At 56.6% G+C, this 57,671-nt stretch carries 52 protein-coding genes (1 of these 52 cut by a window edge); 27 read left to right on the forward strand and 25 right to left on the reverse strand.

The features are described 5' to 3' along the window. Nucleotides 1-351 precede the first annotated feature (351 nt). The 3 genes from ABLQ08_RS10940 to ABLQ08_RS10950 all read right to left on the reverse strand — a co-directional run bounded on the left by ABLQ08_RS10940 (nt 352) and on the right by ABLQ08_RS10950 (nt 3,259). On the reverse strand, nt 352-1,248 hold the full coding sequence (locus ABLQ08_RS10940) for a dienelactone hydrolase family protein (RefSeq protein ID WP_352941754.1): 897 nt from the start codon (nt 1,246-1,248) through the stop codon (nt 352-354). A gap of 144 nt (nt 1,249-1,392) precedes the next feature. Beyond that, nucleotides 1,393-2,454 carry an ABC transporter ATP-binding protein gene (locus ABLQ08_RS10945; protein WP_352941756.1) on the reverse strand — a complete coding sequence of 354 codons (1,062 nt, stop codon included), beginning with the start codon at nt 2,452-2,454 and terminating at the stop codon, nt 1,393-1,395. Between the two features lie 25 nt (nt 2,455-2,479). Then, nucleotides 2,480-3,259 (reverse strand): IclR family transcriptional regulator, encoded by a 780-nt coding sequence (locus ABLQ08_RS10950; protein ID WP_352941758.1) that lies wholly within the window; start codon nt 3,257-3,259, stop codon nt 2,480-2,482. Nucleotides 3,260-3,378: 119 nt separating this feature from the next. Here ABLQ08_RS10950 and ABLQ08_RS10955 point away from each other — a divergent pair, with 119 nt between their 5' ends. From ABLQ08_RS10955 to ABLQ08_RS11000, 10 genes are all read left to right on the forward strand, one after another. Further along, nucleotides 3,379-4,638: an ABC transporter substrate-binding protein gene (locus ABLQ08_RS10955; RefSeq protein ID WP_352941761.1), complete on the forward strand. Its 1,260-nt coding sequence runs from the start codon at nt 3,379-3,381 to the stop codon at nt 4,636-4,638. 86 nt (nt 4,639-4,724) lie between these two features. After that, on the forward strand, nt 4,725-5,642 hold the full coding sequence (locus ABLQ08_RS10960; protein ID WP_352941763.1) for a carbohydrate ABC transporter permease: 918 nt from the start codon (nt 4,725-4,727) through the stop codon (nt 5,640-5,642). Between the two features lies 1 nt (nt 5,643). Continuing rightward, the gene (locus tag ABLQ08_RS10965; RefSeq protein WP_352941765.1) at nt 5,644-6,492 is read left to right on the forward strand and encodes a carbohydrate ABC transporter permease; all 849 of its coding nucleotides are present in this window, start codon (nt 5,644-5,646) and stop codon (nt 6,490-6,492) included. Beyond that, nucleotides 6,489-8,564, forward strand: a complete 2,076-nt coding sequence (locus ABLQ08_RS10970) for an alpha-galactosidase (protein ID WP_352941767.1) — start codon at nt 6,489-6,491, stop codon at nt 8,562-8,564. Before ABLQ08_RS10965 ends, ABLQ08_RS10970 begins: the two co-directional genes overlap by 4 nt. A gap of 64 nt (nt 8,565-8,628) precedes the next feature. Then, on the forward strand, nt 8,629-9,393 hold the full coding sequence (locus ABLQ08_RS10975; protein WP_352941768.1) for an SDR family NAD(P)-dependent oxidoreductase: 765 nt from the start codon (nt 8,629-8,631) through the stop codon (nt 9,391-9,393). Continuing rightward, nucleotides 9,390-10,310 carry a 2-dehydro-3-deoxygalactonokinase gene (locus ABLQ08_RS10980; RefSeq protein WP_352941770.1) on the forward strand — a complete coding sequence of 307 codons (921 nt, stop codon included), beginning with the start codon at nt 9,390-9,392 and terminating at the stop codon, nt 10,308-10,310. The genes ABLQ08_RS10975 and ABLQ08_RS10980 overlap by 4 nt, the downstream gene beginning before the upstream one ends. Next, nucleotides 10,307-10,921, forward strand: a complete 615-nt coding sequence (locus ABLQ08_RS10985; RefSeq protein WP_352941772.1) for a 2-dehydro-3-deoxy-6-phosphogalactonate aldolase — start codon at nt 10,307-10,309, stop codon at nt 10,919-10,921. The genes ABLQ08_RS10980 and ABLQ08_RS10985 overlap by 4 nt, the downstream gene beginning before the upstream one ends. Before the next feature lie 5 nt (nt 10,922-10,926). Further along, nucleotides 10,927-11,766 (forward strand): SMP-30/gluconolactonase/LRE family protein, encoded by an 840-nt coding sequence (locus ABLQ08_RS10990; RefSeq protein ID WP_352941774.1) that lies wholly within the window; start codon nt 10,927-10,929, stop codon nt 11,764-11,766. 7 nt (nt 11,767-11,773) lie between these two features. Next, nucleotides 11,774-13,675, forward strand: coding sequence for a beta-galactosidase (locus tag ABLQ08_RS10995; protein ID WP_352941776.1), 1,902 nt, complete (start codon nt 11,774-11,776; stop codon nt 13,673-13,675). 189 nt (nt 13,676-13,864) lie between these two features. Next, nucleotides 13,865-14,296: a GFA family protein gene (locus tag ABLQ08_RS11000; RefSeq protein WP_352941778.1), complete on the forward strand. Its 432-nt coding sequence runs from the start codon at nt 13,865-13,867 to the stop codon at nt 14,294-14,296. Nucleotides 14,297-14,366: 70 nt separating this feature from the next. On the opposite strand, the gene ABLQ08_RS11005 is transcribed toward ABLQ08_RS11000, so the two are convergent. The 5 genes from ABLQ08_RS11005 to iolG all read right to left on the reverse strand — a co-directional run bounded on the left by ABLQ08_RS11005 (nt 14,367) and on the right by iolG (nt 20,069). Further along, nucleotides 14,367-15,038 carry a DsbA family oxidoreductase gene (locus ABLQ08_RS11005; protein WP_352941780.1) on the reverse strand — a complete coding sequence of 224 codons (672 nt, stop codon included), beginning with the start codon at nt 15,036-15,038 and terminating at the stop codon, nt 14,367-14,369. A 26-nt stretch (nt 15,039-15,064) separates the two neighbouring features. Beyond that, nucleotides 15,065-16,960 (reverse strand): monovalent cation:proton antiporter-2 (CPA2) family protein, encoded by a 1,896-nt coding sequence (locus tag ABLQ08_RS11010; protein WP_352941781.1) that lies wholly within the window; start codon nt 16,958-16,960, stop codon nt 15,065-15,067. Then, complete coding sequence (locus tag ABLQ08_RS11015) at nt 16,960-17,577, reverse strand: NAD(P)H-dependent oxidoreductase (protein WP_352941784.1); 618 nt, start codon at nt 17,575-17,577, stop codon at nt 16,960-16,962. The genes ABLQ08_RS11010 and ABLQ08_RS11015 overlap by 1 nt, the downstream gene beginning before the upstream one ends. A 200-nt stretch (nt 17,578-17,777) precedes the next feature. Then, the gene (locus tag ABLQ08_RS11020) at nt 17,778-18,899 is read right to left on the reverse strand and encodes a Gfo/Idh/MocA family protein (RefSeq protein WP_352941786.1); all 1,122 of its coding nucleotides are present in this window, start codon (nt 18,897-18,899) and stop codon (nt 17,778-17,780) included. A 171-nt stretch (nt 18,900-19,070) separates the two neighbouring features. Next, nucleotides 19,071-20,069 (reverse strand): inositol 2-dehydrogenase, encoded by a 999-nt coding sequence (iolG, locus tag ABLQ08_RS11025; RefSeq protein WP_352941789.1) that lies wholly within the window; start codon nt 20,067-20,069, stop codon nt 19,071-19,073. 119 nt (nt 20,070-20,188) lie between these two features. Here iolG and ABLQ08_RS11030 point away from each other — a divergent pair, with 119 nt between their 5' ends. The 8 genes from ABLQ08_RS11030 to iolB all read left to right on the forward strand — a co-directional run bounded on the left by ABLQ08_RS11030 (nt 20,189) and on the right by iolB (nt 30,183). Continuing rightward, nucleotides 20,189-21,046: a MurR/RpiR family transcriptional regulator gene (locus tag ABLQ08_RS11030; RefSeq protein WP_352941792.1), complete on the forward strand. Its 858-nt coding sequence runs from the start codon at nt 20,189-20,191 to the stop codon at nt 21,044-21,046. Between the two features lie 539 nt (nt 21,047-21,585). Continuing rightward, nucleotides 21,586-22,512 (forward strand): sugar ABC transporter substrate-binding protein, encoded by a 927-nt coding sequence (locus ABLQ08_RS11035; RefSeq protein WP_352941795.1) that lies wholly within the window; start codon nt 21,586-21,588, stop codon nt 22,510-22,512. A gap of 61 nt (nt 22,513-22,573) precedes the next feature. Beyond that, entirely contained in the window at nt 22,574-23,680 is a 1,107-nt protein-coding gene (locus ABLQ08_RS11040; protein WP_352941798.1) for an ABC transporter permease, read from the forward strand. Between the two features lie 2 nt (nt 23,681-23,682). Beyond that, nucleotides 23,683-24,462 (forward strand): ATP-binding cassette domain-containing protein, encoded by a 780-nt coding sequence (locus ABLQ08_RS11045; RefSeq protein ID WP_352941800.1) that lies wholly within the window; start codon nt 23,683-23,685, stop codon nt 24,460-24,462. 29 nt (nt 24,463-24,491) lie between these two features. Then, nucleotides 24,492-26,438: a bifunctional 5-dehydro-2-deoxygluconokinase/5-dehydro-2-deoxyphosphogluconate aldolase gene (locus tag ABLQ08_RS11050; RefSeq protein WP_352941803.1), complete on the forward strand. Its 1,947-nt coding sequence runs from the start codon at nt 24,492-24,494 to the stop codon at nt 26,436-26,438. Next, entirely contained in the window at nt 26,435-28,276 is a 1,842-nt protein-coding gene (gene iolD, locus ABLQ08_RS11055; RefSeq protein WP_352941805.1) for a 3D-(3,5/4)-trihydroxycyclohexane-1,2-dione acylhydrolase (decyclizing), read from the forward strand. The genes ABLQ08_RS11050 and iolD overlap by 4 nt, the downstream gene beginning before the upstream one ends. A 192-nt stretch (nt 28,277-28,468) precedes the next feature. Further along, nucleotides 28,469-29,380, forward strand: a complete 912-nt coding sequence (gene iolE / locus ABLQ08_RS11060) for a myo-inosose-2 dehydratase (RefSeq protein WP_352941808.1) — start codon at nt 28,469-28,471, stop codon at nt 29,378-29,380. After that, nucleotides 29,380-30,183 carry a 5-deoxy-glucuronate isomerase gene (gene iolB / locus ABLQ08_RS11065; RefSeq protein WP_352941811.1) on the forward strand — a complete coding sequence of 268 codons (804 nt, stop codon included), beginning with the start codon at nt 29,380-29,382 and terminating at the stop codon, nt 30,181-30,183. Before iolE ends, iolB begins: the two co-directional genes overlap by 1 nt. Nucleotides 30,184-30,262: 79 nt before the next feature. Here the strand turns inward: iolB and ABLQ08_RS11070 are convergent, their stop codons facing one another. The 6 genes from ABLQ08_RS11070 to ABLQ08_RS11095 form a co-directional block, all read right to left on the reverse strand. Next, nucleotides 30,263-31,159: a sugar kinase gene (locus ABLQ08_RS11070; RefSeq protein ID WP_352941814.1), complete on the reverse strand. Its 897-nt coding sequence runs from the start codon at nt 31,157-31,159 to the stop codon at nt 30,263-30,265. 167 nt (nt 31,160-31,326) lie between these two features. Continuing rightward, nucleotides 31,327-32,148: a carbohydrate ABC transporter permease gene (locus ABLQ08_RS11075; RefSeq protein ID WP_352941816.1), complete on the reverse strand. Its 822-nt coding sequence runs from the start codon at nt 32,146-32,148 to the stop codon at nt 31,327-31,329. Continuing rightward, nucleotides 32,145-33,032, reverse strand: coding sequence for a carbohydrate ABC transporter permease (locus ABLQ08_RS11080; RefSeq protein WP_352941818.1), 888 nt, complete (start codon nt 33,030-33,032; stop codon nt 32,145-32,147). Before ABLQ08_RS11080 ends, ABLQ08_RS11075 begins: the two co-directional genes overlap by 4 nt. Before the next feature lie 77 nt (nt 33,033-33,109). Continuing rightward, complete coding sequence (locus tag ABLQ08_RS11085) at nt 33,110-34,393, reverse strand: ABC transporter substrate-binding protein (RefSeq protein WP_352941820.1); 1,284 nt, start codon at nt 34,391-34,393, stop codon at nt 33,110-33,112. A 67-nt stretch (nt 34,394-34,460) separates the two neighbouring features. Continuing rightward, nucleotides 34,461-35,531 carry an ABC transporter ATP-binding protein gene (locus ABLQ08_RS11090; protein WP_352941823.1) on the reverse strand — a complete coding sequence of 357 codons (1,071 nt, stop codon included), beginning with the start codon at nt 35,529-35,531 and terminating at the stop codon, nt 34,461-34,463. Next, nucleotides 35,528-36,319 (reverse strand): DeoR/GlpR family DNA-binding transcription regulator, encoded by a 792-nt coding sequence (locus ABLQ08_RS11095; RefSeq protein ID WP_352941825.1) that lies wholly within the window; start codon nt 36,317-36,319, stop codon nt 35,528-35,530. Before ABLQ08_RS11095 ends, ABLQ08_RS11090 begins: the two co-directional genes overlap by 4 nt. Before the next feature lie 482 nt (nt 36,320-36,801). Between ABLQ08_RS11095 and ABLQ08_RS11100 the strand changes: the two genes are divergently transcribed. Next, nucleotides 36,802-37,338 carry an alkaline phosphatase gene (locus ABLQ08_RS11100; protein WP_352941827.1) on the forward strand — a complete coding sequence of 179 codons (537 nt, stop codon included), beginning with the start codon at nt 36,802-36,804 and terminating at the stop codon, nt 37,336-37,338. Between the two features lie 584 nt (nt 37,339-37,922). Here the strand turns inward: ABLQ08_RS11100 and ABLQ08_RS11105 are convergent. The 7 genes from ABLQ08_RS11105 to ABLQ08_RS11135 all read right to left on the reverse strand — a co-directional run bounded on the left by ABLQ08_RS11105 (nt 37,923) and on the right by ABLQ08_RS11135 (nt 45,524). After that, nucleotides 37,923-38,897: a hypothetical protein gene (locus ABLQ08_RS11105; RefSeq protein WP_352941830.1), complete on the reverse strand. Its 975-nt coding sequence runs from the start codon at nt 38,895-38,897 to the stop codon at nt 37,923-37,925. Between the two features lie 11 nt (nt 38,898-38,908). After that, nucleotides 38,909-39,337: an SH3 domain-containing protein gene (locus ABLQ08_RS11110; RefSeq protein ID WP_352941832.1), complete on the reverse strand. Its 429-nt coding sequence runs from the start codon at nt 39,335-39,337 to the stop codon at nt 38,909-38,911. A gap of 691 nt (nt 39,338-40,028) precedes the next feature. After that, nucleotides 40,029-40,334, reverse strand: coding sequence for a transposase (locus ABLQ08_RS11115; RefSeq protein ID WP_352942595.1), 306 nt, complete (start codon nt 40,332-40,334; stop codon nt 40,029-40,031). A 168-nt stretch (nt 40,335-40,502) separates the two neighbouring features. After that, the gene (locus tag ABLQ08_RS11120; protein ID WP_352941834.1) at nt 40,503-41,594 is read right to left on the reverse strand and encodes an ABC transporter ATP-binding protein; all 1,092 of its coding nucleotides are present in this window, start codon (nt 41,592-41,594) and stop codon (nt 40,503-40,505) included. Nucleotides 41,595-41,627: 33 nt separating this feature from the next. Further along, complete coding sequence (locus ABLQ08_RS11125; RefSeq protein WP_352941837.1) at nt 41,628-42,776, reverse strand: carbohydrate ABC transporter permease; 1,149 nt, start codon at nt 42,774-42,776, stop codon at nt 41,628-41,630. After that, entirely contained in the window at nt 42,776-44,017 is a 1,242-nt protein-coding gene (locus ABLQ08_RS11130) for a carbohydrate ABC transporter permease (protein WP_417714907.1), read from the reverse strand. The genes ABLQ08_RS11125 and ABLQ08_RS11130 overlap by 1 nt, the downstream gene beginning before the upstream one ends. 139 nt (nt 44,018-44,156) lie before the next feature. Continuing rightward, nucleotides 44,157-45,524 carry an ABC transporter substrate-binding protein gene (locus ABLQ08_RS11135; RefSeq protein ID WP_352941839.1) on the reverse strand — a complete coding sequence of 456 codons (1,368 nt, stop codon included), beginning with the start codon at nt 45,522-45,524 and terminating at the stop codon, nt 44,157-44,159. A 250-nt stretch (nt 45,525-45,774) separates the two neighbouring features. On the opposite strand from ABLQ08_RS11135, the gene ABLQ08_RS11140 reads away from it, so the two are divergent. Then, nucleotides 45,775-46,812, forward strand: coding sequence for a LacI family DNA-binding transcriptional regulator (locus tag ABLQ08_RS11140; RefSeq protein WP_352941841.1), 1,038 nt, complete (start codon nt 45,775-45,777; stop codon nt 46,810-46,812). Between the two features lie 21 nt (nt 46,813-46,833). Here the strand turns inward: ABLQ08_RS11140 and ABLQ08_RS11145 are convergent, their stop codons facing one another. After that, a complete protein-coding gene (locus ABLQ08_RS11145) occupies nt 46,834-47,505 on the reverse strand; it encodes a GntR family transcriptional regulator (RefSeq protein WP_352941844.1) in 672 nt (223 codons plus the stop codon). A gap of 596 nt (nt 47,506-48,101) precedes the next feature. Here ABLQ08_RS11145 and ABLQ08_RS11150 point away from each other — a divergent pair. Next, nucleotides 48,102-49,655, forward strand: a complete 1,554-nt coding sequence (locus ABLQ08_RS11150) for a TolC family outer membrane protein (RefSeq protein ID WP_352941847.1) — start codon at nt 48,102-48,104, stop codon at nt 49,653-49,655. Nucleotides 49,656-49,706: 51 nt separating this feature from the next. Here the strand turns inward: ABLQ08_RS11150 and ABLQ08_RS11155 are convergent, their stop codons facing one another. From ABLQ08_RS11155 to ABLQ08_RS11165, 3 genes are all read right to left on the reverse strand, one after another. Further along, nucleotides 49,707-50,738, reverse strand: a complete 1,032-nt coding sequence (locus tag ABLQ08_RS11155) for a quaternary amine ABC transporter ATP-binding protein (protein WP_352941849.1) — start codon at nt 50,736-50,738, stop codon at nt 49,707-49,709. Beyond that, the gene (locus ABLQ08_RS11160) at nt 50,731-51,618 is read right to left on the reverse strand and encodes an ABC transporter permease (RefSeq protein WP_352942600.1); all 888 of its coding nucleotides are present in this window, start codon (nt 51,616-51,618) and stop codon (nt 50,731-50,733) included. The genes ABLQ08_RS11155 and ABLQ08_RS11160 overlap by 8 nt, the downstream gene beginning before the upstream one ends. A gap of 75 nt (nt 51,619-51,693) precedes the next feature. After that, nucleotides 51,694-52,686, reverse strand: a complete 993-nt coding sequence (locus ABLQ08_RS11165) for an ABC transporter substrate-binding protein (protein WP_352941851.1) — start codon at nt 52,684-52,686, stop codon at nt 51,694-51,696. A gap of 603 nt (nt 52,687-53,289) precedes the next feature. Here ABLQ08_RS11165 and ABLQ08_RS11170 point away from each other — a divergent pair. The 6 genes from ABLQ08_RS11170 to ABLQ08_RS11195 form a co-directional block, all read left to right on the forward strand. Further along, entirely contained in the window at nt 53,290-53,703 is a 414-nt protein-coding gene (locus ABLQ08_RS11170; protein WP_352941854.1) for a VOC family protein, read from the forward strand. Next, entirely contained in the window at nt 53,700-54,647 is a 948-nt protein-coding gene (locus ABLQ08_RS11175; RefSeq protein WP_352941857.1) for a 2-hydroxyacid dehydrogenase, read from the forward strand. Before ABLQ08_RS11170 ends, ABLQ08_RS11175 begins: the two co-directional genes overlap by 4 nt. Before the next feature lie 84 nt (nt 54,648-54,731). Next, entirely contained in the window at nt 54,732-55,550 is an 819-nt protein-coding gene (locus tag ABLQ08_RS11180) for a sugar phosphate isomerase/epimerase family protein (RefSeq protein WP_352941859.1), read from the forward strand. Nucleotides 55,551-55,656: 106 nt separating this feature from the next. After that, a complete protein-coding gene (locus ABLQ08_RS11185; RefSeq protein ID WP_352941862.1) occupies nt 55,657-56,550 on the forward strand; it encodes a LysR family transcriptional regulator in 894 nt (297 codons plus the stop codon). A gap of 96 nt (nt 56,551-56,646) precedes the next feature. Beyond that, on the forward strand, nt 56,647-57,288 hold the full coding sequence (locus ABLQ08_RS11190) for a DsbA family oxidoreductase (RefSeq protein ID WP_352941865.1): 642 nt from the start codon (nt 56,647-56,649) through the stop codon (nt 57,286-57,288). Nucleotides 57,289-57,334: 46 nt separating this feature from the next. Next, nucleotides 57,335-57,671 carry the 5' portion of a nuclear transport factor 2 family protein gene (locus ABLQ08_RS11195; protein ID WP_352941868.1) on the forward strand. The gene runs 41 nt beyond the window's last position, so only the first 337 of its 378 coding nucleotides appear in the window; its start codon is at nt 57,335-57,337; its stop codon lies off the right edge, out of view.

The raw sequence follows: 57,671 nt of genomic DNA on the forward strand, positions 1-57,671 counted from the left end.
ACCTGAATCAGTATTCATGTCAAGAGCAACGCCTTCGTTTGCGCAGCGCAGCAATGTCAGCCAGAGGCCCGGATAATCAATCAACGTCAGTTCAGCAATGTCAGGACCTGATGATCAGCAAGGCCAAGCCGGCCTTCACCGTTTCAGCTTTCGGCCAGCAAGCATGTCCGATGTTTCAAGCCACAAGGCTCCAAATGGACTGTTTCAGATACAAGACGAAATCTGCAGCAGGCCTGCCGCGGTCCGAGGTTCTTCAAAGATCTTGCCGGGAAGATTGCTCGGATCACAGGAACTCCCAGCAACGACTTCGTTCCGCTCTGTCAAAGCGATCAGCTCGGCGACAGGGTCTCGTCACATCTTGTCATTCAGGAACTTTAGCACCGCAGTCTCAGCCTGTTGCCTTGCGGACTCGTCAAACCCGAATGTCACGCCGAATGTAGGGCTTTTGAGCGTGTTCTGGTATTCGGACATGACGGTTTTGGCACCCCATTTCGGGTCATCAAACCCTTGAAAGGCTGTCGGCAATTCAAGAATCTCGACATTCGGATCAGCTTCACCAAGGGAAGAGCAAAGCTCAGACTGGGTCCAATCGTTGTTGCCGGCATTCAGGATCAGAATAGGGTCGGCGAACGTGGCCGATGCGACGGACTTGCAATTCGGATAGAACGACACGACCGCCTTGAAACCCTGTTGAAAGAACTGGCGCGAACCATCTCTGAGCGCACTGCCGGTCGTTGAGCTTCTCGACCACCCGACCGCACTGATCCTCTCAGGATCAATCTTTGGGTGTTGTTTGAGGTAGAGCAGAGCGCCAAAGGCATCCATTACACGCTCTCCGCCCAGACCGCTGACGCCTTCTCCCAAGACATCTTCGCACGTTCCTGACACTGAGCGGGGAGTAAAGCTGTCCACCTGCAGCGTTGCAAATCCGGCCAGAACAAAGGTCTCCGCCCAATTGTCCTGGAATTCCTGTATCCCCTGGCAGTCGTGAAGCAGCACCAGAGCCGGAAACGGCCCGGACCCATCTGGGGTACGCAGCCTGCCCTGGATCGGAAAACCCGGCTCTGGCTTCAGCTCGATGCCCTTCGCCTTTGCCTGCCGGATCTTGAACTTGCTTGGCGGTGTCGTGGCGCTTGGGAATGCGACCTGGGTCACCTCCTGTGCGTCGCCCGGGATTGCGTGTCCTGCAATCACTCCCAACATCACCAATGGCAGCAGAAAATAGCGCCGCCCTTCAATCATCGACATCTGCATATCCCCCAAACATCACAATGCCGGACATTCAATCACGGATTGCAGGCAGATGTCTTGACGATTTCCCTCTCGCATTGGCGTTGCCTGCCCCAGGCGAGAAAGGGAGCGACGTCATTCAGGAAAGCGATTTCCGGCAGATTACCGCAGCCGCTGCTCACTCTGCGGATCGAAGAAAAAGGCCGACGCAGGGTCGAATGAGACGGCAACAGATCCTTCCGAAATCGGCGCCTCCTCACCCTTGGTCTCAACGATGATCCTCTCTCCTGTCGGGCAAATGAGATAGGAATAGGCAACGCCACCAAGCTGTTCGCAAAGGTCGACCTTGGCCCCGTCGACACTCTCGGAAATGTTCAGATGCTGTGGCCGCAGACCAACCAGCACTTTTTCACCCTTCGCCGGCAACGCAACGGAGGTCGGCACTTTGACATCGCCAAACGCAGGAACAATCACTGCGCCATCATCGGCAATCCCATCGACGAAGTTCATGCTCGGCGAGCCGATGAACCCGGCAACGAATTTGTTGTCCGGATCGGAATAGAGCTTCATCGGCGAGCCGACCTGCTCGATGTTGCCACCGCGCAGAACCACAATCTTATCGGCCAGGGTCATGGCCTCGACCTGATCGTGCGTCACGTAGATCATGGTCGCGCCGATATCCTTGTGCAGGCGGGCGATTTCCACGCGCATATCCACACGCAGCTCGGCATCAAGGTTGGAAAGCGGTTCGTCGAACAGGAACACTTCCGGCCCGCGCACGATGGCCCTGCCGATTGCAACGCGCTGGCGCTGGCCGCCGGAAAGCGCTTTTGGTTTGCGTTTCAGATACGGATCGAGCTTCAGGATCCGGCTGGCTTCGGCAACCTTCTCGGAGATCTCGGACTTCGGATGACCGTTCATCTTCAACCCGAAGCCCATATTCTCTTCAACCGTCATATGCGGATAAAGCGCGTAGGTCTGAAACACCATGGCCACACCGCGCTCGGCCGGATCGACATTTGTCACCTCCCGGCCACCGATCTGTATCCTGCCGGAAGTGGTTTCCTCCAGCCCGGCGATCATCCTGAGCAAGGTGGATTTTCCGCAACCGGACGGACCGACGAAAACACAGAACTCGCCATGTTCTATCTGAAGGTCCACTCCATGGATCACTTCCACGTCGCCATATCTCTTGATGGCATTGGTCAGCGTGACGCCAGACATGAATTTCAAACTCCCTGGGAAAGGTTCAAGAGGGGAACTGCCAATCTTCGACCGCCGCAGCAATCTTGGAGGCAGTCTCCAGAAGTGCCGGACGTGCTTCCTGCAATTCCTCCATGGTTTTCCGTGTTGTTGATGTTGTTACCGAAAGTGCGCCGATCGGCCGCCCCTTGGATGAAAGAATTGGCGCTGCGATGCAGATAATGCCGGGCTCATGCTCTTCCCGGTCGAACGCAACACCGTCTTTTCTGATCTGATCGAGATCCGCTCGAAGCTCTGCCTCGGTCGTCAAGGTACCCGGGGTATAGCGGTAAAAGGACTGCTTCTTGATGATCTCGTCCAGCTCGGCCGGCTCTTGAAAAGCCATCAGTGCCTTGCCGACGCCGGTGCAGTATCCCGGCCCGATCTTTCCGGCCTGGGAATACATGTCGATCGGATTGACCGCGTTCCTCTTGTCGACATAAAGCACCTGCCCGCCATCGAGCTGGGCCAGATGAACAGTCTCTCCGACGACCTCCGACAGGGCCCTGACAAAGGGGCGGGCAATCGGCGCGATTGAACTCTGCCGCCATGCCGCATGGGCTAGACGGACCAGGCGAATTCCAAGCGAGTAGGTCTGCTGATGCTCGTCATAAGCCAGCATTCCCTGGCTCACCAGGGTTTGCAGCAATCTGTAAAGTGTTGCCTTGGGATGAACGCTGTCGGACAGAAGTTCCGAAAACCGGACCGGCCGTCCCACTGCCGCCACCTTATCAAGAACATCCAGCGCCTTGCCGACCGTGCCGTCGCCCGTGGCCTGCTTATTCATCACTTCCTCCATCCGCCCGTTTCTTTGCGCCGGGCCTGTTGACAACTTAACCCTATCGCCTCAAAGTATCAATATACAAAACTAAGTTTCACATAATGGAACCACAAGGGAGGACAACCATGCGTTCCATACTGAAAACGTCCGCTGCGGCGTTTACGATCCTGGCTGCGACAACAGCCGGGGTTTCTGCTGAGGGGTTAAAGGGCGATCTGAAGATTTTCCTCGACACCTCGAACCCGGCGCCACGTGCGACCATGGAACAGGCGATCGAAGGCTTTCAGAAGCAGCATCCTGATCTGAACATCGAAACCACGGTGATCGACCGGGAAGCCTACAAAACCCAGATCCGCAACTTTCTGACCGCGAATGCCCCGGACGTCGCCACCTGGTATGCCGCCAACCGCATGCGTCCTTACGTGGAAGCAGGCCTGTTTGAAGATGTTTCCGATCTTTGGGCGGAACCGGCAATTGCCAACAATCTGGCCTCCACCAAAGGTGCGATGACCATCGACGGCAAACAGTGGGGCGTGCCCTACACCTACTATCAATGGGGTGTCTATTACCGCAAAGACATCTTTGATGAGCTGGGCCTGACCGAACCGACAACCTGGGAAGAAGAAAAGGCCAACTGCCAGAAGATCGTTGATGCCGGCAAGAAGTGCTACACGATCGGCACCAAGTTCCTTTGGACGGCAGGCGGCTGGTTCGACTATGTCAACATGCGCACCAACGGCTTCGATTTCCATATGGACCTGCTCACCGGCAAGGCTTCATGGCAATCGGACGAGGTCAAGAAAACCTTCGCCAACTGGCGCGAACTCATCGACATGGGCGCCTTTATCGACAACCATCAGACCTATAGCTGGCAGGAAGCCCTGCCGTTCATGGTCAAGGGCGATGCCGCAGCTTACCTGATGGGCAACTTCGCCGTTGCACCGCTTCGTGACGCCGGCCTGACCGACGACCAGCTCGACTTCTACCAGTTCGTGGAAATCACGCCGGGCATCGAAAAGGCTGAAGATGCTCCGACCGACACCTTCCACATTCCGGCGAACGCCCAGAACAAGGAAGCGGCACGCGAATTCCTGCGTTACGTGGTGTCCCCGGATGTCCAGACCTGGATCAACGACGGCAGCCATCTTGGCCAGCTGCCGGTGAACTCCGAGTCCACCGTGGATGACGACAAGTTCCTGAAGCAGGGCTTTGTCATGCTCTCCAGCAACTCTCCGGGCGGCGTTGCCCAGTTCTTTGACCGCGATGCACCGGCTGAAATGGCGAAGGTCGCCATGGAAGGCCTGCAGGAATTCATGGTCAAGCCGGACAACCTGGACAAGATCCTGGCTCGCCTGGATCGCGCTCGCGAGCGTATCTACAAGTAAGTTCCGCATGCCGGAATTCGGACAGGGTGCCACGGCACCCTGTCTCGTTTAACAAATCTGCCTTCGACTCAAGAAGAGTTCCGAAAATGGCCCAAGCGACCGTCGCCGAAACACGCCAGTCTTCCTGGTGGCACAAGAACCAGCAGCAGCTCACACCCTGGCTGTTCCTGGCCCCGGGTATCCTGTTTTTCCTGTTTTACGTGATCTTTCCGATCTTCCAGTCCTTCAACCTGTCTCTTTACGAGTGGGACGGCCTCGGCAAGGCGGAATTTGTCGGCCTGTACAACTATGAAGAACTCTACTGGGACGACGCATTCTACACGTCGTTGAAAAACAACGTCCTCTGGCTGCTTCTCTATCTTGCCGCCATTCCCGCCGGCTTGTTCATAGCGCTTTTCCTCAACCAGACAGTCACCGGCATCCGGCTCTACAAGTCGCTGTTCTTCTTCCCGTTCGTGATTTCTCAGGTCGTCGTCGGTCTGGTGTTTACCTGGTTCTACGATCCGACATTCGGCATCCTTAATGTTCTGCTGGGTGCAGTCGGCCTGCCACCCATGAACGTTCTAGGAGACGAAGACTGGGTCACGGTCGGCATCATCGTCGCGGGCCTCTGGCCACAGACCGCCTATTGCATGATCCTTTATCTCACAGGCCTCAATGCCGTTGACCCCGAGCAGATCGAAGCCGGCCGTCTCGATGGCGCCAAGGGCTGGCGCATGCTCTGGTACATCATCGTTCCGCAGTTGCGCCCGGCAACCTTCATCGCCTTCGTCGTCACGATCATCGGGGCGCTCCGCTCTTTCGATCTGATTTCTGTCATGACCAATGGCGGCCCATTCGGCGCCAGCCGCGTCCTCAGTTTCTACATGTTCGAAGTCGCGCTGTCCGAATATGGGTTCCGCATGGGCTACGGCGCGGCAATTGCCGTTGTGCTGTTCCTGATCATGCTGGCTTTCATCGCCTATTTCCTCTGGTCGATGTACAAAGAAGAAAGGGCACGTTGAGATGTTTCCGACTCCGATCGAACGCACATCCCGTCCCTGGCAGCTGACCTATCAGACGCTCCTGCCGCTCGCACTCATCCTTTGGCTCCTACCGTTGATTGCTGTTGCGATCTTCTCGGTCAAGCCCGACTCGGATTTCGCCAACGCCAACTACTGGGGCTGGCCGTCGTCCTTCGAAGGCTTCACCAACTATGCGCTGGTGTTTACCGGCTCGGACATGCCGCAGTATCTGCTGAATTCGTTCAAGATCACCATCCCCACCGTGATCGGTGCGGTGGCGCTGTCCTGCATGACCGGCTTTGCGCTTGGAGTTTACAAGTTCAAGGCGAATATCTGGATCTTCTTCATGTTCGTGGCCGGTAACTTCGTGCCGTTCCAGATCCTGATGGTTCCGGTGCGCGACCTGACACTGCAGATGGGCCTCTACAACACCATCACCGGACTGGTTCTGTTTCACATCGCCTTCCAGACCGGCTTCTGCACGCTTTTCATGCGCAACTTCATTCGCGCCCTTCCTTTCGAACTGATCGAGGCCGCACGCGTGGAGGGCGTTTCAGAGTGGCGGATTTTCTGGTTCGTGGTCCTGCCGCTCATGAAACCGGCCATCGCGGCTTTGGCCGTACTGATCTTCACCTTCATCTGGAATGACTACTTTTGGGCTGTGGTCCTTACCCAAGGTGTTGAAAGTCAGCCGGTCACGGCGGGCATCACCTCCTTCAACGCGCAATACCGCGCCGCCTATCACCTGATGAGTGCCGGTTCCATCGTTGCCGCGTTGCCGCCGGTCGCCATGTTCTTTCTGATGCAGCGGCATTTCATTGCCGGTCTCACGCTCGGGGCTGTGAAATGATCAAGACCTGGCATCTTGGCGATAGCCGTCAAAGCATGGTTCTTGCCAGCTTTGACGGTCGCCTGCCGGAAGTTGTGTATTGGGGACCAGCGTTGCCTGACGGTGAATCGCATCAGGCAATAGCAACCGCCTCCGCCGCGGATGTCAGCGGTGGCATGGTCGACAGGAATGCAGCTGTCAGCCTGAACCCCGAAGCCTCACAAACGTTTCCCGGACATTGCGGATTGTCTGTCCGGGACAAGAACGGAACGCCATTGGCGCCCGCTTTTCGCTTCCAGACCGAGACCGCATCCGAGCACTGCCTGACACTCGTTTTTGCAGACAATGCTCTTGATCTGACCCTGACCTTCAACCTTGCTCTTGAGGCGAAAAGTTCACTGTTCAAGCTGCAGTCGAGCCTCGAGAGTGCGGACGAGATCATTGTTGAATGGCTCGCTGCACCGGTTTTGCCCGTGCCGGCACATGCCGATGAAATGATCGAATTCTCTGGACGCTGGTGCGCCGAGTTCCTGACCCGCCGTGTCCCCTTCGCACCCGGAGCCAGGGTTCGGGACAATCGGACGGGGCGCACGGATCATGCACATTTTCCGGGACTGATTGTCTGCTCGCAAGGCACAGGAAACACCAGCGGAGAAGCGTATGCCTTTCACTACAGCTGGTCTGGTGGTCACAAGATGGTGGCGGAGGAGTTGCAGGACGGCCGGAGACATGTCCAGTTCGGTCACGCCTCGGGCAGCCTGCCGGTTGGCCGCACATTTCGAACCGCCCCCCTTTATGCCACCTATTCCGAAAACGGACTGAACGGCGCAGCAACCCGGTTCCAGAAACATGCACGGAACCTGGTGGCAGACGGTGCCCGTTCTCCACGACCGGTTCACTACAATTGCTGGGAAGCAGTTTATTTCGACCATAAGCTCGACGAACTCAGATCCATCGCCTCCCAAGCGGCGGACCTCGGTGCCGAGCGGTTTGTGCTGGACGACGGATGGTTCGGCCGACGGGACGACGACACCACGTCTCTAGGAGACTGGGTGATCGATCTTCGAAAGTATCCCGACGGCCTCACGCCATTGATCGAACATGTCAAATCGCTCGGCATGGAGTTCGGTATCTGGTTCGAGCCCGAAATGATCAACGAGGACAGTGATCTTTACCGGTCACACCCCGAATGGGTACTGGGTCCGGCGGACCAGATCAGAGGCCGCCATCAACTGGTCCTCGACATGTCCAGGCAAGACGTCCGGTCCTATCTCTACGAACACATCGCCAGCGTTTTGAAACACCATGACGTCGGCTACATCAAATGGGATCATAACCGCGTTTTGCCTGTCGTCGACGCCTCACAGACAGAGGGCACTTACGCCCTGATCGATCGACTCCGGTCCGATTTTCCCCAGGTTGAGATCGAAAGCTGCGCCTCCGGTGGCGGACGGATCGATTTCGGCATTCTGGAGCGAACACAACGTGTCTGGCTGTCAGACAGCAACGACGCCCTGGAACGCCAACGCATTCAGCATGACGCAGCTCTGTTCTTGCCGGCTTGCGTGACCGGCTCGCATGTCGGCCCGCGCAAGTGTCACACGTCAGGCCGCGTTCTCGACATCAAACTCCGCTCGTGGACAGCAGCCCAGCGTCATATGGGCTTTGAAATGGACCCGCGCGAGCTGACGGAACAGGAAGCCGCCACCCTGCGCATGGTGACCGGTTGGTGGAAGGCCAACAGGGATTGGATGATGCAGGCGGATATTCTGCGCCTCGACAGTTCCGACCCCGCGATCATTGCCGAGCAGCAGCTTGCGGCAGACGGCAGCCGTTTTGTCGCGTTTGCCGCCCAGATGCGGCCGTCAGACCAGGTCCTTCCCCATCCGTTGCGGCTGACGGATCTGGACCCAAATGCGATTTACAAGATAACCTTGATCAATCAAGACGAAGCTCCGGCCCTATCCCGCGGAGCTCCTCTCCTGAAAGAACACGACCTGGAAGTCAGCGGACAATATCTCATGTCCCATGGCCTCACTCTGCCCTGGCGCTTCCCGGAAACAATCTGGGTTCTGGAAGGCCGGCGGCTTTGAGCGTAAACCGCTCGTCTTAAGCACAATACGGCTCAGACCGTGAAAACAACAATGGGAGCGTTTCATGCACGCGAATTATCCGGATCTCAAAGGCGCCTCGGTGTTCATTACCGGCGGTGGCTCTGGAATCGGCGCAGCCTTGACCAGTGGGTTTCTGGCACAAGGTGCACGGGTTGCCTTTGTTCAACGTTCCGATGCAACCGAATTCTGCGACGAACAGGAAAGCCTGCACGGCAACCGTCCACTGTTTCTGCCATGCGATATCACCGACATGTCCGCCCTGAAGGGGGCAATGAACAAGGCTGCGGAAACACACGGTCCGATCACGGTTCTGGTGAACAACGCGGCCAATGACAAGCGGCATTCCACCGAAGAGGTCGATGAGGATTTCTGGGACTGGTCACAGTCCATCAACCTCAAGGCCTATTTCTTTGCCTGCCAGCACGTGATCCCCGGCATGCGGGCCGCAGGTGGCGGCTCTATCGTCAATTTCACGTCAATTTCCTACATGATGGGCAACGCGGGATACGTGTCCTACACGACCGCGAATTCCGGCATCAATGGCATGACCCGCAGCCTTGCCCGCGAGTTCGGGCCGGAGAACATCCGCGTCAACGCAATTGCACCAGGCTGGGTCCTGACACAGAAGCAGAAGGACATGTGGGTAACGCCGGACGCGCTCCAGGCACATCTGGATCGCCAGTGCCTGAAATTCGAACTTGTTCCTGAAGACATGGTCGATCCGGTCCTGTTCCTTTCGTCGAAGACCAGCAGGGCAATGACCGGTCAGTCCCTCGTCGTGGATGGTGGCGTAGTGGTGACGGGATGACATCGCAGTCAAACATCAGCTGGATCGCGGCGGACTGGGGCACCACCAACCTGCGCATCTGGGCACTGGATTCAGCAGGAAACACGATCGCGCACCGCAGTTCGGACAAGGGCATGGGCAAACTTGCCAGATCGGAGTTCGAACCCGCCCTTATCGAGTTGACGAACGATCTCCTTCGCGCCGGTCACAAGACACCGGTGATCGTGTGCGGGATGGCGGGATCGCGGCAAGGCTGGGCCGAGGCACCTTACAAGTCAGTCCCCTGCCCGCCGCCGTCGCTGGCCGATGCAACGATCGTCACATCGAACGATCCGAGGCTGGATGTGCGCATCCTGCCCGGCATCAAGCAACTGAACCCGGCTGATGTCATGCGCGGTGAGGAAACCCAGATTGCCGGATTTCTGGCGGACAACGAAGGCTTCAGCGGAACCTTGTGTCTGCCAGGCACACACACCAAGTGGGTTGCTTTCGACAATGGCATCGTCACCCGATTCAGAACCTTCATGACGGGTGAAACGTTCGCTCTGCTATCGTCTCAATCCGTCTTGCGGCATGGATTGTCGGAAAAGGAACTTGACGTTGCGGCATTTGCAAGTGCCGTTGCAGAGATCTTCGAAAACCCGCAATCTCTGGCAGCAGATCTGTTTGGAATTCGTGCCGCCGGGCTGGTCGCCGACCTGTCTCCGGAAGCCGCCAGAGGACGGTTGTCAGGTCTCCTGATCGGCGCGGAGCTTGCCGCAGCCCGAGGTGATTTTGATCTGTCGACGGTCAGACTTCTGGGCAGCGACAGCATTGCGGGCGCCTATGGGTCTGCACTCGGGACACTCGGGCACCAGGCCCTCACTCTCGACGCTGAGACCATAACACTGAAGGGTCTCAAGCTCGCTTACACATCATTTTCCAAGGTATCTTCATGAACCGAAATCTGATCGCAATCTTGCGGGGCCTCACGCCCGATGAAGCACTTCCGGTTACTGACTGCCTGATCGCAGCAGGCATCACCCGGATCGAGGTTCCGCTGAATTCTCCTGAGCCTTACAAAAGCATCGAGGCCATGGCGAAGACCTTTGCCGGACGGGCGCAAATCGGTGCAGGCACGGTTCTGGAGCCGGACCAGGTGTCCAAGGTGAAGGCCGTTGGCGGCACGCTCATCGTTTCCCCTGATTGCAATCCGGATGTCATCAGAACAACCAAGGCAGAAGGCATGTCGTCCTTCCCGGGTGTCATGACCCCTACGGAGAGTTTCACGGCCCTGCGCAACGGTGCGGATGGCCTGAAGTTTTTCCCTGCCTCCCTCATCGGCCCGGACGGACTGAAAGCCATGCTCGCAGTGCTGCCGAAGGGAACTGCGACTTATGCCGTGGGTGGAGCAGGACCCGAGAATTTTGGAGACTGGATCAAGGTAGGTGCTGCCGGTTTCGGTATCGGCACGGCCCTCTACAAGCCGGGGTTCTCGGTTGCTGACATCAAGGATCGGGCTGAGAAGATCGTCGCGGCCTATGATGCCGCGATTGCAGCCAACGGATAACAACTATGAGCAATGTCTTTGATGATCGCCAATGCACTTTGGGCGAAGGCCCCATGTGGCACCCTGAGCGCCAACAGCTGTTCTGGTTCGACATTTTGAACAAGCAGTTGATGACCCGCGAAAACGGCACTCCGAAATTCTGGCAATTCGACGAATGCGTCTCTGCTGCCGGTTGGGTCAATCGCAACGAGCTCATGATCGCAAGCGCCAGCAAACTGTTTCTGTTCGATCTCACGAACAACACCTCGACAAAGCTTTGCGATTTCGAGGCGGACAACAACGTAACACGATCCAACGACGGCCGCGCCGATCCGAAGGGTGGCTTCTGGATCGGGACAATGGGCTACAATGCCGAACCCGGCGCCGGCTCGATCTACCGGTTCCACAAGGGTGAATTGCACAGACTGTTCGGCGACATCACCATTTCCAACGCGATCTGCTTTGCTCCCGATGGCCGAACCGCCTACTTTGCCGACACCGCAACGCAGAAGATCCAGAAAATCGCCCTGGATGACGACGGTTGGCCGGTTGGCACGCCGGAGGTTTTTGCTGACCTAACGCAGGATGATCACAATCCCGACGGTGCCGTTGTCGATAGCGAAGGCTATCTCTGGAACGCTCAGTGGGGCGCCAATCGTGTTGCCCGTTACGCGCCGGATGGAAGTTTCGTGGAAGAAATATCGCTGCCCGCCAGCCAGATCTCCTGCCCTGCCTTTGGCGGCGCAGATTTGCGGACCCTGTTTGCAACCTCCGCAGCGGAAGGTTTGAATGGCGAAGATGAGGGCAAGACGTATTTTGCCCAGACAAATGTGCTTGGTCAGGCGGAACACCGCGTAATTCTGTAGGTAAGAAATGAAACGTACTCTGGGCACATGTTACTATCCTGAACATTGGCCGGAAGAGATCTGGGAAGCCGATGCCCGCCGCATGGCGGACGCTGGACTGACCTGGGTCCGTATTGGCGAGTTTGCCTGGTCACGGCTTGAACCGTCACCGGATGACCTTCGGTTCGAATGGCTGGACCGTGCGTTTGAAACTCTCGGCAAGGCAGGCCTGAAGGTCGTTCTGGGCACGCCGACAGCGACTCCGCCTCGCTGGATGACCGAAAAGCATCCTGACATGGTCGCTGTCGATGCAGACGGGAAACCGCGCAAATTCGGCTCCCGGAGGCATTACTGCTTTTCCCATGAAGGTTATCGCAGGGAGAGTGACCGGATCGTTGATCTCCTGGCAAAGCGCTATGGAAAGAACCCCTATCTGGGCGCCTGGCAGACAGACAATGAATACGGTTGCCACGAAACGGCAATTTCCTATTCGGATGCCGCCAGAACTGCATTCCGCGTATGGCTTAAAGAACGCTACGGCTCGATTGAGGAACTCAACCGGTCCTGGGGCAACGTCTTCTGGTCAATGGAATATGCATCCTTTGACGAGATCGACCTGCCAAACCTGACCGTGACCGAACCGAACCCGTCCCATTCTCTCGCCTTCCGCCGGTTTTCCTCAGATCAGGTAGCAAGCTACAACAAGCGTCAGGTCGAGATCATTCGCGCTGATTCGGACGCACCGATCAGTCACAATTACATGGGCCGGATCACCGAATTCGACCATTTCAAGGTCGGGGACGATCTTGATATCGCGACCTGGGACAGTTATCCGCTCGGCTTCCTGGAAGACCGTGTCGGCGCTGATAAAGACCACCAGCGGGCCTTCGCCCACCAGGGCGATCCGGACTTTCAGGCATTTCATCACGACCTTTACCGCGCCGTCGGCAAAGGGCGCTGGTGGGTCATGGAGCAGCAACCTGGTCCGGTGAACTGGGCACCGCACAATCCCGCCCCGCTGCCCGGCATGATACGGCTTTGGGCATGGGAAGCTTATGCCCATGGCGCGGAAGCCGTGTGTTACTTCCGCTGGCGGCAAGCCCCGTTTGCACAGGAGCAGATGCATGCCGGCATGCTGCGTCCTGACAATGCCGATGCGCCTGCTCTCATCGAAGCCCGGCAGGTCGCCGATGAACTGAGCCAGGCACCGGAAGTTTCGGCACCACAGGCACCAGTTGCCCTGATTTTCGACTACGACGCCGACTTTGCCTGGGCCACCCAACCGCATGGCAAGGGGCTCAACTATTTCCAGCTGGTCTTCAACACTTACAAGGCGCTTCGCAAGCTGGGTCTTTCGGTCGACATTCTTCGTGCGCAAACGCGAGACTTTTCGGGTTACAGGATCGTTGCCGCACCCGGCCTGATCTACATGCCGCAAGACCTGAAGCGCGCGTTGGCTGAGGCCAACGCTGAGGTGGTTCTGGGCCCGCGCACCGCGGCGCGCAATGCCGACATGGTCATTCCCGTGCCGCTGCCGCCGGACATGCCCGGTCTCGACGTGACCGTTTCAAGGGTCGAAAGCATGCGCTCCGACATGCCCATGGCATTGAAAGGCGGCGGCCACTTTGTTGGATATCGTGAGGAACTTGAAGGCGCAGCCGAAGTTGTCTTGGAATTGGCCGACGGCCAGCCTGCGGTCATGCGATCGCAAAATCTCACCTATGTCGGTGGCTGGGGCGATGAGATCGTTCTCTCAAAGATATTCTCGGAGCTCTGCAGCAAGGCGGGCATTGAGACGCTCGACCTCTCAGGGGGGGTTCGGTGCAGGGATACAGCTGACCATCGGATTTGGATCAACTATGGCACTGAGCCGACAGAAACGCCTGCGGGCCGCATAGAAGCTGCAGGCGTTTTGCTGGAACAACGCTGAACAAAAAAAAGACCTCGCAAATCTGTCCAACCAGTTTCGAACCTCCAGATCATGTCGCAAATAGAACGGCAATCATTCTGCGGTCTGCCAACTTGAGCTCAGAGGCACTGAATGACACCGCTCGAAAGAGAATGACGGGCCCCATTGGCCATTGCGTCAATGGCTCTTTGATCAATTATGGAGAACAAAATGACGAAGCGAGGGCGTTGTTTCTGCGGGCAAACGAGCTGGGAATATGAAGGCGAAGTAAACTGGGCCTGCTACTGTCACTGTGACGACTGCCGGCGCAACTGTTCCGCGCCAGTAGTCGCATGGCTCGGCGTCCCGCTCAGGAACTTCCGATGGACGGGAAAAGCACTAAAGACACTTGAAAGTTCCAAAGGCGTAAGACGGCACTTTTGCGAGCACTGCGGTTCACCCATGGGATTTGAAGCCGACCACTATTCCGGAGGAATGCACCTATATGCTGCTTCCCTGGAAAATCCCGAAGACTTTGAACCGACATTTCACGTCAATTACGAAAGCAAGCTGCCCTGGCTTCGAATGAACGATGACTTGCCGAAGTATGAGGGAACCTTACTCCACGCGCCGGAAAACCTCCGGGACTATGAAGCGAATTAGGTTTGAGCAGATTCTGAACTCGACCGGTCACAGCTACAATGCCGTGCCCGGTCCGAGGAAGGCAGCTATCCTACGCCGCTTTGCCTTCAACAAGCTGCGTAATGATTGAGACGTAGTTGTCAACACCCTGCGCACCTGTGATCAGGTGACGGTGCTCAAAGACGACGGCGGGCACACCCTGAATGCCGTTTTGCGTCCAGAACACTTCCTCCTGGCGAACAGCGTCAGCATAGCAGCCATCTTCCAGGACGCTCAGGGCAGAGGCGCGATCGAGGCCAAGGTTTTCGGCAATATCTGCCAGAATGGCATTGTCGTTCAGGTCCTTGCGGTCCCTGAAATAGGCTTCGAACAAAGCCATCTTCGTCTGATGCTCCAGCCCTTCCTGCGCGGCCCAGTGGATCAATTGGTGCGCCTTGAAGGTGTTCACCATGCGCATGTCATCGGTAAATCTGAAATCAATTCCAAGTCCCGAACCGACTTCAGTCAACCGGTCGCGCGCTTCCTGAGATTGCTCCGCGGTCGAACCATACTTGCGCATGATATGTTCACGAAGATTTTCGCCTTCAGCTGGCATATCCGGATTGAGCTCAAACGGGTGCCATTTGATAGCGGCGGAAACGCCAGCCTTCTCGATGGCCTTTTCGAGCTGCTTGAATCCGACGATGCACCAGGGACAGACCACATCGGAAACAATATCGATTTGCAGCACCTCTTCCATGTTGAGGTCAGACATTTCAGTCATTTATCTTCTCTCTTTCCAACGCACCCTTAAAGGGTCGCGTCCCCCTTGGGTGGCGGGTTCCAGCCACGTTCCGTGCGTTCGTGACGTTCATCGCCCCGGTCCACCCGCATGATTTCATAAAGCGTTTCCGAATGAGCGCGCATCGCGTCAATATAGGAAGTGTCGACGCCGCCGTCGTTGTAGTTCTCTCTCAAATCATTCAGCATCGCGAGATCGTGATTTCGGAATTCCCCAGCCTTCGTTCTGGCCCGGAAAGGATGAGCTCCAAGCTCGACAAGAGCCTGACGCCCGAGTGACAAGGCCCCCTCGAACACTTCTCTCTCCGCGAAATGTGCTCCGGCATTCTCAAGCTCGTAGACATGGTGCCGGTCCCTTGCCCGCGCAAGGATTTTCACCTTCGGATAGGTCTTTGCGACATGTTCGACGACCATGGTCTGCTTGTCCCTGTCGTCGATCGCCGCCACAAAGAGATCGGCGTCCTTCAGTCCTGCACCATGAAGCAAGTCGGGACGGGTCGCATCACCGTAGAAGGTTCGAATGCCGACGCGCGCCAGATTGTCGATCGTCTGCGGATCGTGGTCCAGAATGACGACATCATAGCCACTGGTCATCAAAAGGCGCGAGACAATCTGGCCGTATCGCCCCATCCCGGCAACCACCACCCGGCCGCGGCTGTCGATCACATCCGGAGGACGGTCGGATTTTGCAGCAACACGAGGCGCAACCACTTTTTCGTAGAAAATGAACAGTGCCGGCGTCAGCAGCATGGAGATAGCAACGGCCAACGTCATGATCTGCAACAAGCCCTGCCCCAGAACACCTGAGCTGGCTGCGAAACCGAACAGCACAAAGGCAAATTCGCCTGCTTGGGCAAGTCCGAGGGCAAACAGCCAACGATCAGGTCCCCGTAATTTGAACGAAGTGCCAAGCACGAAGAGCAGGGCGAACTTGACCAGCATCACTCCGATTGCCAGACCGATGATTGTGAACGGCGCGCCAAACAGCAGGTTGAAATCGATGCCGGCGCCCACAGTCAGGAAAAACAGCCCAAGCAGCAGCCCCTTGAAGGGTTCGATGTCGGCTTCCAGCTCATGCCGGTAGTCGCTGTCAGACAGAACCACGCCTGCGAGAAAGGTTCCAAGCGCAGGCGACAGGCCGACGAAATCCATCAGCAGGGCAATCCCGATCACCAGCAGCAACGCGGTTGCGGTGAAGATTTCACGTAAATGAGCCTCTGCAATGAAACGGAAGACAGGACGAAGCAGATGCCGTCCGGCGACTATGATCGCGGCAATAACGCCGAGAATGATCAGGGCCTGCGCCCATCCGGGTAGTACGGCCAGCGCTTCGCCGCCGTGCGCGGCGGCATCGCCATGACCGTTCAACTCCTCGCCGTAATACCCGGCACCGTTGCCGCCCGAAAGCAACGGCAGCACGGCAAGCATGGGGATCACCGCAATGTCCTGTGTCAGCAGAACCGAAAAGGAACTTTGTCCGCCCTGCGTCTTGAGCCAGCCCTTTTCGTTCAGCGTCTGCAGGACGATCGCCGTCGAGGACAGTGCCAGGATCATGCCGAGCGCAATTGCGCTTTGCCAGGAAAGCCCGAATGCGAACCCGGCTCCGGTGAAGACGGCGGTCGTGCCGACAACCTGCAAGCCGCCAAGTCCTATCAGCTGCTGGCGCATTTTCCAGAGCATGGCGGGTTGCAGTTCCAGCCCGACCAGAAACAGCATCATGACAACACCGAATTCGGCAAAATGCTGAACTTCAGTGGCCTCCGATCCGACGATTCCGAGGATGGGACCGATAAAGACCCCGGCAATCAGGTAACCGAGAACAGAGCCCAGACCGAGCCGGTTGGCGATCGGCACTGCAATGACCGCGGCACACAGATAGACGAAGCTGTCGCTCAAAAACTCCATCAGACTGCCTCCCTTTTCAGGATGAAATCGTCAAGCACATGCGTCAGGTAATCTGCTCTCGCCGCTTTTTTCAGGTCAAACCGGTCGGCAACTAGCGCCTTCAGCAGATCGTCATAAGCATTGCGGTGCACATCCAGGCGGTTCTCTTCCAACGCCCGTCCGGCGCCGAACATCACAAAAGGCGCAAGATAGCGCATTCCGCAGAGACTTGCGGTGTGTTCGAACGGCGCCAGCAGAGAACGCACATCGGATTTATGCATGCCTTCCCGGGAATAGGCATTCGACTTGGCGCCAGTTGAAATCGCATTCAGAAACGTTTTGCCTTCCAGCGCCTGGCCCTGCAGGCCATAGGCAAACCCGTACTCCAGAACCAAGTCCTGCCATTCCTTCATGATTGCCGGAGCCGAGTACCAGAAAAGCGGATGCTGAAAGATGATGACGTCATGATCCCGAAGCCTTTGCTGCTCGGTATCCACGTCGATGTTGAAATCCGGATATTCCGCGTAAAGATCGACGGCGGTCACGCCCTGAACCGCCTGTGCCGTCTTGAACAGCGGATAATTCACTTCCGACCGATCCGGCCTGGGGTGAGCAAAAAGAACCAGAACCTTAGCCAATTGGGCCCCCGGAAACGCAGTTTCGCGAAACGGGCACCGGACGGCGTGTCAGGCCAATCAACCTGACCGGCAACCGGCACCACTTGCTTCATTGCTTTATAGGGTCGGGTTCCGGCCTACAAAAGGGGTTCGGCGGCAGTCCGGTCTGTTTCAGTTCATTGAACAATCAGCTCTTTGCCGCCAGTTTCGCGACGGACGGATTACAGTTGAACCCGGCTCCCCTGCTCGCCCGCTTCGGCAATCGCGTGGATGACCTGTTCGAAATGCAGCGCGTCCTTGAAGGAAGGCGAGGCTTGACGGTCCTCGACAATCGCGCGCAGGAATTCATGTGCCTCGATGACTTTCAGGTCATTGAATCCGAGCTGGTGGCCGGCCGCCGGGACGAACTGGCCATAGGGGGGATGGGCCGGACCGCTGAGCAGCGTCTTGAAGCCTTGCTCGGCCAGCGGCCCGCGATTCTGATACAGGCGCAACTCGTTCATCCGCTCCTGATCGAAGGTGATCATGCCTTCGGTGCCGTGAACCTCGAAAGCGATGTAGCTCTTGCGGCCCCAGGCACTGCGGGAGGTGGAGATGACGCCGTGCACACCGTTTTCGAAAGTGAGCAATGCAGAGGCAATGTCTTCATTCTCGACAGGGCGACGCTCATCAGTTCCATCGCCCATCGGTCTGGTGACATGCACCGTCTTGGTTTCCGCGATCAGGCTGTCGATGGGCCCGACCAGAGCAGTCGCCAGTGACACCAGGTGGCAGCCGAGATCTCCAAGTGTACCCAGGCCTGCATCCGCCTTTGTCGCGCGCCACGTCCAGGCAAGTTCCGGGTCGGCCTGGTAATCTTCATCAACCGCCCCCCGAAAATGAACAACGCGGCCAATCGCGCCATCCGCAATCAGCTTTTGCGCGTGTTTGAACGCCGGATTATGCAGGTAATTGTAACCGACAATCGTCTTGGCACCGGTCTTTTCGGACAGTTCCAGCATTGCCTTGGCGTCATCCATGGTCAGCGCCATCGGTTTTTCCAGATGCACGTGCTTGCCGGCTTCAAGCGCCACCATGGCCATTTCCTTGTGCACCTTGTTCGGCGTCGTGATGCAGACAATGTCGACATTGGGATCGCCAACAAGGTCTTTCCAGTCACTTGTTCCGCGCGCAAATCCGAACTGGTCAGCGAACTTGTCCGCGTTGTCGGCCGGAACATCACACAAAACCTCCAGACGGATATCGGGCACATTGCCGAAGACGGCTTTCACAGAGCCATAGGCCAATGCATGGCATTTGCCCATGTAACCAGTACCGATAAGTCCAATGCCGAGACTGCTCATTGCCCGGTCCTCCAAAGTCGATCTCGATGTCGAGTATCTGTTGCATTCACGCACCTGTGCCCGAGGAAGGTCCTCAAACCCGCCTCGATGGCAAACGGTGAATTTTCATGTTTCAGGCGGCCTGGCAGGGAGCGGTCAAATCCGCTCCCTGAACATCCACCATTTTGCCGTTCAGATTTCGTCCATGCCCACGGCGCGACGTTCGGCGACGGATTTCAGTGCAGCTTCCGCAAGCGCAAGCGCCTTCAGGCCATCCTCGCCATTTGGATGAGGCGCCATCTTGTTTTCAATCGCCTTCACGAAACTCGCAATCTCGGCGGCATAAGCTTCCGTGTACCGGGTCATGAAGAAGTCATGGAGCGGCGGCTTGATGTAGCCTTCCGCGGTCGCAACTTCGATAGCGACCGGGCGTTGGTTTTCCGCAGCCACGGCGCCCTTGGACCCATGCACTTCGATCCGCTGGTCGTAGCCGTAAGTCGCGCGCCGGGAATTGGAAATGGAGCACTGCTTGCCCGAAGCCGTCGTCAGCACAACCATTGCGCTGTCGTAGTCGCCGAGCTTGCCGATTTCCGGATCGACCAGAACCGACGCCGTTGCATAAACCGTGGTGACCTCCTCGCCGAGCAGGAACCGGGCCATGTCGAAGTCATGAATGGTCATGTCCCGGAATATTCCGCCGGACGACTGGATATAGGACGGAGGCGGTGCTCCGGGATCGCGCGAGGTGATCTGCACCATCTCGACATCGCCGATCCTGCCTTCATCGATCGCCTCGCGGACCGCCTGGAAATGTGGATCGAACCGGCGATTGAAGCCAAGCATCAGGGTTCCACCGGTTTCTTCGACCGTCGCCAGGCAGGATTTTACCCGGTCCAGCGAAAGGTCGATCGGTTTTTCGCAGAAGACCGCCTTTCCCGTACGTACGAACTGCTCGATCAGATCCGCGTGGGTGTCCGTCGGGGTGCAGATGATCACCGCATCGATATCCTGTGCAGCTGCAATCTCATCGATTGTGCTGACGCGCGCACCACAGGCATCGGCGAGCGAGTTAGCGGCTTCGGGAAAGGCGTCGGCAACCGCGACAAGTGTTGCGCCTTCCGTCGCCCCAACTGCCTTGGCATGTACTTTACCGATACGACCGGCGCCCAACAAAGCGACATTGACTGCCATTGTTTTTCCTTTCGGATGACCGAGAATCCGCACAGCCACGACCGGCGGGTTGCTAATTTAGAATAAAAATTCCAAAATCACTTTCCACGGAATGTGTCAAGTCGGAAAAGAAGATCATAATGATTGAAGCCAAGCCAGGTGCATCTGCTACAAAAGCGACAGAAAGATCCGCCCCTGCAACGACAGAGGTCTTTTTCGAACGTCTTGGCGCCACGGCTGACCAACTCCCGAAGAGACTGAAGCAATTTGCCGACTTCATCGCAGCAAACCCCGACCGGGTCGCTGTTTCGACGGTTGCCGAGCTGGCGGAGGGCGCCAACGTGCAACCTTCCGCAGTCATGCGCTTCTGCCAGGAGATGGGGTTTTCCGGCTTCTCCCAAATGCAAAAACTCTTCCGCTCCGATTATTCGCAGAAATGGCCGGACTACGCCACCCGTTTGGCAAAACTAAGGGAACAGGGAGCCGAATCGCCTTCCGCATTGTTGGCGGAATTCGTCGAAGCCGGCCGCTCTTCGCTTGAAAATCTGATGACAACAGTCGATCCGAAAGCGCTTCAGGAAGCTGTCGATGTGCTGTCACGGGCCGAAACCATCCACATGGTCGGTTTCCGCCGGGCTTTCCCTGTAACCTCTTACCTGGCCTATGCTTTTGAAAAGATGGACGTTCCGGCTGTTCTTCATTCCGGTATCGCCAATATCAACATGGAGCATGTGATCCGGCCAAACGATGCAGTCATTGCCGTCACTTTCGCGCCCTATACCGAGCTGACGCTGGATATGACCACCAAGGCGCGGGCAATGGGGGCGGATATCGTTGCAATTACCGATGTGGTCACCAGCCCGCTGGCACGCATCAAGGCCATACAGCTTCTTGTGTCCGAATTTGATGTCGGCGATTTCCGTGCACTGTCCGCAAGTCTTTCTCTGGCAATAGCTTTAGCAGTTTCAGTCGGCACGCGGCGCAACCCTAATCTCTGATTTTGGAAAAAATCTGTTGCAAAAATTTCAAAATAGAATTTAAATTCCAAAATCAAGAAGCGCGGCTCAAGGCGCGCCAGTAATGAGTACTCCGAACCGGCTGACGTCGGCTCCGGAGCCTGGGAGGTACAATGGCTATCGAAATTGTACGTCGCGACAGAACTGTCGTGCTGCGAAGGGACGGCACATGACCGGTCCGTTCACAAGCTGCTTCCTGATACTTGGGATTTCACCCTATTCACGAGACCGCAGGGCGCGTCGGGCCCTGCCGGGTGAATGGGGTCGGACTGTCCTGCGATGTGGACATGTCCGATCCCATCACGAAACGAGAAGCCCGGCTTTGCCGGTCTGATCACACCTGAAACCAGCCCCTTCCGCTCCTCCCACTCCATTTCGCATGAAGGGAGAGGGAAAAAGCGCCGCCGGAAACAACAGCCCTTTCGGCAAACCCGGATCGGAGAGGGTGAACCAAATTCGGTCATGTACCGAAGTCAAAGCCGCAATCACGCGGTTCATTTTTTCTACCTGGGAGGTATGAAATGAAGCATTTCATGAAAGGCGCACTTGTAGCTGGCGCTCTTGCAGTTTCCGCACCGGCTCTCGCCGCAGACATCATCGTGGTGTCTCACGGCCAGGCCAACGACCCGTTCTGGTCCGTGGTCAAGAACGGTGTTGACAAGGCTGCCAAGGACACTGGCGCAAACGTCAGCTACCGCGCACCGGAAACTTTCGACATGGTCGCGATGAGCCAGCTCATCGACGCTGCCGTGAACCAGGAGCCGGACGGACTGGTTGTGTCCATTCCGGACGCTGACGCTCTCGGCCCGTCCATCGAACGCGCTGTTGCAGCCGGTATTCCGGTGATTTCCATGAACTCCGGTTCCGATGTTGCCGGCAAGCTTGGTGCAGAACTGCACGTCGGTCAGGACGAATTCACCGCTGGCAAGGCTGCCGGTGCGAAACTGGCTGAAATGGGCGGCAAGACCGGGATCTGCGTCAACCAGGAAGTCGGCAACGTTGCTCTCGACCTGCGCTGCGCAGGCTTCGCTGAAGGTTTCGGTGGCAAGGTTGACGTTCTGCCGACCTCCAACGACCCGGCGGAAGTGGAAGCAAAGGTTCGCGCTGCTCTGGAATCCAATCCGGACATCGACACCATCATGGGTCTTGGTGCCTCCACGGTTGGTGAGCCTGCTGTCGCTGCAGTTGAAGCAACCGGTCGTTCCGGTGAAGTCAACGTCGCGACCTTTGACCTGTCTGCAAACTTCCTGCAGGCCGTCGTTGACGGAAAGGCCGCTTTTGCAATCGACCAGCAGCAGTTCCTGCAGGGTTACCTGCCGGTTGCCTTCCTGGCTCTGAACGCTGAATACGGCCTGATCCCGGGTGGCGACGTACCGTCCGGCCCGAACCTGATCACCCAGGACAAAGCCGGTCAGGTGATCGATCTGTCCGCTCAGGGCATCCGTTAATCCAGCTGAAAAACTCGGGCGGCGGTGCTTCCGCCGCCCGCCACAATCAAGGGAGGCACCTTTGAGCGAGACAATCAGCCCTAGTGAGGACGAACGGTTAAAGTCGGAGTCCTTTGGCGCAAAAATCATGAAACGCCCGGAACTTGGGGCGATCGCAGGGGTCATTCTCGTCGTCATCTTCTTTCTGGCGACCGCTGACAGCTCAATGTTCACGCTTTCAGGCATCATGAATTTCATGACACCTGCCGCCCAGCTCGGCATCTTGGCCATCGGGGCTGCAATGCTCATGATCGGCGGGGAGTTCGACCTTTCCATCGGCTCCATGGTTGCGTTTTCAGGTCTGTTTTTTGCTGCCTGCACGGTTACCTGGGGTTTGCCGCTCGTACTGGCGATCCCGCTGACCTTCGTGTTTGCCGGTATGGTAGGCGCAGTGAACGGCACCATCGTGATCCGTTCAGGCTTGCCTTCATTCATCGTGACGCTTGCCTTTTTGTTCATTCTTCGCGGCCTGTCCCTCGTTGGCCTGAAGCTGGCAACCGGCGGCTCGACGCAGTTGCGCGGCGTTCGCGAAGCCGTGGAAGGCGACTGGCTTGCCCCGTTCTTTTCGGGCGATGCGTTTACCGGCGTGTTTTCCTGGCTCGCTTCCCAGGGCCTGATCGACACTTTCAAGAGCGGCGCTCCGAAAGTGCCGGGCATTCCGGTGGAGATCATCTGGTTCATCATCATTGCCCTGCTGGCGACCTACGTCCTGCTGCGCACGCCTGTCGGCAACTGGATCTTTGCCGCCGGCGGTGACAAGAACGCTGCCTCCAACTCCGGTGTTCCGGTCAACAGGGTCAAGATTTCCCTCTTCATGCTGACGGCTTGCTGTGCCGCTCTGGTCGCCATCATCACCGTGATGGATGCCGGTTCGACCGATGCCCGCCGCGGCTTCCAGAAGGAATTCGAGGCCATCATCGCGGCCGTTATCGGCGGCTGCCTGCTGACCGGCGGATACGGTTCGGCAATCGGCGCCTTCTTCGGCTCGATCATTTTCGGCATGGTGGTTATCGGACTGACCTACACAAACTTTGACCAGGACTGGTTCCAGGTGTTCCTGGGCGCAATGCTGCTCATCGCCGTGTTGTTCAACAACGCTATCCGCAAGCGTGTGACCGGGGAGCGCTGATCATGTCTGAACCAATCATCCATATGGACAAGATCGAAAAACACTTCGGCAACATCATCGCGCTTGCTGGCGTCAGCTTCGATGTTTTCCCCGGTGAGTGCCACTGCCTGCTGGGCGACAACGGCGCGGGCAAATCCACCTTCATCAAGACAATGTCCGGCGTCCATCAGCCGACCTCGGGACAGATGTTTATCGAAGGCAAGCCCGTCACCTTCCACAGTCCCCGTGACGCGATGGAAGCCGGAGTTGCCACGGTTTACCAGGATCTGGCGATGATCCCGCTGATGTCGGTGACCCGAAACTTTTTCATGGGCCGCGAGCCGACCAAGGGCAAAGGCATCCTGAAGCGTTTCGACACCAGCACGGCCAACGAAGTCACCATGACCGAAATGGCCAAGATGGGTATTCGCCTGCGCTCACCCGACCAGGCTGTGGGCACCCTGTCCGGCGGTGAACGCCAGACGGTTGCCATTTCCCGGGCGGTCTATTTCGGTGCCAAGGTACTCATCCTCGACGAGCCGACATCTGCTCTCGGTGTCCGTCAGACGTCCAACGTTCTGGCGACCATCGACAAGGTGCGCAAGAAGGGCGTCGGGGTTGTCTTCATCACTCACAACGTACGCCACGCCATGGCGGTGGGTGACCGGTTCACGGTTCTGAATCGTGGCAAGACTCTCGGCACCGCTGCTCGAGGCGATATCCAGGCCGAGGAGCTTCAGGACCTTATGGCAGGTGGTCAGGAACTCGCTGAACTGGAAGGCTCCCTGGGCGGCACAATTTAAGACGCCCTATCAGAAGACGGAATAAAGTCGTGAAAAATCTCGATGTCATCACCATCGGCCGATCGTCGGTCGATCTTTACGGCGCACAGGTGGGTGGCCGCCTGGAGGACATGGCGTCCTTCAACAAATATATCGGCGGCTCACCGACCAACATGGCAACCGGAACAGCCCGGCTGGGTCTGAAATCCGGATTGATCACCCGCGTCGGTGATGAACATATGGGACGCTTTATCCGTGAAGAACTGGCACGACACGGCGTGGACACACGCGGTGTTGTGACCGACAATGAGCGGCTGACGGCCCTGGTTCTGCTCGGCATCCGGGACCAGGAGCAGTTTCCGCTCATTTTCTACCGCGAAAACTGCGCAGACATGGCTCTGTGCGAAGACGATATCGATCCCGACTTCATCGCTTCGGCAAAAGCCGTCGTGGCAACAGGCACCCACCTGAGCCACCCGCAGACGGAAGCCGCTGTTCTCAAAGCGCTGAAACTGGCACGCGAAAGCGGTGGTCAGACCGCTCTCGACATCGATTACCGCCCCAACCTGTGGGGCTTGTCCGGCCATGGCGACGGCGAAAACCGTTTCATTGCCTCCGACAAGGTCACGGCAAAGCTGCAATCCACCTTGCACCTGTTCGATTTGATTGTCGGAACCGAAGAAGAATTCCATATCGCCGGTGGCACCACAGATACTGTTCAGGCACTGAAGAATGTCCGCAAGGTTTCCGGTGCGACGCTCGTCTGCAAGCGCGGCCCTATGGGCGCAACAGCCTTTGAAGGCGAGATCCCGGACGCTCTGGACGACGGCGTTTCCGGTCCCGGCTTCCCGATTGAAGTCTTCAACGTACTGGGAGCTGGCGACGGCTTCATGTCCGGTCTCCTGACAGGCTGGATCCGCGGTGAAGACTGGGTCACCAGTCTGACATATGCCAATGCTTGCGGCGCTTTTGCCGTTTCCCGTCACGGCTGCACACCCGCTTATCCGAGCTGGGCCGAGCTTCAGTTCTTCCTGAAGCGCGGCGTGAAGACCAAGGCGCTACGCAAGGACCCCGAACTGGAGCAGATCCACTGGGCCACCAACAGGCACACTTCGCATGGCGGTGACTGGTCGACCATGCGCGTTTTTGCATTCGATCATCGTATCCAGCTGGAACAGATGGCGGACGAAGCCGGCGTTGCGCATGACAAGATCGGCGATTTCAAGAATCTTTGCCTCGACGCTGCCAACAATGTTGCGAACGGCCAGTCAGGCTACGGTATCCTGTGCGACAGCCGGCTCGGGCGTGATGCCCTTTACCGGGCCGCCGGATCCGGACTTTGGATCGGTCATCCCGTGGAGTGGCCAGCCTCCCGGCCACTAACCCTTGAGCCCGAGATCGGTCCGGATTTCGGCGGCCTGTCCGAGTGGCCGGTCGAACATGTCGTCAAGGTTCTGTGCTTCTATCACCCGGATGACACCGAAGAGATGAAGGCCGAACAGGAAGGCGTCCTCAAGCGCCTCTTCACCGCAAGCCGCCGCAACAACCTGGAAATGTTGCTGGAAGTGATCCCGTCAAAAGTCGGCCCTGTCGACGACGACACGACCGCAGTCATCATCCGCCGTATGTACGAAATCGGCGTTTACCCTGACTGGTGGAAGCTGGAACCCCTGACCACACAGGAAGCCTGGTCGAAAGCCTGCGCCGCGATAACCGAAAACGACCCGAACACGCGCGGCATCGTCATTCTGGGGCTTGATGCACCGGAGGATCAACTCGCCGCTAGCTTCGCCGAAGCGGCTGCTTTCGATCTCGTCAAGGGCTTCGCGGTCGGCAGAACGATTTTTGCGGATTCCGCACGCAAATGGCTTGCAGGCAATCTGTCAAATGACGAAGCTGTCGCCGACATGACAAACCGCTTTGAGCGCCTGTGCCGGATCTGGGACGACGCCCGCGCCAAGGCGCAATCTACAGAACGTCAAGGAATTTCTGCATGAGCACGATCCGCTTAACCGCCGCTCAGGCGATGGTCCGCTATCTTTCTGCGCAATTGACGGAAGACGGCGAACGGTTCATCGACGGCGTCTGGGCGATTTTCGGCCACGGCAACGTGGCAGGTCTCGGTGAGGCCCTGGAGCACGCGGGCAACGCGCTTCCGACCTGGCGAGGCCAGAACGAACAGACCATGGCCCACACGGCAATCGCTTATGCCAAGGCCAACAAGCGGACCCGTGCCATGGCCGTGACATCGTCCATCGGCCCAGGCGCAACCAACCTGGTCACTGCCGCGGCTCTGGCCCATGTCAATCGCCTGCCTGTGCTGCTCATCCCCGGCGATGTCTTTGCAAACCGCGCTCCGGACCCCGTCTTGCAGCAGGTTGAGGATTTCGACGACGGCACCGTGTCCGCCAATGACTGTTTCAGACCGGTTTCACGCTACTTCGACCGGATCAGCCGTCCGGAACACCTGCTGACGGCCCTTCCCCGCGCCTTCCGCGTCATGACCGATCCGGCCAATTGCGGCCCGGTCACACTGTCCTTCTGCCAGGATACCCAGGCCGAGGCATTCGATTATCCGGAGAGCTTCTTCGAGCCGACAGTCTGGCGGATCCGCCGACCGGAGCCGGACAGCCGCGATGTCGCCGACGTTGCTGCCTTGATCAAGGAAGCAAAGAACCCGGTGATCGTTTGCGGTGGTGGTGTGATTTACTCCCAGGCGGAAGAAACGCTCGGCGACTTCGCGACCCGCCACAGCATACCCATCATCGAAACGCAGGCCGGCAAGTCAGCTCTGGCCCAGTCTCATCCGATGAACTTCGGCGCGGCCGGCGTCGATGGCGCTGAATCCGCCAACGTGGTTGCCGAAAGCGCTGATCTCGTGATCGGTGTCGGAACCCGCTTCCAGGATTTCACCACCGGATCCTGGGCACTGTTCAAGCAGCCGCAGCGCAAGCTCGTCTCCATCAACGTGCAGGGATACGACGCCGGCAAGCACGGTGCTGTTGGCGTCGTTGGCGACGCCAAGGTCTCGCTGGAAAAGATCTCCTCGGCTCTTGGCGGTCACAAGGCCAACGCCTTCGACCCGCAATCCCGTCTTGACTGGCTTGCAAAGGTTGACGCGCACTGCAGCGCCCGCACCGATACGCCTGAAGGTTACCTGCCGCTCGACGCGGAGGTCATTGGGGCCGTGCAGCGGACTTCGACCGACAAAACCATCGCAATGTGCGCCGCAGGCACCATGCCAGGTGCGCTGAAGCTGCTTTGGCAGGCGCCGCAAGGCGGTTATCACATGGAATATGGCTATTCCTGCATGGGCTACGAGATTGCCGGCGCGATGGGCATCAAGCTGGCCCAGCCGGAACGTGACGTCGTCTGTTTCGTCGGCGACGGCTCCTACATGATGGCCAACTCCGAGCTTGCCACCGCCGTCATGCGCCGTGTGCCCTTCACGGTCGTTCTGACCGACAATCGTGGCTATGGCTGCATCAACCGTCTGCAAATGGGTTGCGGCGGTGAACAGTTCAACAACCTCTACAAAGACTGCAACGTCGTTGAGCAACCCGACCTGGATTTTGTCGCACACGCGGCCTCCATGGGGGCTCATGCCGTCAAGGCCAAGGACATTGCTGACCTGGAAGCCCAGATCCTGGAAGCACGGGACAGGTCGATCCCGACGGTTATCGTCATCGATACCGACCCGATGCACGGCCCGGGCGAGAACGGTGGCGGACATTGGTGGGACGTTGCCGTTCCTGAAGTCTCTGAACGAAAAGAAGTCAATCAGGCGCGTGATAGCTACATGGAAGCCCTGAAGCATCAACGCCTGGCGAACTGAGTTGGAATAATCCAACCAAGAAAAACAAGCCTCTCCCGCCGGGAGAGGCCGGAGCTCTGCTCCCATCGTGGGATTGAACCGTTTTCGTCTACATCCGACCGGACATCCCACAATCTATCTCTCCCGATGGAGAGGGAGCTCAGAAGAAGACAACGAAATGAACGTTTATTGGAAACGTTACAGGACAGAACCATGATTCTTTACGGAACCAACCCGATCGCCTGGTCCAACGACGACGACCAAACACTGGGTGCCGAAATCCCGCTCGAAACCTGCCTCAGGGAAACCGCCGAGATCGGCTTCGACGGTATCGAAAAGGGCCACAAGTTCCCGACCGAACCGAGCGCTCTCAAGGGTGTTCTCGACCCTTACGGCCTCAAGTTCGTTTCCGGCTGGCATTCCCTGAACCTTCTGGCGCACTCGGTTGAAGAAGAGAAGAAGTCGATCCAGCCGCATCTGGATCTTCTGAAGGCCATGGGCTGCAAGGTCTGCATCACCTGCGAAACCTCCAATGCCATCCACGGCAACGATGGTGAAGCGGTCAACGACCGCCCGAAACTGGCAGACGGCGAATGGAGCAACTTCGGCGCCAAAGTCGAGGAAATCGCCAAGTACTGCGAAGAACAGGGCATTACGCTGGTCTACCATCACCACATGGGTACTGTTGTCGAGAGCGAAGCCGAAATCGACCGGTTCATGGAAGTGACCGGCCCGGCAACCAAGTTGCTGCTCGACACCGGCCATACCTATTTCGGTGGCGGCGATCCGGTTGCCGTTGCTCAAAGGCATATTGGCCGTGTGGCTCACATTCACGCCAAGAACGTCCGCCCGGACATCATGAAGCAGGTCCGTGAGGACAACCTCTCCTTCCTGGAAGGCGTGCGCCGTGGCGTTTTCACCGTTCCGGGCGATGCAGATGGCGCAGTTGAGTTCGAACCGGTTCTGAAGATTGCCGCCGATCATGGCTATGAAGGCTGGCTCGTGATTGAAGCGGAGCAGGATCCTGCTGTACGTAACCCGTTCAAGTACCAGTCCATGGGCCTGAAAGCTCTGAAGGAATTTGCCAGGGCAACAGGTCTCGACAAAGCTCAGGGAGCCGCATGATGGCAGAACTTCTCGTCAAGCCGTCCGGTACATCCGGCAAGGTTCATGATATCACCCCGGAAAGCGCCAACTGGGGCTATGTCGGCTTTGGTCTTTACCACCTGAAGGCCGGTGAAACCGCCTCGGAAGAAACAGGCGACACGGAAGTCATTCTGGTGCTCGTCGAAGGCAAGGCGGAAATCTCCGGAGCCGGTGAAGATTTTGGTGAACTCGGCGATCGCATGAGCGTGTTTGAACGCAAGAAACCGCATTGCGTCTACCTGCCGAACGGCGCCAGCTGGTCCGCCAAGGCAACAACCGACTGCGTCCTGGCTGTCTGCACGGCTCCGGGCAAGGGCAACTACAAGGCCCGCGTGATCACCGATATCGATGTTGTGGAGCGCGGCAAGGGTGCCAACACCCGCTACATCCACCCGATTGCGATGGAAGAGAGCGATATTGCCGACAGCCTTCTGGTGACCGAGGTCTTCACTCCGCAGGGCAACTGGTCGTCCTACCCGCCGCATCGGCACGATGAGGACAACTTCCCGGATATGACTTATCTGGAGGAAACCTACTATCACCGCCTGAATCCGAAACAGGGCTTCGGTTTCCAGCGCGTCTTCACCGAAGACGGAGAACTGGACGAGACCATGGCAGTTTCCGATGGCGACGTTGTTCTGGTTCCAAAGGGGCACCACCCCTGCGGTGCTCCTTACGGCTACGAGATGTACTATCTCAACGTCATGGCAGGTCCGATGCGCAAGTGGCGCTTCCAGAACCATCCGGATCATGACTGGATCGCTCAGCGCGACGCCGGATAAGGCAAACCCCAATACTCAAGGGCGCTTCAGAGCGCCCTTTTTTGTTCCACTGCTTCAGCCTTTTCGTTCAGTCCGGCTCTCAGTTGTCGACCAGAGCACCGCGATGCTGAATGACATTTCCGGCCAGCCTGGCACCGGCGTCGACACTCGCGGGCAGATCTCCGCTTGTCAGGTATTCGGCAAGGAAAGCGGCATTGTAACTGTCGCCTGCCGCAGTGGTGTCGATAATGTTACGGACCGGATCGGGTTGAAAGGCATGCCGCTCGCCCTTCATGGCAAACACGACCTCTTCAGGACCATTCTTCACGACCACCGTAGCTGCGCCTGCCGCCAGATACCTGTCGGCACTGATCTCTGCATTTGCATCGCCAAATTGGGCCAACTCGTCTTCGAAGGACGGCATGACGAAGTCACACAGTCCGGCCGCTTCGGTCACGCAAGCCCGCATGGTGTCGGCGTCCTCCCATAAGCGAGGACGTAAGTTCGGATCAAAGGCGGTTTTCGCACCGGCTGAACGCGCCGTGCGAAGAGCCTGCAAGAAAGTCCAGCGATCATCTGCGGGCAAGATGGCCAGGGTGATGCCGCTGAAATAGATCAGCCCTGCACCAGACAATACCTTTTCCAGGTGAACCGGATCGGAGGCCAGTTGGCGTGCTGCCGATTGCGAACGCCAGTAGGCGAAGCTGCGTTCACCGCCTTTCAGCTGGATCATGTAAAGGCCGACGGTCCGATCCTCCAGCCTGCGGACAGAGCCGGTATCGATGTGCGACCGGTTCAGGAACTCCAGCATCTGGTCGGAGACCTGATCCCGGCCGACAGCGGTAAAGTAACTGACCTTCCAGTCGGCGGGCAGGTGCCTGCGCGCGTACCAGGCTGTGTTCAGCGTGTCCCCGGCAAACCCCATAGAGAAGGTACCCTCGCCGGTCGGGGCCATCTCGACCATGCACTCACCGATTGCCAGAAATGTCTTTGACACGAAAAAATCCTCCGCGGCATCGGCGCTTCGATTGTCGCCGCCTGTTGCCAATTTAATCGATTTAAATCGACTTAACATGAACGCCGGTCAATTCAAATGGCAATCTCCGCACCTGTCCGGTGGAAGCCCGCATGATGGGCATGATCACCCGACAGAAACCGGCAGGTTTACTTGATCCCGGCGCGCATGAAACTTTGAACGAACTGACGCTGAAAGAGAAGGAAGGCAATCAGAAGTGGCCCGGACGTCATCAGCGTGGCTGCGTTGATCACCGACCATTCGATGCCGCTGTCGATGGCAGAGAAGATACTGAGACCGACGGTGACCGGCCTTGTATCAACCGAATTGGTCACGATCAGCGGCCAAAGGAAGTTGTTCCAGTGATGGCTGACCGAAACCAGGCCATAGGCCAGATAGGTTGGCTTGGCCAGCGGGATGTAAACCTTCCAGAGCACGCCGAGGAACGATGAACCTTCGATCCGTGCCGCTTCATCCAGTTCCTTCGGGATGGTCATGAAAGTCTGGCGCAGGAGGAAAATGCCGAAGCCGGATGCGATGTAGGGCAAGGCGATAGCCGGGATGGTGTCCACCAGATGCAGGAGGCGCATGGTCTGATAGTTCTCGACCATCAGAATGTCCGGCATCACCAGGAGCTGCAGGAGAACCAGCGCGAAAAGCACGTTCCGGCCCGGAAACGTAAAACGCGCAAAGGCATAGGCAGCCAGCGTGCACAGGAAGAACTGTCCCGCAAGGATCATCGTGACCAGCACAAATGTGTTCAGGAAGTACCGGGCAAACGGTGCTGCCTCCCACGCCTTGGCGAAATTCTCCAGCGTCAGCGGTGCGAGCAGCTCGAACCTTGCTTCATAGGCAGCGGGATGAAACGCGGTCCAGATCGCATAGGCAAGCGGCAACACCCAGAGAAGTGCGAGCGCCCAGGCAGCGAGCGTGTTCAACACCCGATCGAGAATGTCAGCGGCGCCGGTCATTTGTAATGCACCTTGCGGTCGAAGAAGAAGAACTGGCCGATGGCAAGCAGAGACAGCAGGACCAGCAACGCCACGGTGAGCGTCGCGCCATAGGCCGTTTCCCAAAAACGGAAGGCAACTTCATAGATATAGAACAGCAGCAAAGCCGAGGCATTGTCGGGCCCGCCATCCGTCAGGATGAAGATATGGTCCACCAGACGGAAGGAATTGATCACGGCATTCACACAGACAAACAGCGTCGTCGGCATGAGCAAGGGAAAGGTGATCCGCCAGAATATGGTCCAGCGCCCCGCCCCTTCTATCTGGGCAGCTTCCTTCAGCGACACCGGAATGGCCTGTAGCGCCGCCAGATAGAAGATCATGAAGAACCCGGCCTCTTTCCAGACAGTAACGACAATGATCGCATTGAGCGCGGTGTCCGGATTGCCGAGATAATTGCTGGCAGGCCAGCCAAACAAAAAGCCCGTGATCTGGTCGAACAGGCCGAAGCCCGGCGTATAGAAGAACATCCAGATATTGGCGACGGCGATCAGCGGCAGCACGGTAGGCGTGAAATAAGCCATGCGGACAAAACTGCGCCCGGTGAGTTTTTCATTGACCCAAAGCGCCATGACGATCGCCAGGGCAATTGAAACCGGGATAGTGCCGAGGGCGAACCACAGATTGTTCCAGAACACTTTCCAGAACACCGGGTCATCCAGCATGCGTTCGTAGTTGCCAAGGCCAAGAAACTTTGCGGGTCTGCGGCCGCGCGGAGTTGAGAAGAAACTGTTCAGAACAGTCGTGATGGCTGGAATGTGGGTGAAGGCGAACAGGAACACCATTGCCGGCAGCAGGAGCAACCAGCCGTAGATCCATTCGCGTTTGATATTGGGGCCCCGCATTGGCGTCACGATCCGAACTGTCAGAAGAGGAAAAACGGAGCGCCGGACGGTCGTCCGCCGCTCCATGTCAGGTGGGTTTAGCGATACTCGGCCAGGATCGCGTCGGCCTGCGCCTGGGCTTCTTTCAACGCCGTTGCCGGGTCTTTCTTGCCGGTAATGGCTGCTGCCAGAGCATCGTTGAAGATGCCGGTGACCCGCTGGTTCTGGTAAGTGGAAAGTTCTGCCTTGGCGAACTCGAGCTGATCGCGGGCAACCAGGGCCGGGGCGAAGTCGGCCGTGTAAGCCTTCATCGTTTCGGTTTCCCAGGTCTCGGCACGCGGCGCGACATAACCGGTGGCAATGGTCCACTTTGCGGACTGTTCCGGCGCAGTGATCCACTGGACGAATTTCACCGCTGCCTTGGTTTGCTCTTCCGAAGCGCCCTTGAACAGGTAGAAATTGCCACCGCCTGTTGGGGCACCGCGCTGAACGTTGGCCGGCAGCATGGCGACACCGAAATCGAACGGAGCATTGTTGCGAACGTTCGTCAGGTTGCCGGTGGAGGTCCACATCATCGCCGTCTGACCTTCGAAGAAGGCTTTCGGTGTTGCGCCCCACTCGATGATGCCCGGTGCCATGACTTCGTATTTGGTGCTCAGGTCAACGAGATACTGCAGCGCTTCGACGACTTTCGGATCGTCGAAATGGGTCTTGTTACCTTCGGCATTTGCTAAGATCGCACCATTTTCAATGGCGAGACCCTGGAACAGCCAGTAAGGAAACCCGGAAGACGGAATGCGCACGCCCCACTGGGTGACGTTGCCGCTTGCGTCCTTCTTGGTGAGCTTCCTGCCGAATTCGACCATCTCGTCCCAGGTCTGCGGAGCAACGTCCGGATTCAGGCCTGCTTCCTTGAAAGCTTCCTTGTTCCAGTAGAGAACCGGCGTGGAACGCTGGAAGGGAATGCCGTAGGTCTTGCCGCCGGTTTGGCTGTTTTCCATGAATGCCGGATAGAAACCGTCGACCCAGGCCTTGTCTTCCTGAGTGGAAAGATAGTCGTCGAAAGGAACGATCAGGTCTTCATCGATGAGCGTGAACATATCTACGGACAGGATCACGGAAAGCTGCGGCGGGTTTCCGCCACGTGAAGCGGTGATCGCCTTGGCGACAGTGTCCTGGTAGGACCCGGCGTAAACGGCGTCGATTTTCACATCCGGGTTCTGTGCAGCATATGCGTCTGTCAGTTCCTGGATGGTCTCGGCTGCCTTACCGCCAACTGCGACCGGGAAATAAAATTGCAGATCAACAGCCTGAGCGGATGCCCAGGTGCTGAAGGAAAGGGCCGTTGCAGCAACGGCCTTCAGGAAAGTGGACTTCAACATCAGTTTACTTCCTAAGGTTTGAACATCCGCAATACTGCGGTCGGTCTACGCGGGCCCACGCAGCTGGTCAGGAGTGCAATTGCGCTCCAATTTCTGAAACAAGATCGTCCCGCCGCATGCCGGTGTCGGCATCGAAGACATGCAACGCTTGAGGTTCGAACCCCAGGTCGATGGACTGGCCGGGAGCGACAGGCTTTCCTGTCGGCAGCCGGACCTGAAATTGAGTGTCGGCCAGAACACAGTCGGCCAGAATGTCCGCTCCCAGGTACTCCAGCGCACGGATGGAAGCGGTCACCGGTCCGCCATCCTGCAGATGCATCGCTTCGGGCCGGATGCCGAGCTGATGGCCAGGAGCGGAAGACAGCCCCGCAAATGCACTGGCGGGAAAGAGGTTCATCGGCGGCGTGCCGATAAAACGGGCAGCAAAGGGACTGGCGGGCTTCTCGTAAAGATCTCGCGGCGCCGCCGCCTGCACCAGCTGCCCCTTGTTCAGGAGCACAACCTGATCCGCCATGGTGATGGCTTCCACCTGATCATGAGTCACATAGACCATGGTAAAACCAAGCTGCTGCTGCAGCGAGCGGATCTCGATCCTCATCTCGTGGCGCAGCTTGGCATCGAGATTCGACAACGGTTCATCCATCAGGCAGATCGGTTTTTCGCCGATAATCGCCCGCCCCAGGGCGACACGTTGCTGTTGTCCGCCGGAAAGCTGACCCGGCTTTCGCTCCAGCAATTCCGACAGACCGAGAAGATCGGCGACTTTCCTGAGCCTTTTGTTGCGATCCGCCCGGCCGACACGACGCACCTTCAATCCGAAAATGATGTTCTCCGCGACGCTCAGATGCGGAAACAACGCATAGGACTGAAACACCATCGACAGGTCGCGCTTGGAGCACGGCTTGCCGGTGACCTCCTCGTTGCCGATCACGATATCGCCGCTGCTGACATCCTCAAGTCCGGCAATCATTCTCAGCGTTGTCGATTTGCCGCATCCCGACGGCCCCAGCAAAGCAGTGAACGAACCTGCGGGAATATCGACTGACAGATTGTCTACAGCTCGAGTGTCACCCCAGACGCGCGAGACACCGTCCAGACGGATGGACTTGCCTGAGCTGGACAGCATTCCACCGGTCATTTCGACCGCCCTTCGTCTCCGGCGATGTGAACCTGGGTGTTGGTGCCCTCCAGGCTGGACAAGAATGTCGGTGGCACGGGACGGTCGGTGAAGATGGCATCGACATCACTCAACTTGCCGCCGCGCACATGTGCACTTCGGCCGAACTTGCTGTGATCAAGAACAAGATAGGACTTCCGGCAATTCGCCAGTATCGATTGCCTCGCCGCGACCTCGTCTTCATGAAAGTCCAGCAGCGTTCCGTCTTCATCGACACCGGCCACACCGAAAATGCCGATATCCACCTTGTAGTTGGAGAAAAACGCCTGTGCCGCAGAACCCAGGATGTCGCGGTCGCCGTGGCGCAAGCGGCCACCGGCGATGGTTACCTGATAGGAGGGATTGATTGACGCTGTAAAGGCGACATTGAGGTTGTTGGTGAAAATCGCCAGCTTCTCATGCGCCGTCAGCGCCTGCATGACGATTTCCGGCGTCGTTCCGATCGAAAAGGCAAGAGACTGATTGTTGTCGATCTTGTCCGCGACCAGGGTTGCAATCAGCTGCTTCTCGGGAAGGTTCAGAATCTGCCGGGTGGAGTAATGAATGTTGGAGGCAGGCGCCGGTGGCTCGACCCCGCCATGCGTGCGCCGAAGGATCCCCAGTTCACACAGACCATTGACATCCCGGCGGATGGTCTGGGTCGTCACTTCAAAACGGTCCGCCAGTTCCTCGACCGACGCGAAACCCGACTTCTGGACCAGGTCGGCGATTTCAGCCTGACGTTTCGAAATATCTATTTGACCAAGCATGTGTTTATGACCCGACACCAGTTCTCTTGCTCCAGACGAGGCCGAACGCAGATTGCTACCGACGGCTTCGTGTTGACTCGAAAACAATCAACTTCGAAGCCTGATAAAACATTTTCATATGAACGTTATTCGACGTTCATATGAAAATGATATGACAGTTTTCGAATTTGGAAACGACAAATTCGGCTCAAACGGCAATAAAACCGGAACTTTTTGTGCTGCATCGCAGCAACCTTTAGGCGCATGCTCTTCATTTCCGTAGGCCGGGAGAGAACTTAACCGGATAGAGCATTTGCGAAGAGTTCCGGTCTTGCCGAGAGCAAAAAATATTCGATTTCGGCACTGCCTTCATATCCAGCAGCCGGCAAATAGAAGTAATGTAATAAAATTACGCACCTGATTTCTTCATTAAACCGTCAGCCAGCTGTCACACGGCATTTCTGAATAGGACCCGGGTTTCCCCGCTCATCATTGGAGACGTCATGAAAACGATTGTTAGCTCGGCACTGGCGCTGACCCTGACCGGTACCGTTGCCTTTGCCCAGGACGCCTTGCCGCAACAGGACAATGACTGGTTCACCGCCGCGCAGGCCGAACACCAACAAGGCGAAAAACGTGATCATCCTGATCTCGGACGGGAACGGCGTCGGCACCAATTATGCAACACGCCTGTTTCAAGGCCGGCAAAACAGCGGGTACGGCGACGAGAAGTTCTGCCGCACGAGGCTTTCCCGCACCTGGCCCTGTCGAAGATCTACAACGTCAATGCACAGGCCCCCGTTTCGGCCGGTACCGGGACAGCCATGCATTCCGGCATCAAGACCAACCAAGGCGGGGAAAAACCTGCTGCTGGCGCCGAACGGTCTGGCACTGCGCCTCAACGGCTGAAACGCGCCTTCGAGAAAGGCGATGCGTTTGAAATCGAGATGGAATTCGACTTCGGCCACATCGAAATGCATACCCGGGTGGAAGGCGCCAATGCCACTCGCCACAGTCATGCGGGTCATGCACTTCTATAATCGAATTCCGGCTGTCAAGCTGTGGCCTCGGACTTATCAAGCCTTCTTCTCAATGGGGACTTCGGTTGGATGTGCCGTATAGGTCCGAAAGGAACCCGAATTGTCAGATCTTTCGCAAAGCCAGGTCTATTGCTTGGATGGCCGAAAATATCCCGAAACATAGGCGCTTCAAAACGGGTTTACGCAGTAAGGAAGACAGTCAATTCCGCTGCCTTCCGCTACCATATATGCTTTGCCGTCAATCTCGACACCCAGGAATGAAGCTGCGTTCCACCAATTTCCCGTTCCACCGCCCTTTCGAGCCGCGTCGCAGTTTTTTCCTAAATAAAGAATGGTCCCATCTTCCAGAGTAACGACGGCTCCATGTTCATTGCATTTCACCGTTTCGCCGGCCTGAGCGCTCGTTGCAGCGAACAGAGCGCATATCAGTATGAGTTTTCGCATTCTTTGTTCCTAAACTAGAAGCAAGCGGAGTTGCCTTTGAAACAGCAAATTGATTTTCCGAATTGATCTCCGGAAGTTTCTCGTCCGATTTGCTGTTGTGGGGCGATGCGGCACGGGATCAAAAAACGTTTTGAATTCGCTTAGAACAAGCATGTTTCAAATCGGACTTGCGCACGGAACTGATGGGTGTGCCCTTCGGTATCGACGAAACTGCCATCGGCAATTCCAAAGCCATAAATTTGATCACCTTCTGCGCCCAGCAAGTGCCCACGCATATAGGGAATTTCCGCAGTCATGGTGATCCATTCGCCTGGTTCGTGACCAGCTAATCTCTGGTTCTTCGCAGTGAGCTGACCTGACATCATAACCTCACCATTTTCGCGAAACTTCAGTTTGATTGTGCCACCTGCATCGCCCACTGTGACACCAGCGCCTTCGGTAATTGTAAAAACACCGGAGTTTCCAGAAACAGAAAGTTGGCCGCGAAATTGACCTCCGACACCCAGAAGTTTCTCAGTAGTTTTCTGCGGAAGGTGAGTTTGAGAGGCATATATTAGCGTCATTGGTACCGCTTCTTCCGCAGATTTCTTCGGTTTGTTTGAGAACGACGGAATAGTGTAACCCAACATATTGGCGCCATAGTCACTAGGAATTCGAAATTTGTCTTTAGATGCAAAAAAATGATTTGTGGTGAAAACATCATCTGGATCATCTACTACGCATTCCGATTCGATTAGTTGCACTTTTGTGCGTAGCCCTTGAACTTCGTCTGAATCGATGACCTCAAAGGTCTTTCCGTGTCTACTTTTCTCCACCAAAGTGAAGCCTTCACGAGTTTCTACTGATGTTATCGTGCCTTTTTCTTCATCAATACAAAGGTCACTCAACGCAACGATGGGCCCCTTATCTGTGGCGTACCGAATACTTGCAAATCCTCTTGTTGCATCACAGTTGTCAATTCGAAAGTCGATTAAGGGATCGCCCGGAAGAGGGTGTGTTACCTTGCCTTCCGCTAGTGCGGAGTTGGTTGCTGTTGTGAGTAGGAAGATGCTTAATACGTACGGCTTCACGTTGAACGCCCTAAGTCTAGATTTTTGAATTCGTTTTTCAAACACTGGTGCTTCTCCTAACCCGCAACAGACTGCAGCCAATTGCTGTGAATCCAGCCCTTTTTCCCTGGATAGGGTAGCGGACGTTTGCCTTCACCAACGAACCCGCAGCCCGTGTTGCTATTCAGCACTTCTTGCCCATGTCCATACAGGACGCCCACCCAAGGGAAGTGCGAACCATCGTAAACGAGTACATAGTCACCGTTGTGGAGTTGGTCGATTTTCCGGTAATTCGAACCTGGTCCAGTGCGAACGGCGAGAAATCCGTCTCCGTTCGCTTTGAGACCTGCTACCTGCTCAAGTGTACATTCCGCCATCTGTCCGTCGCCACCATTTTCGTAAATGGTGACATCGAGGGGTTCTGCTGCTGCTGGAGTCGCTCCAATCAAGATCGCAAGAAGCACACAGCGGAAAAGAGACCTTGTGTTGATATTTGTGATGAACATTCTTGTTCCTGTCTAGAATTATGTACTTGAAAATCTATCTACCAACTGTGCAACTACAGGGCGACTTACGATGTGATTGAAATCACGATTGTTATGCGTTGTCGAATCTAGGCGGCGTGCAGAATGGTCAATCGGGCAGGAAGTAGAGGAATAGTGTTTGCTCAAATCTAACTTTCGATTTTGAAAGATAGTTGGTGAGGTAAAGAACCTCGCGTTTTGGGTTCTGTGGCAGCCACGTGTTTACGCGACCGCGCTCTATCTTCAGACAGTAAACTGTCTTCCGACCAAGCCCCGCCGATGCCGCAAGCAGCACTTGCGGGTCTTGTCCCATTCGGGTGACGATCACTCTGCCTTTCGTCCGCATCAGGCTTCTATCCGGAGTCACACAAAGTGCTCCAAGTTGGGCTTCGATACAGAATAGGCCGTCCACGCTGATTGCACGTACTGATTTGCGGCACAGTGATCCGTTTCGGACTGGCCGTGTACAGGGGGCGTGCCGGACTCACCTGAGCCCCTCGTCGCTGGATGAGGCACGACGCCTCAACCAGCCAAGGGCGTTGGAGTTAGGAGACTCTAATTTGAAATGAAAAGCTTCTCCGGAGAGCCACATTCGATGCATCACAATCGCAATCTTACGAGCAACAGCGATGATGGCTTTTGACTTTCCTTTCTTCTGAGCCAAGCGCATGCCCTATGCTTTGATCGAGCACCACTTCCTTGAAATCAAAAGCATGGAACTCGCGGCATTGACCAAATGATACCTTAGCAATTTATCTCCAGATTTGGAGATGCGGCCTGATCGGTTCACTTCACCGGATTGATGGACACGCGGTGTTAGACCAAGATGGGCCGGCAGCTGCAGCGGTTTTGCCCTCGAAGGTCGGATGCCCGCGTTCGATCTGACCTGAAAATCGGAGCGCGGCATTTCCTGGATCCCAGCCCTGGCCCTGGCTGCCACAAAAGCGGGATGACAAAGACGAGTGTCTCTTGCTGTCATCGCTGAAACCCGCTCCCCATCATCCCGGTCAAACGAAGCACGTGCCGGGATCGGGGAGGCACTCACGCTTCTGACGCCCTCGGCTCACCAATCCCGGATCCCGGCTTTGCCGCGTCCGGGATGAAGAAGAGAATGTTCGGGAAAAACCGATAACAGCTCCTCACCGGCTTACCGATAAAGGAACGATTTGCCCTCATTGTCGAAGAGATGCAGCTTGTCCGATGCCGCTGTCATGCGAACCGTGGTGTGTTTTTCGATTTTGTTGATGCCAGGCAGCTTGGCGATCAGGGACGGGTCGCCATTCTCGGCCTTGAAATAGAGAACCGTTGTCTCCCCAAGTGCTTCGACGATCTCCACCTCCGCTGAAACGAGGTAATCATCGCTCTCGGTGACCGTGAGATCCTCAGGGCGCACTCCAAGCTTGACCGCCGTGCCAAGATCGCTCTCGCGGGATGCAATCGGTACGTCCGCATGACCGCCATCGGCCATTTGAACCGAGGTTCTTTCACCAGTTGCGGTAACCTTGGCCTCGATCAGGTTCATGGCCGGGGAGCCGATGAACTGGGCAACAAAGGTATTTGCCGGGCGTTCGTAAAGCTCAAGCGGTTTCCCGAACTGTTCGACGTCTCCGCCATGGAGCACGACGATCCGAGTGGCCAGCGTCATGGCTTCCACCTGATCATGCGTGACGTAGATCATGGTGCTTTCCGGCATGCTTTCCTTCAGCTGCGCAATTTCGATCCGCGTTGCAACACGCAAGGCAGCATCCAGATTGGAAAGCGGTTCATCGAACAGGAAGACCTTCGGGTCTCGTACGATGGCCCTGCCAATGGCAACACGCTGACGCTGACCGCCTGAAAGCGCCTTCGGCAATCGGTCGAGCAAATGCGTCAGCTGAAGCGTTTCCGCCGCACTCCTGACGGCCTTGTCGATCTCGTCTTTTGACTTGTGCGCAAGTCTGAGCGCGAAGGCCATGTTGTCATAAACGGTCATGTGCGGGTAAAGCGCGTAGGACTGGAAGACCATTGCAATTCCACGCTGCGCCGGCGGCACATCGTTTACCACGGTGCCATCGATCTCGAGCGTGCCGCCTGTTATTTTTTCCAGACCGGCAATCATGCGCAAAAGCGTCGACTTCCCGCAGCCCGAGGGTCCAACGAAAACGATCAGCTCGCCTTCTTCGATTTCCAGATCGATGTTCCTCAGAACTTCAACCGGACCATAGGACTTGCTGACATCCTTAAGGGACAACGAAGTCATGCGGGCTGCTCCCCAATGTTTATTCTGTTCATGTTATTTGACCGATCCGGCAAGCAGACCACGCACCAGATACCTCTGCATCGCAAAGAAGACGAAGAGGGGCACGGCAATGGAAACGAAAGCGGCCGTCGCCAGAATTTCCCAGTTGCCGCCACGGGTTCCCAACAGTTCAACGATCTGGTTGGTCATTACGGTGGTCGAGCCGGTCGCGTCGATCAGGAACACCTTCGCCACCAGCAGATCGTTCCAGGTCCAAAGGAACTGGAAAATCGCAAAGGAAGCGAGGGCAGGAAAACTGAGCGGCAGGATGATACGCGTGAAGATCTGAAAATCCGTCGCCCCATCCACCTTGGCGTTCTCGATGATGTCCCTGGGCAGCCCGACCATGTAATTCCTGAGAAGATAAACCGCGAGTGGCATCCCGAACGCGGTATGGGCAAGCCAGACTCCAAGATACCCCTTGCCGATACCGATCCCCAGATGCAGGCGCAAAAGCGGAATAAGCGCCAATTGAAGGGGGACGACCAGCAGGGCAACAACGGCTGCGATGAGCAACGCCCGCCCGGGAAACTCCATCCATGCCAACGCATATGCCGCAAAGGCTGCAACGACGATCGGAATGATCGTTGCCGGGATGGTCACCGTCAGCGTGTTGAAGAACGCCTTGGCCATATTGTCCTGACCAGTGCCGGAAAACAGGATTGTCTTGTAGTTGTCTGCAGTGAACTCGGGCGGTACCGTCGCAGTGACGAAAATCCTTTGGCCACGCCCGGAAAGCTGCTTGTCGTTACCGCGCCAGACGTAGCTGCCATCAGGCTGCATCGTTACGGTTTCACCGCCCTTCATTTCGGCTGTGTCACCGGGCTGGAATGCGGCGACATTTCTGGATGAAACACCCCAGGCTCGAATTTCCCGTGGCGCATCCTCAAAGATGTTACCGGTAACGACAAAACCGTCACCTTCAGCAACCCTGTGGTCATCCGGATCAGCTGCCCGGTAGACCTTGTTCTGCTCCGAGGGCGTGAGTGCGGCCCACCAGCCTGAGCTTGAAATCTGATCCGCCGTGCGGAACGACGAGACGAACAGACCGACCGTGGGAAACAGCCACAACACCACGAGCAAGGCGACGGAGATGTGAACGGCCCAGGTCAGAGCGGATTTATGTCCAGCGATGCCACCCATCAGCGCATCTCCTTCCGGGCGTTATAGACGTTCCAGACGAGGATCGGGGTGACCAGCAACATGATGATGATGGCGCTAGCAGAACCGACGCCCCAATCGTTTGCTCGAAAAAGCTTGTCATACATGTAGTTGGCCAGAACCTGCGTTTCCCACTGTCCGTTGGTCATGGCAAACACGATGTCGAACACCTTCAGCACCGTCAGTGTGATCGTCGTCCAGACCACGACAATGGTTCCCATGATCTGCGGCACCTTGATCTTGAAGAAGATCTGGAACGGGTTGGCCCCGTCGACAATCGCGGCTTCAACCGTTTCTTCCGGTATACCGCGCAAGGCAGCAGACAGGATCACCATGGCAAAACCCGTCTGGATCCAGATCAGCACGACCATAAGAAGAAAATTGTTCCAGAGCGGAATGGTCAACCAGGTCTGAGGCTCGCCATAAGGCAATTCGGTGAACCAGATACCAACCACGGAGCTGACGGAAATCCAGATCAGCCACAAACCACCCAGGGCAATCGCGAGCCGCAACGGCATCATCCAGATTGATCTATCCTTGCCCGTTGCAACAAGATCCCGGACAAACATCCAGACGACGTAGGCCACGATCCCGGCGAAAGCCAATAGGAGAGCCGTGGGTAGTACCTGCAATGAGAGGATGGAACCGATTCCACCATCAAATCTGAGCCATACCGCGTTCAGCACACCGATCTGGTTCTGGTCCGCCGGCCGCGTGTCATAAATCAGTTTGAAGATAACGGAAGCGCCGACAAAGGAGATCGCCATCGGCATGAAGATCAGGGACTTTGCAAGGTTACCCCATCGGATCCGGTCAGTCAGCTGAGCGACCAACAGCCCGAATGCAGTCGATGTCGCCGGCACGACGATCAGCCAGAGCATGTTGTTGCGCACCGCTTCCCAGAACTTCGCTTCGTTCATCATCTGCCGGTAATTGTCGAGACCGACAAACGCACCTCCCTGGGCTCGGTCTGTCAGCGACAGACGCAATGTCTCAAACACCGGATAGGCGAGATACAGCGTCAGCGCGAAAAGTGCAGGAAACAGGAATAGCCACGGCCGGACCATATTGGCCCGATTGATGTTCTTGCCCGCATTCGGCCCTCTCGCCGGAAACAGGACTTTGTCGAGAAACTGGTTGGACAGGTAGTAATATCCGAGACACGCCCCCACGCCGACGACGATCGTCACGAGGCCCAGGACTGCCGGGTTCTCCATCAGCACGGCCGTTCCCTCCCACTTGCATTTTATGGGGCACTCCCGGTTGACCGGGAGCAGCCAGATTTGAGGATTTTGAAAGCCTGGGGTTGTCCAGGTTCAAGCAAAGACGGCCGGTCGCGTTTCGCGAACCGGCCGTTTGCCTTTACTTGAGAGCGTCCCAGCTTTTCTGGATTTCAGCAGCCACTTCGCCGGCGTCCTTGCCGCCTGCATAGTCGACCATGCCGGTCCAGAAGGTACCTGCGCCGACACCACCTGGCATCAGGTCGGAACCGTCAAAGCGGAAGGTCGTGGCATTGACGAGGATCTCGCCCTGACCACGCAGCGTGTCGTTCAGATAGGCTTCCGGATTCACACCCTTGTGCGGTGTCAGGAAGCCGGTCTGAGCCATCATCACTTCATGTGCGATCGGCAGCTTGAAGAATTCCATCAGCGCGGTTGTCGCGTCGGACGGGCTGGTGATCGCCATCAGCGTGCCGCCGCCCAGAACCGGGTTGCCGAGATCCTTTTCGGCATAGGCCGGGAGGTAAAAGAAATCGACATCGGAGCCGAACTCGACGCCATCCGGGAAGAATGCCGGAACGAAGGAGGCCTGACGGTGCATGTAGCACTGCGGCGGTGAGGAGAAGAGGCCTTTCGGGCTGTCGCGGAAATCAGTAGAGGCAACGGCACCGGAACCGCCGGCAACCTTGGCATCGTCACGCGCAAACCAGCCGAACTCTTCGATCGCCGCAATGACGCGTGGATCGTCAAACGCGATTTCGTTGGTCACCCACTGGTCGTAGACTTCTGCCGGTTGCGTGCGCAGCATCATGTCCTCGACCCAGTCGGTCGCGGGCCACCCCGTCGCGGCCCCGGATCCCAGACCGATGCACCACGGCGTTTCGCCGTCAGCAACGATCTGCTCGGTCAAGGCCTTGAGGTCTTCCATCGTCTCAGGCACTTCATAGCCGGCATCCTCGAAGTTTTCCGGCACGTACCAGACGAGGCTCTTGACATTAACGTTGTAGAAGAAGCCGTACAGCTGGTCGTTGCCGTCGGCATCCTTGTAGGTGCCGAGATTGACCCAGCTGTCGCCGGCGCCGTAATTGTCGGCTACCCAGCCTCCCATGCTTTCCGGAAGCGGCTTCAGGAGACCGCGTGCGGCCATGTCGGCAGCAAGGCCCGGCTGCGGGAAGACCGCAATGTTCGGGGCCGCGCCGGCTTCGGCATCAATAACGATCTGCTGCTCGAACGAGTCAGAACCGGTGTAGATCACTTCAGCGCCGGTTGCTTCGGAGAAATAGGCTACAACATTGCGGAAGAAACCGTCTTCCGGCTGAAGCCAGGGACCGGCAATGGTAACGGTCTGGCCGCTGAGGTCAGGCGCGGACTTTGCCCACTCGTTGTAGCTGTCCCAGTTGAACGGCCCCTCGCCCGGAGCAAATTTCAAGTCGGCAGCAGAAGCGGTGCCGAAGCTCATGGCAGCGCCAATAACCAATCCTGCCGTGCAGGCCAATAAACGTGATTTCATGTCTATCCTCCCGGATTGTCCCTTCGCCGGGACATTCTATTTAAAGTGGCACAATTCTCCACCTGGCAGCAACTCCCCGCCCCACCCGTCCGATGGGTAATCCTACCAGAAACGGACATCCAAACCGCTTTGGATTTCGTCCTAACCATGTCGATACACTTCGGTCTTGTCAAGCAAACAACTCACGAATTAATGTTGCATTTCAAGATTGGCCTATTTGGAGGGACGCTTTCAAAGCGATTTGGGCGGAATGAGCAAGGGCGTAAACTTAAAAGAACTGTCACAACGGTTGAATCTTTCGCAGACAACCGTCAGCCGCGCACTGAACGGTTATCCGGAAGTCAGTGCCGAAACCCGTAAGCGTGTCGCCGAAATGGCGGAGAAGCTGGGATACGCCCCCAACAGTCAGGCAAGGCGTCTTGCGACCGGGCGCTCCATGGCGATCGGTCACGTCATTCCACGATCGATCCACGAGATGATGAACCCGATCTTTCTGGAATTCATCGCAGGTGCGGGCGAGACCTACTCCAGGCATGGCTACGACATGATCATTTCCGTTGTCGAGGATGATCACGAGGAAGATGCCTACCGTCAGATTGCGTCACGCAAGAAGGCAGATGGCGTCATCATTCACGGACCTGCGAATGACGAACGGCGCCACAAGCTGCTGCAGGAACTCAACCTGCCCTTCGTTGTCCATGGCCGCATTCCGGGCGCAGAAGAGGAAACGTCGTGGATCGATATGAACAATCGCCGGGCCTTCGAGCGGGCCACCAATCTGCTGCTTGACCTCGGCCACACCAGGATTGCATTGCTGAACGGCCTTGAACACATGGATTTCGCACGACGTCGACGGCGCGGTTTTGAAGATGCCCTGCAAGCCCGCGGACTGACACCCGACGCTGCACTCATGCGCAGCTCGGACATGACGGAACCTTATGGCTGCGACAATGCCATGGAACTGCTCAAGAGCGACGACCCGCCAACGGCGTTTCTGGTGTCATCGATGATTTCGGCAATTGGTGTCGCGCGCGCAATCGGGCAATGCGGATTGAAAACCGGCAAGGACGTTTCCATCATCACGCATGATGATGCGTTATCCTTCCTCCCCAACAGCGGAGAAGTTCCGATTTTCACCTGCACGCGTTCATCGGTGCGTTACGCAGGAGAAAAGGCAGCCGAATTGCTGCTCGACATGATAACCATCCCGACAAGCAGCCCGAAATCCCTTCATCTCGATGCGGAACTGATCCTGGGCCAATCCACCGGCCCTGCCCCGTCAAGGTAACACCCTTTACGGGCAGCCGGCTCAAACCTGAGACAATCCGCTGGATTGCAACAGGCGCTTCATCGTTTCCAATCCGGCAAGCCTGTGAGAACGGGCGACTTCGGACCCGATGTCATCCCGCCCCGCTCTGATTGCCTCGAAGATTTTCCTGTGATCTTCCGCTCTGGACGCAGGCGCCCTGTTCAGACGCAACAATACGCGGTTGGCTCGATGAACCTGATTGAGAAGGCTTGTCACTTCAGCTTCAAGGCGGGCGTTACCGCAGGTCTGCGCGATCAGCCTGTGAAATCGGTCATCGAGCTCGGCCCAGTGCTCTATGTTGCCTTCAAGGAGCGCACGGTCCGCTTCGGACAGTATCTCCTCCAGCTCATGCATCAGCGCGCAAGGCACCTCTCTGCCCGCGGCCTTTCTGACAGCAAGCCCTTCCAGCTCTGCAAGGATCTCAAAAATTTCGCAGATGTCTTTCAGCGAAATAGCCAGAACCTTTGCGCCGCGCCGGGGAATAAGGTCGACAAGCCCTTCTGCTTCCAGACGTATAAGCGCTTCTCGAACAGGCGTTCGGCTCATGCCGAGCCGAGTGGCAATATCCGGCTCGGGCGCCTGAAACCCAGGAGGCAGTTCGCCATTCAGTATTTCGGCTTTCAACCGTTCATAAGCGTTGTCGACGCGCGTAGACTTGGCTTTCGCTAGCATTGCGGGGGGCATCCAAAATCCTGAAAGATTCACACGCAGGTTAAATTCGCCCGATGAGACCAATTCTCGCCGGGTCAGCTGCCCTGTTGTGAAAGCAAATCAATTCAGCATTGATAATAATATCGATAAGATTTTATGGATTAACACCGCCCTCTGGAAAAGATCATTCTACATTTTCGGCACGCATGATCCTTCCTATTGATTTCTTTGAAAAAAGTTCGTTCGGCATGACGTTAACGTATCGTCAAAAATGCCAATCTTTTCTTTGGTGAAAAGGGAGTGCCGGGTGATTGATCGATACAAACGTGCCAGCTTTCCGCTTTCATTCGGCGTGTCAGCACCAAATCCAACTCTTGCCTTCAGGCGAAATCTTTGGCCCGACACACCAGTCAATCCGATCAAATTTGAGAGAGCTCAGAAATGGCGCAGCGCCTCTTCTTTGTCGAAACTGGTGGATTTGTCTTTCGACATCCACCTTTCACAGCGTGAGAACGCTTCAAGACCAACAGTTCTTAACCCCATGTCCCGCCAGCAGATTTAGTATTGATTAACCATAAAATTTTACCTTTGCGCCAAGAAACAAAACTGGCGCTGCAATGACGACTCTCCTCGTTCCCCTGACATCGAAAAGAGGGATAAGGTTTCAACTGGCCTGTCTTCTGACCGGAACGGCCCTGATCGGTCTTTCGTGCGCCCCGCTGCGTGCCGCAGCACAATCTCTTGAAGAAGCAATGGCGTCCGCCTATGCAACAAGCCCCCGGCTGAAGGCGGAACGATCACGTTACGAGGCGACCAACCAGGGAATCTGGACCGCAAGATCAGAATTTCTGCCGAAAGTTACCGGCACTTATGCCGGTGAACACAATGCCTATCGCAACGATCGAAGCAGCAGCAGCGACCGCACGTATTCACACGACCTTGGACTTTCGGTCTCGCAAACACTTTTTCAGGGATTTGCCGGTGTCAATCGCCTCAACCAGGCCCATGAAGAAGCCCTGTCCGGCCGAAACCAGCTGATCGGCACCGAGCAGACCCTGCTGTTCAACACCGCAGACGCCTATCTGCAGGTGGTGCGAGACCGCGCAATCCTGAAGCATCTCAAATCCTATACCCATGTCGTCCAGCGGGAAGCCAACGCCGCTCGCGTCCGCTTCAAGTCAGGAGATGCAACGCGCACGGACATCGAGCAGGCCTTGGCGCGTCTTGCCGAAGCACAGGGCAACCGGGATCAGGCCGTCGGCGATCTGGAAGCATCTGAAGCTCTTTACGAGCGGCTCACTGGCAAGGCACCCGGGAAACTGGGCTGGCCGGCAGTCCCAAAATCAATAGAACCTGCCAACCTGCAGGATGCCATCACCATCGCCTACCAGAACAATCCTTCGATCCGCTCCGCGACGGCTGACGCGAGAGCAGCCAAATTCGCCGCGCGTGCATCCGTCGGCGACATGCTGCCGCGTGTCACGCTGGAAAGTGGTTGGGAAAACGGTTATCGGGGCAATCTGACTTATCAGGATGAGGACGACTTCCGGCTTGGCGTGCGGGTCACCGCCCCCTTGTTCACCGGTGGCCGCAACATTGCTGCGGTCAAGCGGGCAAAATTCACCGCGGCCCAGGAAGAATACGAGCTCGATGACACTCAGCAGGTCATTCGGGAAAATGTCATTCGAGCGATGAAACAGCGGACCGCTTCCAGGTTGCGGGCAAAAGCGCAAAATCGGGCGATCGAGGCCAATCGCCGGGCAGTAAAAGGGCTTCAGGTCGAATTCGACAGCGGCCAGCGCTCGCTTCTGGATGTCCTCGACGGTGAACGGGAACTGCTCCTCAGCCAGGTCGACTATGTCCGCGCGAGATACGAGGCCAGAATCGCGGACTTCTTCCTGTTGGCCAATATCGGCCGCCTGGCCCCGCAGCATTTTTCTATCATCGAAGAACGCCCTGTTGCCGTTGCCCGTCTCGTCCCTGAGTTCAACACCTGGGACTTGCGTCTTGGCCCGACCGAAAACGATACGGTTCAGGTGGAAGTTGCCGACGAATCTGCGGCACCGGTCCCTACACAAGACGCGTCGGCTTCCGAGACAATCAACTGGAGCAACTGGCCGTACAGAACCAGCGGTCAGGACCAAACTGCTCCCGCAGCACCGAAGTCCTGATGTCACAAAAAGCCCCGGAGATTTTTCCGGGGCCTTGTTGGTTGCGCTGAGTTAGTGCGACGCCGGGGTCACCATTGCGTAGATGGTGTCGTGGACGTTCAATACGCCAATCGGCTTACCTTCACCATTGACGATCGAGGCTTCTCCAACGCCTGAATCCGCGAAGGTCTTCGCAGCTTCTTCGAGCCTGATACCGCTGGAAATGGTCATGCCGCCCTCCAGCGTCTTTGTCTTGTCCATGACGGTGTCGACCAGGATCACACGGCCGCGGTTCACTTCCTTTACGAAGTCCGCGATGTACTCATCCGCAGGGTTGAGGACAATTTCCTGGCCACTGCCCTGCTGAATGACGGCACCATCGCGCAGGATCGCAATCTTGTCGCCCAGACGAAGTGCCTCATCCAGATCGTGGGTGATGAAGACGATCGTCTTGTGCAGTTCCTCCTGCAGGTCCAGCAGAACGGTTTGCATGTCCATACGGATCAGAGGATCGAGCGCCGAGAACGCTTCATCCATCAGCAGGATATCCGCATCGTTGGTCAGCGCACGCGCAAGACCGACACGCTGCTGCATGCCTCCGGAAAGTTGGTTGGGATAGTGGTCCTCAAAGCCTTCCAGGCCCACGCGTGCAATCCAGCGTGCAGCACGTTCTTCAGCTTCCTTTGCCGACACACCCTGGATTTCCAGTCCATAGACAGTGTTTTTCATCACCGTTCTATGTGGCAACAGCGCGAACTTCTGAAAGACCATCGCGGTTTTGTGGCGCCGAAAATTCCGCAGCTCGCCCTGAGACATCTTGCAGACATCGTCATTGCCGTAAAGTACTTCTCCGGCGGTCGGATCGATCAGGCGATTGATATGTCGGATCAGGGTCGACTTGCCTGAACCCGACAGGCCCATCACAACCTCGATCTTGCCTCCCGGCATGGAGATGTTGATGTCGTTGAGACCAAGCACATGATTGTATTTTTCATTCAACTCGGCCTTGGACATGCCGTCCTTGACCAGCTGAACCATGTCCTTGCCGTTGGGCCCAAAGATCTTGTAGAGATTCTTGATCTCGATTCCTGTCGCCTCACCCATGGATCACCTCCGAGTGTTTCTGAAGGCGCTTGCCGTAGGCCTGGGTTGCGCGGTCGAAGATGATGGCGATTGCAACGATCGCGAGACCGTTCATCACGCCCATCGTCAGGTATTGGTTTGCAATAGCATTCAGCACCGGTTGGCCAAGTCCCTTCACACCGATCAGCGCAGCAACAACGACCATTGCAAGAGCCATCATGATGGTCTGGTTCACTCCCGCCATGATGGTGGGCAGCGCCAATGGCAGCTGAACGTTGGTCAGTTTTTGCCAGGAATTCGATCCAAACGCATCCGCGGCTTCAAGAACGTCCTGATCCACAAGCCGAATCCCGAGATTGGTCAGGCGGATCATCGGCGGGATCGCATAAATCACAACTGCGATCATGCCCGGCACCTTGCCGATACCGAAGATCATCACCACCGGAATGAGGTAAACAAAGCTCGGCATCGTCTGCATCAGGTCGAGGATCGGATTGACGAATCCCTGTACCCGGTCGGATCGCGCCATCAGGATGCCGAGAGGAATACCCAGTACAATCGCCAGCAAGGTACACACGGTAACCATGGCGATCGTGCGCATTGTGTCTTCCCACATGCCAAGATAGCCGATCACACACAACGCAACGAGAGAACCGATCGTGATCTTGGCATTGCGGCTCATGGCATAGACGATACCAACCAGCACGGCCAGAATGATCGGCCAGGGAGAGTTGATCAAAATATGTTCCAGAAAGATCAGGAAATCTTTGATCGGATCGAAGGCTGCTTCGATGGCCTCACCGTAGTTGCCGGTGAATTCCTTGAACGCCCCGTCTAATGACTGGCGCATTTCGCGCAAGTCGCCCCTACTCATTTTGGGGAATTCTTGTAACCACTCCATCATTCTCGTCCCGCTGGTTTGCCCCTTATTGAAGAGCCCGCGCAGATGCGCGGGCTCCTAATTCGATCAAAGGGATCAAAGAGCCCCTTTCACCTTCTCGGCAACTTCCGGGCTGACCCACTTGGACCAGACGTCTTCGAAGTTTTCCAGGAAGTAGTAGGCGCCATCTTCATTAGTCGCCTGATTTTCGCTCATCCAGGCAAGAACCTTACCGGCGGTACGGTTGTCCCAGGTACGGCCCTTGATGTAGTCCATCGTAGGTCCTGCCTTCTTGGCGAAGTCATCGGTGACAACCGTGAACACTTCGGACTTGACCCAGGAGTTCGGCTTCGGATCCGGGCAATCCTCGACAACCGTGCACTTGTCCCACTCAGCCTTGTCGTGAGTGGTTTCGAAGTCGAGCAGGGTCATGTCGTATTTTCCGAGAATAGCCGTCGGTGCCCAGTAGTAACCGAGCCAGCCTTCGCCACGCTCATTCGCCTTGGCGAGCGAGCCGTCAAGACCGGCCGCGGAACCCGGATCGACCAGTTCAAACTTGCCGTTGTCGAAACCGAAGGCACGGTACAGGTTGCCGGTAGTGATGCGGCAGTTCCAGCCGGTCGGGCAGGTGAAGAAGGCCCCCTTGCTGTCGTCCTCGGCACCCGGGAAGAGCTCCGGACGCGCCAGGGCATCTTTGACCGTGTAGATATTGTGTTCTTCAGCCAGCGCGGTCGGAACCCAGAAACCTTCAACGCCACCCTCGTTCAGGATTTCGCCGCCGATGATCAGGGAGCCTTCGGCAACCGCCTTGTCGAGCGGTTCACGCACGGCGTTGATCCACAGCTCCGGAGCCATATCCGGCTCACCCTTCTCGTTCATGGAAGTAAAGGTCGGCATGGTATCGCCGGTCACCAGCTCTACCTCGCAGCCGTAGCCGTTCTCCAGAATGATCTTGTCGATATGTGCGATCGCGCCTGCCGATGCCCAGTTCATTTCAGCCATGGTGACCGTTCCGCACTCTTCAGCCATGGCGGAAGACGCCATACCGACAAGCGCAGTCGCGGCGACCGAGACAAACAACTTCTTCATGAGGGTACTCCTGTGCAGCCTGTTTGCTTGAGTTTGAATTGGGCGCAATGCGCAAATACTTCTCTCAAAGTATTCACCTCCCAGCGCGACCAATGAAAAAGTAGAATTGGCAGAGAACGCAGAGCAGCCAAGAAGGTCGTTAGATTAACTAATTTTAATTTTGCCTTCATTTGACGCTTTTACGCTGTTCTTGCTCTGAAACCCCTAATTATGATCCAAACGCAAGATACGAAGGTCATTACCGGTATTTCACTCCGGCTTAGGGCGTAACGTCAATACAATTGCATTATGTTCTCGTTAGCACAACAGTAGAGACGTAATTCTTATACCATTCATATCGCAAATTTCGGGAACATGTCTGCATACGACATTTTCGTGCGGTATATCGTCATTTCGCCTAATTTTATTTCAGAAAAAGTGATTCTCTCAGGCGATCTGACGATCAAATATTCGAGATGCGTCTTCCCGTGACGAAAACCCCGAGGCACTGAAATGGCCTTTTCCCAGATGAGGTTAGGCGTAATATCACGACGCTTCTGGAAAAAGATACTCTTCGTATCCGACCTTATCTGATACCAGCTAGTCAGATCAAAGGAGAGACCAATGCAACCTTGTTTCCATCTGGCCTATCACGTGACGGATCTTGACGAAGCCCGCGCTTTTTACGGTGGGCTGCTTGGCTGTCAGGAAGGCCGCAGCACCGATACCTGGGTCGATTTCAACTTCTTCGGCCACCAGATTTCATTGCATATCGGCCAACCGTTCCAGACGACGAATACGGGCAAGGTCGGCGACCACATGGTTCCGATGCCACACCTCGGTGTCGTTCTGGACATGCCGAGCTGGAAGGCGCTTGCAGAAAAGCTGACCGCGGCTAACCTCGATTTCATTCTTGCCCCGACGATCCGCTTCGAGGGTCAGCCAGGGGAACAAAGCACAATGTTCTTTAGAGATCCCTCCGGCAATCCCATCGAAATCAAGGGCTTTGCCGATCCTGCAGGAGTTTTTGCCGCATGACGACAATCATTCCCTTCGTCTCGGAGGCCAGTTCGGATGAACGGCAAGCCTGGCGTGAAGCACTTCCCGAAGCCCTTCGGGGCATTGCAAGGGTCGCACCGTTTGAAGACTTGACGGAAGTGGAACGCACTGCTGCCAAAGTTGCAATTGTCGCCAATCCGGACCCCGCAAAGGTCGCAGCCCTGCCCAATCTTGTCTGGCTGCAAAGCCTTTGGGCCGGTGTTGAACGGCTTGCCGCGGACCTTCCCGAAGACGGGCCCTTGATCGTGCGGCTGACCGACCCGCAAATGGCCGAAACGATGTCGGAGGCCGTTCTTGCCTGGACACTTTATCTTCACCGCGACATGCCGCGCTACATGCACCAGCAGCGTGCGAAGGTCTGGCAGGAGCATGTGCTCAAGACCCCGATGGAACGCACTGTCGGCATTCTGGGCATCGGCAAACTGGGTAGCGCTTCTGCCCAGCGGCTAAAAACCAACGGATTCAACGTTGTGGGTTGGAGCCGAAGCAAGAAGGAACTGGATGGGATTTCCTGCTTTCACGGAACGGATGGTCTGAACGCGGTCCTGGAACAGTCGGACATTGTTGTCGTACTTGTTCCGCTGACCGGTGATACCCGTGGCCTGTTGGGACGCGAGGAACTGCGTCGATGCAAGGAAAACGCAGCTGTCATCAATTTCGCACGCGGTCCCATTATTGACGTTTCTGCTTTGATCGACGCTCTGGACAATGGCCCGCTCTCCCACGCGGTTCTCGATGTTTTCGACAAAGAACCATTGCCCTCTTCGAGCCCTTTCTGGACGCATGACAAGGTCACCGTGCTACCACACATTTCCGCACCGACCATCATCAGCACAGCCGCTGCAATCGTTGCCAGGAATATCGGCACTTACCTGGAGACCGGAGAAATCCCGCAAAGCATTGATCGCAACCGGGGATATTGATTGCCTATTCCGGCAGCGTCGCAATAGTGTCAAGGATATTGCCGTATCAGTCGGCCAGAAGTTCATTTCAACGACAGGTGTTTCATGTCAGACCTTCCCATCCTTGGCGCTGCCCTGACCCTCAATGCTCTGGAAAACCAGCGCGAGCTGATGCTTGAAAAGCCTCGGGATCTGGAGCTCCAAGACTTCTGGCCGGGCGAAGTCCTCAACGGAGACTGGACGCCTCTAACTGACCGCGCAAAACGTCTGCTCGATGGACACCAGGGCCGCGTTGGAATTCATGGTCCGTTTTTCGGTTTCACCATCGACTCCATGGATGTCGACGTTCGCGCGATCGTCAGAAAGCGGCTGCTGCAGGGCCTGGAGGTCTGCGCAGCCCTGGGCGGCACACACATGGTCGTTCACAGTCCCTATACGACTTGGGACCACAACAACCTCGACAATTACGAGAACGCGCGCGAGCTGAAACTCGAACTGTGTCACATGACCATGAAAGACGCGGTCAAACGGGCGGAAGACATTGGCTGCGAACTTGTCATTGAGAACATTGAGGACAAGGACCCTTATGCCCGGATTGAACTGGCAAAAAGCTTCGGCTCTGAAGCTGTCAGGATTTCGGTCGACACCGGGCACGCACATTATGCTCATGGATCAACAGGCGCACCTCCCGTCGACTATTTCATCAAGGCCGCGGGAAACAACCTGCGCCACATTCATCTCCAGGATGCTGATGGCTATGCCGACCGGCACTGGACACTCGGCGAAGGAACAATCAACTGGCCTTCCGTCTTTTCCGCTCTGGGAGAGCTTGAGAGCAATCCACGACTGATTGTCGAGCTACGCGACCATTCCAATTTGCCAGCTTCAATCGCCAACATGGCCGCCTTGGGCCTGGCGCAATAGCGACACCTTAGAAGTGTGGGCGTCATTCAATCTGCTTGCACGGTAATCATGGCCGGTTGCAGTGCTCAAGGGCTGGTAGCAAGATAGCGCCCGAAGGGAAGTGTTTTTGGACAAGCTTATGGTGATGCGGGCTTTCTGCCGCATCGTGGAAAGAGGAAGTCTGGTCCGGGCATCGGAGGATCTGGGAGTTACCTCCGGTCTTTTGAGCCGGGAACTCAAGCTGCTGGAAAAAAGCCTGGGCTGCACGCTTATTACCCGCACTACCCGTACCATGGCGCTGACGGCGCAAGGCATGCAGTACTATGACGAAGCAACGGCAATTCTTGATCAAATCGAGAAAGCGGAAGAGCGCGTTAAGATCGGCGTGGGCCGGATTGGAGGTCCGCTGAAGGTCAATGTCCCACACTCGTTCGGCACGACGGTTCTTACGAACCTGATACCTGGATTTTGCAGCGAGCACCCCGATGTTGACCTGACCATTTGCTTTGATGACAACGTCATCGACATGGTGCAAGGGGGCTTTGATCTTTCAATCCGAATTCGCGCGGAACTCCCGGATTCAGGATTGGTTACCCGGCGCATTGGAAGCGTGAAGCAAGCCCTTTTTGCGTCTCCGAATTACCTTGCCGAACATCCGAGGCCGACGACCCCTGACGAACTGTTGGATCATGATTTGATTGTTTACAGCTTGGCGGATTCAACCACCACGTGGAACCTCCAGAAAAACGGAGAAGAAGTCGGAATCCGTCCGGCACCACGGCACCGGATTGGCAGCAGCCTGGTACTTCGCGATCTCCTCGTTTCAGGACTGGGTATCGGAAACTTGCCGGATTTTTTATCCGATGAGGCGGAACGTACAGGAAAACTGACCCGCATCCTGCCGGACTGGCACTTACCTCAGCGTACAATCTATGCGCTTACTGGGTCACGCCTTGGTTTCGACACAAGGTCAACTGCATTCATCAATTACCTTTCGTCAGCATTGGCCACCCACTCTTGATCCCCCGTAAAGACTGAATTCTTCACCGGCCGGTTAATCGATGACCGGCGGATGGGCATGTTTGGTGCATCGATCACATCGAAACCGGAGCCCGCCATGTCCAAAACGTTGACCATCGATTTCTATCATGACGTTGTCTGCGGTTGGTGTTTCAACATTTCACCACGCCTTCGTCAGCTCGCAGGAAAATTTTCCTTGAATGTGCAGCACCGCGCATTCGTCCTGCAACGGAACCGGGAAGACATGGTAACTGCCTGGGGTTCGCTGCCGAGAGCCAAGAAAATCATCCTTGGTCACTGGGAAGCTTGCAGGAACGCGAGCGATACTCCCGAACTCTTCAACATAGAAGGCATGCGCAGGGCCACGTTTGAATATCCGTTTGGCCTGCCTGCTGCTCTAGCCTGCAAGGCTGCCGAGCGTATTGGTGGCCAACATGCTCACTGGCAGATTTTCGATCTTCTGCAAAGCGCGCACTTAACTCAGACCCGCAATATCGCTGACGCAAACATCGTGCTGGAAGTCGCCGAAGCCACTGGTTTTGACCGGCATGAATTCAATCAGGTGATGTCAGACCCCGAAACACGCCTCGCGGTAGATGCTGATCTCCTGATGTCTCGGCGATTTCAAGTGAAATCCGTTCCAACGCTAATCGTGCGCGAAACGGGCGCTCGCCTGGTGAACGGACCTGTCGAGGATTTACGCGCCCAATTGGTCGCCGCTCACCGGCTGAATGCCTGAAAAATTGCTTCTCAAACCCTATCCGCCCCAAAACAGGATGAAACGCATGCTTATAACCAGCACCGCGACAGGCACGCATCGGAACCTGATCTCCAGTCTCTACTCCGCGGTCGATGCGCTGGACGCCAAAGCTGTCGGACGGCACGTTACCCAAGACGTTACTTTTCGGCTCGGGAATTTCGACCAAATCACAGGACGTCAGGCTTTCATCGACGGCAATGCCACGTTCTTTGAAACGATAAACGGAATGCAGCACGAGATCTCGGGCATCTGGCAACAGGATCGGACTCTGATATGCGAGGGTCAGGTTCGCTACACCCGCAGAGACGAAACAGAGCTGACAGTTTCTTTTGCCGGAATCTTCACCCTCGATCAGAATCTCA

Source organism: Roseibium sp. SCP14 (assembly GCF_040329475.1).
In the GTDB taxonomy this organism is placed as follows: domain Bacteria; phylum Pseudomonadota; class Alphaproteobacteria; order Rhizobiales; family Stappiaceae; genus Roseibium.

Coding starts and splice junctions, on each gene's coding strand:
- ABLQ08_RS10940 (WP_352941754.1), bottom strand. CDS start 1,248: ATGTCGATGATTGAAGGGCGGCGCTATTTTCTGCTGCCATTGGTGATG.
- ABLQ08_RS10945 (WP_352941756.1), bottom strand. CDS start 2,454: ATGTCTGGCGTCACGCTGACCAATGCCATCAAGAGATATGGCGACGTG.
- ABLQ08_RS10950 (WP_352941758.1), bottom strand. CDS start 3,259: ATGAATAAGCAGGCCACGGGCGACGGCACGGTCGGCAAGGCGCTGGAT.
- ABLQ08_RS10955 (WP_352941761.1), top strand. CDS start 3,379: ATGCGTTCCATACTGAAAACGTCCGCTGCGGCGTTTACGATCCTGGCT.
- ABLQ08_RS10960 (WP_352941763.1), top strand. CDS start 4,725: ATGGCCCAAGCGACCGTCGCCGAAACACGCCAGTCTTCCTGGTGGCAC.
- ABLQ08_RS10965 (WP_352941765.1), top strand. CDS start 5,644: ATGTTTCCGACTCCGATCGAACGCACATCCCGTCCCTGGCAGCTGACC.
- ABLQ08_RS10970 (WP_352941767.1), top strand. CDS start 6,489: ATGATCAAGACCTGGCATCTTGGCGATAGCCGTCAAAGCATGGTTCTT.
- ABLQ08_RS10975 (WP_352941768.1), top strand. CDS start 8,629: ATGCACGCGAATTATCCGGATCTCAAAGGCGCCTCGGTGTTCATTACC.
- ABLQ08_RS10980 (WP_352941770.1), top strand. CDS start 9,390: ATGACATCGCAGTCAAACATCAGCTGGATCGCGGCGGACTGGGGCACC.
- ABLQ08_RS10985 (WP_352941772.1), top strand. CDS start 10,307: ATGAACCGAAATCTGATCGCAATCTTGCGGGGCCTCACGCCCGATGAA.
- ABLQ08_RS10990 (WP_352941774.1), top strand. CDS start 10,927: ATGAGCAATGTCTTTGATGATCGCCAATGCACTTTGGGCGAAGGCCCC.
- ABLQ08_RS10995 (WP_352941776.1), top strand. CDS start 11,774: ATGAAACGTACTCTGGGCACATGTTACTATCCTGAACATTGGCCGGAA.
- ABLQ08_RS11000 (WP_352941778.1), top strand. CDS start 13,865: ATGACGAAGCGAGGGCGTTGTTTCTGCGGGCAAACGAGCTGGGAATAT.
- ABLQ08_RS11005 (WP_352941780.1), bottom strand. CDS start 15,038: ATGACTGAAATGTCTGACCTCAACATGGAAGAGGTGCTGCAAATCGAT.
- ABLQ08_RS11010 (WP_352941781.1), bottom strand. CDS start 16,960: ATGGAGTTTTTGAGCGACAGCTTCGTCTATCTGTGTGCCGCGGTCATT.
- ABLQ08_RS11020 (WP_352941786.1), bottom strand. CDS start 18,899: ATGAGCAGTCTCGGCATTGGACTTATCGGTACTGGTTACATGGGCAAA.
- iolG (WP_352941789.1), bottom strand. CDS start 20,069: ATGGCAGTCAATGTCGCTTTGTTGGGCGCCGGTCGTATCGGTAAAGTA.
- ABLQ08_RS11030 (WP_352941792.1), top strand. CDS start 20,189: ATGATTGAAGCCAAGCCAGGTGCATCTGCTACAAAAGCGACAGAAAGA.
- ABLQ08_RS11035 (WP_352941795.1), top strand. CDS start 21,586: ATGAAGCATTTCATGAAAGGCGCACTTGTAGCTGGCGCTCTTGCAGTT.
- ABLQ08_RS11045 (WP_352941800.1), top strand. CDS start 23,683: ATGTCTGAACCAATCATCCATATGGACAAGATCGAAAAACACTTCGGC.
- iolD (WP_352941805.1), top strand. CDS start 26,435: ATGAGCACGATCCGCTTAACCGCCGCTCAGGCGATGGTCCGCTATCTT.
- iolE (WP_352941808.1), top strand. CDS start 28,469: ATGATTCTTTACGGAACCAACCCGATCGCCTGGTCCAACGACGACGAC.
- iolB (WP_352941811.1), top strand. CDS start 29,380: ATGGCAGAACTTCTCGTCAAGCCGTCCGGTACATCCGGCAAGGTTCAT.
- ABLQ08_RS11075 (WP_352941816.1), bottom strand. CDS start 32,148: ATGACCGGCGCCGCTGACATTCTCGATCGGGTGTTGAACACGCTCGCT.
- ABLQ08_RS11080 (WP_352941818.1), bottom strand. CDS start 33,032: ATGCGGGGCCCCAATATCAAACGCGAATGGATCTACGGCTGGTTGCTC.
- ABLQ08_RS11085 (WP_352941820.1), bottom strand. CDS start 34,393: ATGTTGAAGTCCACTTTCCTGAAGGCCGTTGCTGCAACGGCCCTTTCC.
- ABLQ08_RS11090 (WP_352941823.1), bottom strand. CDS start 35,531: ATGACCGGTGGAATGCTGTCCAGCTCAGGCAAGTCCATCCGTCTGGAC.
- ABLQ08_RS11095 (WP_352941825.1), bottom strand. CDS start 36,319: ATGCTTGGTCAAATAGATATTTCGAAACGTCAGGCTGAAATCGCCGAC.
- ABLQ08_RS11100 (WP_352941827.1), top strand. CDS start 36,802: ATGAAAACGATTGTTAGCTCGGCACTGGCGCTGACCCTGACCGGTACC.
- ABLQ08_RS11110 (WP_352941832.1), bottom strand. CDS start 39,337: ATGTTCATCACAAATATCAACACAAGGTCTCTTTTCCGCTGTGTGCTT.
- ABLQ08_RS11115 (WP_352942595.1), bottom strand. CDS start 40,334: ATGACAGCAAGAGACACTCGTCTTTGTCATCCCGCTTTTGTGGCAGCC.
- ABLQ08_RS11120 (WP_352941834.1), bottom strand. CDS start 41,594: ATGACTTCGTTGTCCCTTAAGGATGTCAGCAAGTCCTATGGTCCGGTT.
- ABLQ08_RS11125 (WP_352941837.1), bottom strand. CDS start 42,776: ATGGGTGGCATCGCTGGACATAAATCCGCTCTGACCTGGGCCGTTCAC.
- ABLQ08_RS11135 (WP_352941839.1), bottom strand. CDS start 45,524: ATGAAATCACGTTTATTGGCCTGCACGGCAGGATTGGTTATTGGCGCT.
- ABLQ08_RS11140 (WP_352941841.1), top strand. CDS start 45,775: ATGAGCAAGGGCGTAAACTTAAAAGAACTGTCACAACGGTTGAATCTT.
- ABLQ08_RS11145 (WP_352941844.1), bottom strand. CDS start 47,505: ATGCTAGCGAAAGCCAAGTCTACGCGCGTCGACAACGCTTATGAACGG.
- ABLQ08_RS11150 (WP_352941847.1), top strand. CDS start 48,102: ATGACGACTCTCCTCGTTCCCCTGACATCGAAAAGAGGGATAAGGTTT.
- ABLQ08_RS11155 (WP_352941849.1), bottom strand. CDS start 50,738: ATGGGTGAGGCGACAGGAATCGAGATCAAGAATCTCTACAAGATCTTT.
- ABLQ08_RS11160 (WP_352942600.1), bottom strand. CDS start 51,618: ATGGAGTGGTTACAAGAATTCCCCAAAATGAGTAGGGGCGACTTGCGC.
- ABLQ08_RS11165 (WP_352941851.1), bottom strand. CDS start 52,686: ATGAAGAAGTTGTTTGTCTCGGTCGCCGCGACTGCGCTTGTCGGTATG.
- ABLQ08_RS11170 (WP_352941854.1), top strand. CDS start 53,290: ATGCAACCTTGTTTCCATCTGGCCTATCACGTGACGGATCTTGACGAA.
- ABLQ08_RS11175 (WP_352941857.1), top strand. CDS start 53,700: ATGACGACAATCATTCCCTTCGTCTCGGAGGCCAGTTCGGATGAACGG.
- ABLQ08_RS11180 (WP_352941859.1), top strand. CDS start 54,732: ATGTCAGACCTTCCCATCCTTGGCGCTGCCCTGACCCTCAATGCTCTG.
- ABLQ08_RS11190 (WP_352941865.1), top strand. CDS start 56,647: ATGTCCAAAACGTTGACCATCGATTTCTATCATGACGTTGTCTGCGGT.